Here is a 57,671-nt window from a genome sequence, read left to right as displayed (position 1 = left end):
GCCCGCAAGGAATTTGGGGCTTTACCAGGCGAGGCCAGCGTGTATACCACCTTGCACAAACTCTACGAAGTTACCTCGGTGCTGGCGCATCAGAATCGGTTCAAAGCCGTTAAGCGATGTTTACTGGCCGCCGAGGATCTACTACTCCATGCTGAATCTAAAATCAGCAACGCCGTCTGCACGATCTATGTTTATCAGTTAGCCATGCTGCTGGATAAGCGGGATGCTCGGGCTGAAGTCATTCACTATCTATTGCCCCGGGCGCTGCGGGCTGAATACCGTCGCCAACTAACAATCTGCCTTCCTTAATCAGACATACGTACGCGCTTAACGGACAACTCATGGATACTGACTGTATAATCTCGATTGCTTCCCGTGAGCATTTTCCCCAGGCGGATTCGATCTGCCACCATATGGCCCAGAGTACGCTGAGCCGCGGAACTGGCATTGCTGGTCGCACGGCCGAATCGATCCGCCGGAAAATGGACGAGGGGAAAGCCATCATTGCTACCTTACCGACCGGGCAGTGGATTGGCTTTACGTACCTGGATGTGTGGGAAGGAGGTGCGTTTTTTTCGCAGTCGGGCTTGATTGTTGACCCTACTTTCCGGCACCACGGCGTGGCCAGTCAACTCAAACACGCCTTGTTTGACCTAAGTCGGCAGCTTTTCCCCAACGCAAAAATTTTTAGTATCACCACCAATCAAGCCGTCATGGGGCTCAATACCCAACTCGGCTTTCGACCCGTGGCGTTCTCGGAATTACCCCAGGAAACGCGTTTCTGGAAACAATGCGCGAGTTGCCAGAACTGTGATATCCTGGCCCGGACAGGCGGAAAATATTGTCTTTGCATGGGCATGTTATTCGATCCGGCCCACCCGATGCCAACCTCTCTGGCCGAGGCCTGTGTTCATGGATAGGTTCGCCCATCGCTTAAGCACAGATAAAAATTTCTCGTAAAAACGCGTTCCCGGCTTTTCTGAAGGTATCTCAGTCCATACGCGGCATCTTCAGAAAAGTCAGGAACGTGTTTGTGGCTTGATCGGGCTGGTTTGTTTTCGTTAAAATTCCCGAAAACAAACCAGCCGTGCGTGAATGATGGAAGAGAATTTCGGTTAATGTCAGTCAAAAAATTGGGTGTGGATAGTCAACGTCAAGTTAACGGTGTATGGTTTATCTGTAGGAATAACGGCTTAGCAGGTCTCTGCGTTATCCTCCTCATTTTCATCCGGAAAATCACCCATAAGCAGCGAATGAACGTATTCATAAACCCGACTGCGGTATAGCGCGAAGGTATACTCAAATGCTTCGTCAACGACAATCGCTTTACGAGGGTACTCGTCCGTCTGGCCTTTATGCAGGGTGTCGTCTTGTTTCATAGTCTGTAGTCTTGTTGGTTGATCGGGTTATCGAATTCCTGAAACGCTGGAAATACTGCTGCATAACAGGAGAGCGATGAAAAGTTGAACGCTTGCAAGGCTTGACGAAAGTGGATAAAAAGAGGGCATACAGTGGTGACCCCTCCGTACTTAGGTTTACAATTGAGGCAAAAGTAGCACGCGATATTCCCTAATAATATACCTGCTATCAGGTAGAAAAACACCTTTTTCACTAAAATACTCGACTGTATCCAGTTTATTTACTACCTGCCATCAGGTATATGTTCGTTTCACGATTGATGTGATCTTTGTAGCACAGAAATTGACTCTGTAAACGTGATTTCGTTTTGCCTATAAATCCATAAATCCATCCGATTCAACACTGTCCATATCGGCACCAGGACCAGCCTGCTGGTAGCAGCCTTCCTTTGCCTAGTCTGCACGAGCAGACTTTATGGGCAGTCGGATAGGCAGACAATGTGTCCAGCTGTCAGGCCGGTGGTCGTGGATAGTCGGTTTGGTTCGGCATCCGTGAACGACCGGGTGCTGATTTACAAAGTAGCCGCGAATCAAAAGCATCCCACAAAGCCTATTCCGGAGACAACTTCAGCAGGCTTTTTACCCAATACCGACTCGCAACACGTGCTGATCGGACCGGCGTATGCGTATCCAGAAGCCTGGGTATACCTGCCGCTGGTTAACCCGACCGGGTCAGGGCGGAACCTGATCGTAGACCTCGACCATAATCGCTGTGATACGCTGGACGCGTACCTGCTGCGTGGCCACCAACGGCCACCAATCCAGGTAGAGAAGTTATTCCGGGGCCTTCCGCCCGGACAACGGGCCGTACCGGTTCGGGATTTTGCTTTGTCTTTTGAGCTGGTCCCCCACGACAGTGTAGGGTTGTTATTGCACAGCCATCGCACAACGGGTATCCATGAATTGAGCATTGCCCTGTCAACCGAGAAACAGTTCTTCATCAAAAATGACGGAGAAGCGATCATTCGAATAGCCGCCCTGACGAGTGCCTTCTTTTTTGTGTTTACGGTGTGCTCCCTGGGGCTGATTTTCAACCATCGGCTGTTGGTTTATTTTGGCCTATATGTGTTGCCCGTTGCCGTCGGCCAACTCAATTACAACTACTTTTTTGATGGCTTCCCTTTTCCGTCCTGGCTAGGTCTGAACGCCAACTCTGTCGGACTCTTCATCATATTTCTGGCTAACTCGTTGCTGCATCCTTTCGGTGTAGCGTACCTTAAAAACCTTAACTTATACGGACGCTGGCAGCGGTACGCCGTGCTGGTTTTAGTGGTAGCCAATCTGATACAGATGCTGCTGCTGCTGTTTCCGCTCTCTGCCCTCACTAACGTCATTGTTACCCGAGCAAGCCTCCTGCTGACTACCCTGAATATCGGCTGGCTGTTTTACATTTCGGTGGTCGGTTTCATTAAAAAACGGGAAGTATACCTACTACTGACGGTTACGCTGGTATTTTTGCCCGTCCTGTACCGGACCTATGGTCAGTCTACTCCGGCCCTGAGCTACAGCCACTTCCAGCCGTTTTATCTGCTGCTGGTCTTTGGCTTTTTAATCGTTTCCCTATTTCGCCGGGAACTCATTAGCCGGCAGATGACCGAGCAGACGATACGGCAGGTGCAGACAAATCTCGAGCAGTTACGCAAAGCCGAGATTGAGCAGATTGGGCGTAATCTCCACGACCAGTTGGGCAATACGCTGGCGTCGGCGCTGGGGTATCTGACCATGCAGGCGCCCCGGATAACCCTTGCCCGAGACATGATTCTGGAAGCCATTAACGAAACACGGGTGATCAGCCACAATCTGGTCAAGGATGATGAGCGGGTGCTAACCGAAAAGCTGGATGATCTGGCCGATCGCTTCAATGATTTCTCCCCGATCTCGTTCAGCTACGTCGACTTTACCGAGCAGCAGATCAACCAGTTAACGCCCCTCAAGCAGCAGGGCATTTACCAGATTGTGCAGGAAGTGCTCAATAACATCATCAAACACTCCGAGGCCAAGGAAGTCACCATTCAGGCCTTTCTGAGCGAAGGCGTTGTGCGCGTAAGTATTGACGATGACGGCATTGGGTATACGCCAACCGCTCAAACCAGTGGTATTGGCATCGGCAATATGCATAAACGGGCGAAGCTGGCCAATCTGAAACTAGTCATTGACGGCGGCTACGGCGGCACATCGGTAAGTATCGAAACGCCGTTGGCCGACTGATTGGCCAGAATCCCGCAACCCAGCCCCGAAACGAACAACCAACCGTAAACACTCTTTTTACCCATGAAGATAAAAACCGTTATCATCGACGATCATGCTTTGTTCAACGACGGGTTGGCGCTGATTCTCAAGGAATCGGGGTTGTTCGACGTAGTCGGTCAGGTATACGATAGCCGCCAGGCGATGTACACCTGCCAGGGTATGGTGCTGGACCTGATCCTGGTTGATTACAACATGCCCCACCTGAACGGGCTGGAGATAGTAGCGCAGCTGAAAACCCTGCTCAATAAACCGCGCATCGTCATCATCAGCATGTATGCTCAGAAGCGGGAGCTGAACCTGTTTTCGGCGGCTAATGTAGATGGGTATCTGGCCAAGACAACCCCTTCGGCCGAGTTGATTACCAGTCTGCAAAAAATCATGTCCGGCGATCGTATTCTGAGTTTGGGTCGTCCGCAGAAGGAGAGCACGGTCAATGATTTTTTTGCGCTGAAACACCAGCTCACTAAACGCGAGTATGAGATTGTTCTCTCTTTGAAAGAAGGCAACACAACCGAACAGACCGCCCAGGCAATGGGTCTGAGTTATCTAACGGTCGAAACTCACCGGAAAAATATCAACGCCAAGCTGAAGCTCAGCAGCAAGCAGGAGTTTTACGATTTTCTGCAAAGCCTGTAATGGAGAACGGTCTAACGTATAGCTGAATACGTCATACCGTTCTCCATAGTAGCACTTTCGCCAAAGCGGCTAGTTATAACCTGCGCAAGTCTTCCAGTGAGACCAGGCGCTGATTCACCTGGTCTCACTGGAAGACAATTAAATGCAGAACAGCCCGAGTGACAAACAGAAAGCTATGCTTCATATACATAGTGTTATTTACAGAAGCATAGCTTTCTGTATCAGGCTGTATTTTCTAGTTTTTGATAAGCTGAATTTCGAACAGTGTACCAATTCCGGTTCCTGAACCACCCGCAGGGTTCGCGAGTATTTTTATCCCTCCCGTACTACCAAAATAACACGATTGCCCCTGTGTTAGCCTCACAAAGCCAACAAACGTATTTGCCGTACCTGTTTCGTTTGTCTCAGCTACATAATCGGAGTCAATTGAAAATCGAACAATCCAATTATTAGTTGATGCATCAGCTACTCCCACGACGATATTTGTGGACAGGGTTGCGCCAGCGAGTTTGGTGTTAGTAACTGTCATTGTTACTCTATACAGCCCGGTTATAGGAGCGGTGAACGCATTGGTTGATGTATTGAAGTCGCTGTTGGGATCGTCAATTTCATTGTGATTAGTAATCTTGTATATAGTGGCGTTAGCGGTACCAGCGGCAAAATCGGATGCCAGATAGGAGCGAAAAATCCCCTTAACCTGATCAATCTTTTTCTTAATAACCCCGTCGGCATCAGCTACCAATGCCACGTCCGATGTACTGGTACTTGCATCGATTGTCCGAATCCTAGCGCTTCCATTAACATCCAGCTTTTGGGTTGGCGTTATCGTGCCAATACCCACATTACCATTAACGCCGACACTCATCACTACGTTGCCGCTCACCGCGCCATCATCTGAAACTGACTGAAAGTTGAGAAACCCCACTCCAGAGTTTAGCTTTGTCATGTTGACCTTCATCACCCGCTGACCGACGTTGTTATCTTTCCCTTCGAAGTAAATTCCGGGGCCAGCAAACCCAGCATCATTGGTAGACCCTGTAATTACAATTCCTGGTGTTAGATACGATGTCGAAATGCCGGAGGTGTAGTTATCCTGGGCTACGTTTAACCGCCCCATGGGACTGGCAGTACCAATTCCCACATTGTTGTTGACCGCATTTACGTTGAACGTCGAGCCATCTACGGTAAAGTGGCTGGTGCCACTGGTCGCCGTGGAGGTAAAAGCCAGCGTGTTGGCCCCCTGGGCCACCGTAGTATTCTTGCTCAGCGTGCCGCCCAGGCCCACATTGCCTGCGCTGTTGTAGCCCACCGTCAACCCGTTGTCGGCCCCTGATTGGGCACCGCTTTTCTTGCTCACCCAGCCCGTGCCGTCCCAATAGTACTCGCCCACGCCCCCGGCGGGATAAGTTGTGTTACTGGAGGTAAGGCCAGCGCTGGTGTTGTAGACGCTCATCCCGGCCACCGCGGTGCCCGATAGCCCCCAGGTGGTGGTGGTGGTTAGGGCCACCCGGGGCATGAGCAGGCCCTTGTTGGTGCTTTCGATTTCCAGGGCAGATCCCCCATTGATGGTGCCGGGATTATCGCCCACTTTCACCTGCGCTTGGGCCGTGGTCAAACAGGCCAGCGAGGTCATAATAAAGAAAATATATCTGATTTTCATAATATGATCATTTTAATTAATTATTATTGTCTAGCTAACAAACCATGTTGTTTGATTGCACTACGGATTAGATTTTGCTTATTTTAATCGCTCGATCATAATCAAAGAGCGATATGCCTGACCTGTTCCAGGAGACATTCTAGTTACTGGCGTAAAATTGTTTCCTCCAACAATTAGCAAGAGATCAACAGTCTGTGTTGTTTGTAGATTAAGGTAGTCGACTATAGTTCCAGTTGTAGAAATACTAGTAGTACCACTCACTACTCCTTCCGCAAAAGAATACTCATTATTATTAACAGCTATTTTAACGCTTGCCACGTTATTATCAGAAGCAGCTGCGAAGTAACCTGTTAGCCGAAGCGTAATACGAAACAATCCGGCGGGTAAAACGATCTGGTCGGTTGTTCTGACAGGTGTTCCCTGCCCGGCTGATAGAGAAACACCTTCTGAAAAGGAAGCGCCTTCAATAGTGTTAACAAAGTTTTCTGCACCGTTTGGCGCAAGTACCATCTCCGCTGCTGAATTGTTATTACTGAACCGAAGGGGGGCCTGCAAACCAGCTGTGTACGTGTTATTATTCAATCCAATGCGCATGTACTGCCCTGCTTTACTTTCAGCTCCCTGAAGAACGGTAGTTGATACAAAGGCTTTCCATTGAGTACCATTCCAGTAGTAGTAACCGGGGGCTACCTCATAGGGGGTAGTTCCGGAAGTAGCCGTGTTGTAAACAAGCAAACTGGTGCTGGGGGAAGTGACTGGTGCGGCAACGTTGGTTGCGGTGAGTGCTATACGGGGAGGCAGAAATCCTTTGTTAGTCGTTTCCAGTTCGAGTACAGCACTGGGCTGTATTGTACCGGGGTTATCGCCTACTTTCACCTGCGCCTGTACGGTGCAAAACCACAGAGTAGCGAACAGACTAAGAAATAAATGTTTGATTTTCATTGCGTTATATTTTATAAAAGTTTACATCAACTAATGATTGTCAGATACCGGTTTGCCTTTTTGGCACGCTGGGCCAGCTGGTATGAGCCCGTGGCCCTCAATAGCCCACTATCGGTTCCGGGGGGGGCGTCGACTCGTCGGCGGGTGGGCCTGGTACCCTTACCGTCAGTTCACCCATTGACCGGTTCTCGTGGAGTTTCCCTACCCAATGCAGGGTATCGGGTGCCAGCATCGCCCACACGGCTAACTGATCGGGCGGGCGGCTGGTCGGTCCGGGCTGTCGGGTCAGCTGTGTGTTCATGGCCGGATTGAGCAGTTTCCCGGTTGGCAATAGACGCAGCTGGGCCTGCGTACCTAGTGTCAGCGTGGCCATCCGGACGTCCAGGGTACCAGTTTCAATTGTCAGGCTTCGCTCTATTCGCAGATCACCCTGAAGCGTGACGCCTTTTTCGGACCGGATGTGCAGATGGGCCAGCCGACTATGCCGGGCTACCAACCGAGCGGGCTTTTCCCCCTGCATCGACAGAACGCCATCGCCCACAACATCGGCACGGTCCAGCACCAGGTCGCCCCGAACCGTCAGGGTATCACTGCCATGCAGGCCCAGTACGGAACCGAACACGCCCAGCCCTGCCATTCCGGGCGGCTGATCTGCGTACTCATGCGATTGCGCCCAGCCCAAGACCGGCAGCAGGAAAGCCACCAGCAACAGGCGTAAAGCAAGTCGATGAGTAAGACGTGTACGTATCGGGAAACCCTCTTTCATACCAGCTTTTTGCCTGTTTGTCTATCGGGGTTACCATGATCAAAGAGGCTACTTATCGCTGGGGTACAATATATTTGCCATTATTGTCTGCCCGCCCTGGTCAATTGTCGGAATGGCCTGTTTAAAGCAGTCAACACACCAGTACACGCTACGAATACTCATTTTGTCTTTACACCCTCTCTGGTAGGGATTTATACATATACCACTGCCGATTGAGTTGGGCATACTCTTTGTACCGAGTCGTCGATCGTCCGTTGCCTGGCACAACCATCCACAGATCAGCGGGTTTGGGTGATTGGTTGCCGAGCCGATTTATAGTATACATTCGCGGAAACTAATTCGATAGCCTCAGGTTCTACCTTTGCCGACAGGAACTGGAGTTTGTCCTGTTGCCTCTTGAATTATTCTTCGTTTCATGACAAAAGCTATTTTCATCGCGTCCGTAGAGCCGTATACCGGCAAATCACTTCTCGCGCTGGGCCTGGTGAACAGCCTGCTGGGGAAAACGCAGAAGGTCGGTTACTTCAAACCCATCATTACGCAGCAGCTTCCGGGTCAGAAAGAAATCCATATTGAGGCTATTCTGGACTACTTTGCGCTGCCGATCAGCTACGAAGATACGTATGCGTTTACCCGCCAGGAGGCCCTGCAACGCATGGAGCTGGAAGGGCGGAGCGAGATGCTGAACACGATCATCAGTAAATACAAGAAGCTGGAAGAAAGCTGCGATTTTACGATCATCGAAGGCAGCGATTTTCTGGGCGAGGGCATTGCCTTTGAGTTCGAATCGAACGCCGATATCGCCAAAAATCTGGGTGTACCCGTCCTGATCATCATTAGTGGCGAAAACAAATCCACCGCGCAGATCATCAGCTCGGCCCTGAGCGCGTTGCAAGGCTTCGAGAGTCGGGAAGTGCAGGTGCTAGGTCTAGTTGCTAACCGGGTGCAGCCCGAGCAGGTAGACGACGTTCGGGAGTTGCTCCGGATGCAGTTACCTACCGACATGATGCTTACTGTCATTCCGTGGGAAAAGCAACTGCAAAGCCCGACCATGAAGGAGATTCGGGATGCGCTGGGGGCCAAAGTGCTCGTTGGCGAAAGCCTGCTATCCAATCAGGTCGACAATTTTGTGACGGGGGCCATGATGCTGCCCAACTTCCTGAATTACATCAAAGAAAACGTACTGATCGTAACACCGGGCGACCGGGGCGACATCATCATCGGCGCGTTACAGGCAAATCTATCCGCGAATTATCCGAAAGTTGCGGGTATTGTGCTGACGGCCGGGACAGTACCCGACGAACCCGTTACGCGCCTGATCGAGGGATTGCAGACGGTTATTCCGATCCTGACCGTACAGCAGGGCACCTTTGGCACAACGACCGCCATCGGCGGCATTCACTCCCGCATTACGGTCGACAACCGGAAGAAGATTGAACTGGCGATCGATGTGTTCGAGAAGAACGTAGACACCAAAGCGCTGGATGCTCGCCTGGTCACGTTCCGATCGGAGGGCATAACGCCACACATGTTTCAGTATCAGCTCGTTAAAACGGCCCGGAGTCAGCGGAAGCACATTGTCTTGCCGGAAGGGAACGACGACCGAATTCTGAAAGCGGCTGTGCGGCTGGTGACCCAGAACGTGGTGGACCTGACCATTCTGGGCGACGAAACCGAAGTATTAGCTTCCATCAAACGGCTGGGCCTAACGCTCGATACCAGCGTCGTGAACATCGTCAATCCGGCTACTTCGGAAAATTACGAAGCCTACTCAGCCACGCTGTACGAACTGCGCAAAGCCAAAAATGTGAACCTGGACATGGCGCGGGACATGATGCTGGATGTATCGTATTTCGGTACCATGATGGTGTATCAGGGACACGCCGATGGCATGGTTTCGGGGGCGGTCCACACTACCCAGCACACTATTCGCCCGGCTCTGCAATTTATCAAAACCAAACCGGGCGTATCGCTGGTCTCGTCGGTTTTCTTCATGTGCCTGCCCGACCGCGTATCCGTCTTCGGTGATTGTGCCGTGAACCCGAATCCGACGGCACCGCAACTGGCCGAAATCGCTATTTCTTCCGCCGAGAGCAGTGCCCGGTTTGGTATCGAGCCACGCATCGCCATGCTGTCTTATTCGTCGGGCACGTCGGGCGAAGGCGAAGACGTAGAAAAAGTGCGGCAGGCCACGGCCATCGTTCGGGCGAAGCGCCCCGATCTGAAAATCGAAGGGCCAATCCAGTACGATGCTGCGGTTGATCCTTCGGTAGGCAGCCAGAAGTTACCCAACTCCGACGTAGCCGGTCGGGCCAGCGTACTGATCTTCCCCGATTTGAATACGGGCAACAACACCTACAAGGCCGTTCAGCGGGAAACGGGTGCGCTCGCCATCGGCCCCATGCTGCAAGGGCTCAACAAACCCATCAACGATCTGAGTCGGGGCTGTACGGTCGATGACGTCTTTAACACCGTCGTTATTACGGCCATTCAATGTCAGGATAGCCAATAGCCAACTCGCTCATTTTCAGATTTATGTATATTCTAGTGATCAATGCGGGCAGCAGCTCGTTAAAATATCAGTTGTTCGATATGCCTTCCGACAAACCGCTGTGCACGGGATTGATCGAACGGATTGGCACCAACGAGGCCTTTATCAAACACAAAATTCTGACGACTGAACCCGCTCAAACCATCGAGCGAAAAGGCCCGATAGCTGACCATACGGCCGGTCTCCAGCAGGTTCTCCAGCTATTACTAGACCCTGACACTGGCTTGATTCACTCGGTCGATGAGATCAAGGCGGTTGGGCACCGGGTTGTGCACGGGGGCGAACGCTTTGCCAGCGCGACTCTGATTACGCCAGCGGTGAAAGAAACGATTAAAGCCCTGTTTCCGCTGGCTCCGCTCCATAACCCCATCAATTACCAGTGCATCGACATTGCCGAGCATACGTTTCCCAATGCCCGACAAATCGCGGTTTTTGACACGGCTTTTCACCAGACCATGCCCGAGTATGCGTTCCGGTACGCCATTCCCGAATCGTTGTACACAGACGGTGGCATTCGGGTGTACGGATTCCACGGCACCAGCCATAAATACGTGAGCGAACAGGCTGCGGTCTGGTTGGGAAAACCGGATGCCAAACTAATCAGCATTCATCTGGGAAATGGATGCAGCATGACCGCCGTACGGGCCGGGCAGTCGATCGATACCAGCATGGGCTTCAGTCCGCTGGCGGGTCTGGTTATGGGAACCCGTTCGGGCGATGTCGATCCGGCCATTATTTTCCACCTGATGTCAACGGGCTACAGTCCCGATGACGTAAATACGCTGCTCAATAAACAGTCGGGTATGCAGGGCCTTACCGGCCAGAGCGATATGCGCGATATTCGGAAAGCGCTGGAGTCAGGCGATCGGGCAGCGGCTCTAGCCCTCGACATCTACGCGTACCGAATTCGAAAATACATTGGCGCGTATGCCGCCGTGTTGAACGGGCTGGATGCCCTGATCTTTACCGCAGGAGTAGGCGAAAACGACACGGCTATGCGCCAACAGGTTTGCGATGGTCTCGACTTTCTGAACATTCATCTCGACTCCGAAAAGAACAGCATTCCCTCAGCGGGTATTCGGGAAATTAACCGCAGCGATTCGGCAGTTAAAATTCTGGTAATACCCACCAACGAAGAGCTGGAGATCGCTAATCAGAGTTACGCGGTGCTGGATACTATATAACGTTCGCTTAATCAATAAATAGCAGCTTTTAGCTTACTTATTTGTTTATTAGCAGGCTACAATTCATTTTTATACAAAAATCCATTTTTGTAAATAACAAGTTAACAATCAATTCATTTTATCGGTAGATTGAATGATAGATACGTATATGGCTACCAGGCTTATTCCCCGGAATACACTTACTAGTTTGGCACTGCTGTGGATCGGTTTAAGCTGCCAGCCTAAGGCAGCTTCCGATCCGATAGCACCCGTAGCGGCTTCGTTTACTATGGCGGGCAAATACACGATCACCGCTATTCGAATCAGCCCGGCGGTTCAATCAGGGGAGGATGTGATGGCCATGTACGCTGACTCATCCGGCTCATCGCCCTGCCTGAGTGATGTTACCATCCAGTTTGACCCAACCGGATGGCTAAGTTTCAGCAAGCCATCCGGCTGCGAACAGAACAATGACCTGACAGAAGCAACAGGACTACACTACGGAGACAGATGGTCTGTGGAAACCAATACGTTGGTGATAGACGATATTGGCAAAAAAACCCAGTACGATATGGCAGTAGATGGAAAGCAAGTTACGTTGAGCCTGAATATTGACAAAGATTACAGCAGTAGTCTGGATAGCAACGATCCTGGCTTTACGCTTACCATAGAGCTGAAAAAGTTGTAAGGAGTAGCGCTGAGTGGACTTACAGACGCTCTATTTTACCGGTCCTTTTTTTGTCGTACTCAGCCAACGATTTCATAACCTCCTCGTGGTATGTTTCGAGCATGGCAATCAATTGCTTATGACTGTAAGCTGATTCGGCAAACTGGCTTTGCAGCTCCGTCTTGAAAACGGTCGGGCTCTGTTCACCGTATCCTTTGGGAAGTCTTGATTCAAAGAAATTTAGGAACTGCCGACTCGTAGCCATATTGTGCTCGAGCTGCTGCCTACGCTCCTCCAAATACTGCTTTCCCCTTTTATCTCTACTGTCCATTTTAGTGAAATTACGGAAAATACTCAGGCTTTCGACATCCTGACGTATCATTTATTTACCTAAATTATAAACAACTAGTTAATAGTAGGTAAATATTTATTAATCGGATTACTTGGCCTTGCCCTGCTGTTTTTCGTTTAATCATAAATCAACAAACTATTTTATAACTTAAATAATACTCAGTATAACAAAACTACTCCTACCCTATTTCTATATTTCTTATTATATACTATATGCGTAATAATCGTTAGGGCGGTTAGATAAGTTTATTACTAACAAGCCTGATATATTAACAATATTTACTTTCAAAAAACTACTAGTTACCAATAAGTAAATAAAGTTGGCATAGAAAATGCAACATATAATTTTGTATACACTCGACTGAAATTATCATGGTATTATCTTTTACAACAGCTGATTGTTTGGGCCAACTCAAAGAGTGCTCCTGGTGGTTCACCAACATGGAGTTTGCCCTAGAGGTACTAAACAATCTTTCATCAAGAGGAAAAACGGTTCTCCATGCCCGACTCATAGATAATGGGCACCACATCGATTTGCCTGTAGACGCTTTTGACGGTAACACGCTGTCGTCTCCCATTTACCAGTTGGAGAATGAGTGGAAACAACTACTACGTTAAGTGCTTACCAGTCAGAACAACTCTTTTTATCTATCGTAACTACCGTTAGCCATGAGCGCAAATCTCTTCTGGCTATATTCATTTCATTACGCTACATCACTATTGTTCTATCACTTTTTTAAACGATTCACTTTACATGAGTACCGTTATAAAGGCATCTGAAAGAAATGTCATCAACTTTTGGTTTGCGGAGAAAACCCCGATACAGCAATACAAGATCAAGATGAATCCAAGGCTCTGGACAGCCTGCCAGGAAGTTAGTCAGGTATTTAAAGCACCGTCCGGTCTGCTGGATCAAAAGCTGTATCGCAGAGGGGATAAAGTAGCATTCGCCCGGATGGTATTAGCGCATCTGCAAACCAAAGAAATAGCTCTCGACCAGGGTATGTTTGAACTGATCTGACTCGCCCGGGTATAGCCCAATCGATGAAAAGATACATGGCTGCATGATCTTGAGTTCATTCGATTGCTGTTTAAACAAAACCGACTCGACCTATTGGATCTAGGCAGAATTAGACAACAGATAAGTCCATTCATACTCCAGGTTTTGCAGAACAGGCTCCATGAATCGATCGTCAAAAGCTTCGCTTGGTAAATCGATCCAGTTTCCGTAGCAATCAGCCTGATCCAGAAAACGGATGTATCGTAGTTGCCACCCTTCCCGGATTAGTTGCGTCAGACCATCAAATCCGGCTTCGATAGTGGCTGAACTAAACTGGCTATTGAAGTACTTGCCATTATTATCCGTACAGAGAATAAAAAATGTGTACATAGTCAATTTTAATAGATCGATTGAGGAACAAACAGAGTAAAGGCGTAGAAGTACGAGCATGACCTGGCTGACAAGCAACATAACAACGCACACGGATAATAGCCTGTAAATGAGGAATTAGTGAGATTATGGTGCTTTCTGGTTCTGACTTGTTAACCAGCTACAAAACCAAACCGGCACCAATGAGCGTTGTCATTGGTGCCGGTGTAAGAACCTGGCTTCTAACAATAAAACGTATCGACTTTTTAACAACAGCCGGAGCCAAGTAGGTTATTACGCATGAGGTGTTAGCGGACCTGCCCTGCAAAACGATCACGGTTGTCTGTCGAATCGGTACCCATTTTAGCACCATATCCAGCTGCGACTACACCGATCAGGAAACCAAAGAAGCCAAATAAAGCGGCTTTGGATGCAGCCGATGCAGCAGCGTCAGCGGCATGACGAGCCTGAATAGCAGCCTCTTTTTTGGTCTGCTCCAATTTAACGGCAGCTTGCTTGTAAGTGGTTATCCAGCCGTCTACTGTCTGTTCTGCCTCAGCCCGCGTTTTGCCGGTCCGCTTCATAACTACGTTCACGGCGTCGTCCCGATCCACACTGTTTACTGTGGCCTGTCCTTGCCGAAAGAGCTTGTCGAACAAACCTCCAGCGATATCATCGACAGCTTGCGGGTTCGATGCAGCGCGGTTGGCAGCCGTTTCAGCCTGTTGGCCCGCCTTATCGGCCTGACGCTCCAGTTTGTCCGGATTTAGATTAGGGTTACCCGTCTGACGAAGTAATTTGTTTGCTTCACTTTTCAGCGAACTCAAGTCAAGGTCTTTCAGGTTGATTCCGTTTTCGTTCAATTGATCCTTTACAGCATCACCAATTTCGGGGGCGGCTGCTGATACGGCGGAACCTGCTGTACGAACCAGACCACCTACCAACCGGCCAGCACCACCGATCAGGCTACCGATAGTTGTCGTCAGAAAGTAGATTGTTATTAACGTTGCCAGGCTCCAAGTCAATACGCCATGAAGAACACCATCAAATGACCGGGGGGCACCTGCCAGCCGACCCGCTACCCAACCACCGATGAATAGAGAAAGCAGACTCGACACGATGTACCAGATCGCGCTGCCGGTACCCAGCCCGCTCGTCGGGTTTTGCTCGGTTACCGGATCAACAGTGCTCAGGCCTATACCCAGTCCTAATAGGGTCAACAATATCTGGGCGACAATGGCGACCAATACGCCAGCAAACACGGCACTCCAGGAGATGCGTTTCAGACTGATGCTGTTTTCGCGACTTAACGCGGCAGCAGAATAAGTGGATTCGTTTGACATAACTTGAGTTAAGAAAATGAGAAGAAAAGATAAAATTGAACCCCCGATAGTAAATCAAGGGGTTCGTTTACGTTGTGTTGAGTAAATCAGAAAGTGACTTAGTTTACTTTGAAAGCGTCTCTCGCTTTATCTATCGTTGACTTTGTGCCGTCGGCCAGCTCTTCGGCTTTGTTGTCTGCTTTATTAGCCAGATCATCAGCTTTGTCGGCAACTTTGTTTCCGTACTTATCCAGTTTATCGGCTGCTTTTTCAGCGGAATCACTCACGTTTGTTTTTACTGCATCAATCTCTTTTTTCGCTTCTGACTTTACGTCATCCCACTTGTCGGATAGTTCGTCTGACTTCTTGCTAACAGCGCCAGCTATCTTATTACGAAGATCTTTGCCCGAACGAGGAGCGATCAGAATGCCGACAGCAAGCCCGATTAATACGCCGGTAACTATGCCAGATGCAAACTCTGGATTTTCGATCAGGTTGTCTCTTTTTGTACCGAATGTGAAGTTCATGTTGGTAGTGATGTAATTGAGAAATTAAATTTTTCTCATAATCCTTTAACGATAACTGTGCCAGTTCCATAATTGGATAATTCTGAATGCCAACTAACTGACAATCAAGCGTAAACCTTAAGTAGAGATAAATTCTACTTAGAGCTTACTGAGTAGAATTTCTACGTATTTGTGGAAGTCTCTACGTGAAAAAATATCAAAATAGCTAATTTTAATCAATATTAACCTATTAAAAAACAGCTAGTTACCTAAACGAACGGGTAGCTAGAATCAGCTATTCTGGTGACAGTAGGGCACCAATGATCTATTTACATGAGGACTGGCTACACTGTCCTGTACAGTAAGCAATTAGGTATATACATATAGGTATGCGTTTACCTCACACGTGGCTGCTTACCGGCTGAATTCACTTGACAGAATTAAACTTTTCCAAGAATCAACAGGAAAGCCCAGCTATGAGTTAATGATTGCGATTTTTCAGCCTTCAACAGAAAGCAAAACCAGAGTTGGGTCTAGTGTAAAAGGCCGAACAGTCTGTGCTAATGACCGTTCGATCAGGCGTATTTGGTTTATTCAGAAAGAAATTCGTAGGTTTGCAGCCTTAACTGCGACCGCGCTGGCGGCTCCGACAACGCCCATGATTTTCTTCGCTTAGGACCGAATCTCGGTTCCCTTCTTCTGATTATTGCCGCCCGCCTGGGTAGGCTACTTCTGTTCATCATTCTTTCTGTACTGTCAGTCGCCACATCGACTTCGACCTAATTTATTGTCTAATGACCAAATTTATTCGGTTGTTCCTGGCCGCATTGCGTGGGTCAGAAACCAATTTCACTTCCGGTAGTATCAACCGGGCCATCTTTATGTTGTCGGTGCCTATGATTCTGGAGATGGTGATGGAATCGCTGTTTGCCGTAGTCGACGTATTTTTCGTCGCTAAAATCGGAACAGAAGCCATCGCCACGGTGGGCCTGACGGAGTCGGTTCTAACCATCGTGTATTCCATTGCCATCGGCCTAAGCACAGCCGCAACGGCCCTGGTATCCCGACGGGTTGGAGAAAATAACTACCGGGGGGCGAGTACCGTAGCCGGACAAGTGATCCTTGTATCCATCGCGCTAAGCCTGCTGATGGGTGTTGCCGGGTTTGTCTTCGCCGAAAACATTCTACAGACAATGGGTGCTGACCCGAAATTAATCAACAACGGAGTAAATTTCACCCGGATGATTTTCGCCAGTGCACCAGCCATCGTATTGCTGTACACACTGAGTGGCTGTTTGCGTGGATCGGGCGATGCTTCCGTGGCCATGCGGTCGTTATGGCTGGCGAATGGCGTCAATATCGTGCTTTGCCCGGTGTTTATTTTCGGCCTGGGTCCTGTTCCCGAACTGGGCGTTATGGGCTCGGCAGTAGCAACAACTATTGGCCGAACGACAGGCGTTTTATACCAGCTTTACGCCCTGACGCGGAAAAAGGGGGCCATTCAGGTTCTTCGTTCTGATATCCTTCCAGACAGAGATCTCATCAGGAATCTGCTTGGCCTGGCAATTGGTGGTACCAGCCAGTTTCTGGTTGGTTCGGCCAGCTGGATATTCCTGACGCGTATCCTCTCGACGTTTGGCAGCGATGTAGTAGCTGGTTATACCATTGCCATTCGCATTATTGTGTTTACCATTTTGCCTTCCTGGGGCCTGGCCAATGCAGCCGCGACGCTGGTCGGGCAGAATTTAGGCGCTGGACAACCCGACCGGGCCGAAACCTCCGCCTGGCGGGCGGCTTTCTGCAACATGCTCTTTTTAGCAGCCGTAGGCATCGGCTTTTTTCTGGGGGCCGCACCGATCGTAGGTTTGTTCGACAACAACGTTCAGGTGGTTGCCATTGCGGTCGAATGCCTCCGGATATTTTGCCTGGGCTACTTATTCATGGCTTATGGCATGGTGCTGAGCCAGTCGCTCAACGGTGCGGGAGACACCCGCACCCCAACAATGATCAACATTGTCTGTTTTTGGCTGGTTGAAATTCCGCTGGCCTTCACCCTGGCGCACGGGTTGAACTGGGGGCCTCCGGGCGTGTTCTGGTCGGTAGCCATCAGCGAAACATTGCTGGCAGGTATAGCTGTTCTGGTCTTCCGTCGGGGACGCTGGAAAACGGTTCGGGTCTAGGTTTTTGGCAGACTTAATCTTTGACAGGATTAACAGATTTAACATGATTTTCAACTGTATCTCAGCTTGACCGTCACATTATTCCCGAAACAGAATTAACATGATTTTCAGCCAACATACGTCCTGTTAATTCTGTTAATCCTGTCAAAAATCAATCCTGGCTTACGTCTATTTTGGCCAATTCGTTGCCGAAACTTTTACTTCCTATGGCCCGTTATAATTTATAGGCTTATCGCTTTTCCCGCGTATGATTCAGTTCATTTCCCGTGCACGATAAACCACCTAATCACCTTTAAGAATATCCATGTTCGACACACATAAACCACACGAAACCGCTGTTCTGGTTGCTCTGATCACCCAAAAACAGACGGCTGAACAAACGAAAGATTACCTAAACGAGTTGGCCTTCCTGGCCGAAACGTCGGGCGTCAAAACGGTGAAATCGTTCACGCAGAAACTTGAGCACCCCGACAACCGGACGTTTGTTGGCAAAGGCAAGCTGGAAGAAATTCAGACGTTCATTCTGGATAACCCGGTCGATTGCATCATTTTCGACGATGACTTAACGCCGTCTCAGGTACGGAACCTGGAGGATAGCTTCAAAGAAATCAAAGTACTGGATCGCAGTCTGCTCATTCTGAACATTTTCTCGATGCGGGCGCAAACGGCTCAGTCACGGGTGCAGGTTGAGCTGGCGCAGTACCAGTACATGTATCCTCGTCTGACCCGAATGTGGAGCCACTTAACCAGCCAGAAGGGTGGTGTGGGTATGCGTGGTCCGGGGGAGAAAGAGCTTGAAACTGACCGCCGGATTGTGAAAGACCGGATCGCCTTTTTGAAGGAGAAACTGGCCAAGATCGACAAGCAAAGCGTGACGCGCCGGAAAGAGCGGGATCGTCTGGTACGGGTAGCCCTGGTAGGGTACACCAACGTCGGGAAATCCACGCTGATGCGGACTATGGCGAAAACCGACGTATTTGCGGAAAACAAGCTGTTCGCCACCGTCGATTCGACCGTTCGCAAAGTTACGTTGGGTAACATTCCGTTTTTGCTGACTGATACGGTAGGGTTTATTCGTAAACTGCCCACGATGCTGATCGAGTCGTTTAAATCGACGCTCGATGAAGTCCGCGAAGCCGACATACTGGTTCACGTTGTCGACGTATCTCACCCTAATTTTGAGGAGCAGATAGAAGTTGTCAACGCTACGCTGGCCGACATAAAAGCGGCCGATAAGCCGATGGTTCTCGTTTTCAACAAGATGGACCAGTTCTCACCAAAAGATTCCTGGACGGAGAAAGCCGAATTGCCCGAAGAGGATGAAGTATTCAACGGTGCCGAGGAGGTCCTGATTCCTATAGACGTGCGTCGGAAAACCGCGTTGGAGTACCTGAAGAAAACGTATCTATCTCAAAAGGCCGACTATGTAGCGTTTATCTCTGCTGAAACGGGCGAGAACGTAGGTGAGCTTCGGGAGTTGCTTTACACGCTGGTCAAGGAGAAGCATTATTTCATTTACCCAAACTGGGTAGGTATCCCACTCAGTGAATCAGCCGATGACTTTGGCGATGGTTTGGCGGGTTAAGGGATTTTCAGCAATTTTGCACGTATAAGCGAGCGGTCACCATGACCGCTCCTTTTTTGGTCCCGTAGTTCAACGGATAGAATACCTGCCTGCCGGCAGGCAGGAGCGTTTCCTGAACGCTGGACATGGGTTCGATTCCCGTTGGAACTATGTACACAGTATATGCGATAAAGAGCGACATAGATGGTCGAATTTATGTGGGTATGACGGCAAATTTAGCCCGTAGGCTACAAGAGCATAATGCAGGCAAGAACCGATCAACTAAATTTTACAGGCCTTGGGTCGTTATTTATACCGAATTAGCAGAAACGAGACTTGATGCCCGTAAGCAAGAAGTATATTTGAAATCGGGGATTGGAAAAGAGTTTCTAAAAAAAATGGTCCCGTAGTTCAACGGATAGAATAAGCGTTTCCTAAACGCTGGATATGGGTTCGATTCCCGTCGGGACTACTATCTCAGAGAGTGAGCCTCTAATTCACGGCGAGTTAGGGGCTTTTCTGCTTTTACTGGGTGAAGCTTTTGCCAAGACCTGTTAAATCAGCGCTTAAGACTGAGCGGATTTGAGGAAACAAAAAATAACCTTTCAAACGGGTAGTGATAGCGTTAATTTCCCTTATTTCAGGAGCATTTTGAAAGCATACTCTCATGAATTTTCTGCGTTCGTTATTTCTTACCGGCGTTTTAGCCTTCTTGCATCTGGCAGCTCAGGCGGCCAAGGTAGATACGGTCAATACGTATAGCTCGTCGATGAAGAAGACGATTAAAGCGGTTATCGTCACACCTGATTCGTATTCCATCGGACAGGAGTTTCCGGTTGTGTATTTACTGCACGGCTACGGCGGCAACTACAGCGATTGGGCCAAAAAAGTACCCACCATCAGCCATACTGCTGACCTTCATCAGGTTATCATTGTTTGTCCGGACGGCAATGTCGGTAGCTGGTACTTCGATAGCCCCGCTGACCCTTCGTTCCGCTACGAGACGTATGTGGCCGATGAGTTGGTGAACTGGGTCGATGGGCATTACAAAACCATCAGAAACCGGGCAGGACGCGCCATCACGGGCCTCAGCATGGGCGGACACGGGGCATTGTATCTGGCCTTCAGGCATCAGGGGGTATTTGGGGCGGCCGGCAGCATGAGCGGTGGAGTCGATATTCGCCCGTTTCCCAACAATTGGGACATGGCCAAACGCCTGGGTCCGTACGCCCAGTTTCCGGAACGATGGGAACAGAACACAGTCATCAATTTACTTTACCTGCTAACGCCGGGGGCACTGTCGCTTATTATTGATTGCGGTACGGAAGACTTTTTCTTTCGGGTCAATAATAACCTGCACGACAAGCTGCTGGAACGAAACATCGCCCATGATTACATTACGCGGCCCGGTGGCCATAACTGGACTTACTGGACCAATGCGGTAACCTACCAGATGCTGTTCATGCGGCAGTATTTCGACAGGTCCAAAATGAACTGATTGCTCTTCATGTACCCGCCGTATACTGTCAATCTGTTAAACAGACTATTTTGGCGGGAAGCGGTGTTACCTATACAAACAGCCATGTGAATTGCCAAGACATTCGCCAGAGAAGCGGCTCTAGTGCGACACATGCCAAGAAACTAATGAGAACCGAAGCTATTTACGAATTACTCACGAGGGCCGTACACGATGTTATTACGGAGCCCTGGACCATTGCCGAACTCAACATTCGTTACCTGGCGTCGACCAACGAGGCAGAGTGCGACGGTACGTACCTCGACGCGTCGGGGGAAGCTCAGGTCTTATCAACTGAATTTCCCGATGAGCTACTCGAAGCACTGCCCGAACTGTTTACGAATCGCGCAAACGAAGGGAACCCATCAGCTAACAGCATTCAGATGACGATCTCCGCTCAGAGTCGTTTTGCCGTTGATTATGAGTGGGATCAGGAGATTCAGGACGAAGACGATCATTTTACGCAGGGCGGAACGGTAAAAGACTGGCTGAGAATCCGCAAAGAGAAGTACGGCACTTCGCCGGAACCCGAGTAGCCCGGCATTCGATTAAAAAACTACCGGCGTCGGCTTATCCTGGCTACTCGCACAGAGCGGGTACAGATGAACCGAAGCCGGTAGTTTTTTAATCGAATGCCTCTACGGCTATGTCGCTTGAGACCAACAAACGATTCGCTTTTTCGCCCGCCCAAACAGGGCTAAACGGAAACGCGCTCCAGCCAGCGTTCGCCCTGGGTATATTTCGTTTCCTGGAGATCGGTAAGTGCCCGCTGGAAATTGAGCAATACGCCCCATACGTCCATCACAAATCGGTTTTCGGATTGCATTTGCCGGAAGAAGTTGATCGCTTCGGCATGCGATAGACCGCCCGTTGTTTTGGCGATGTTCATCAGTACATTAAACACGTCGTCAGCCATTTGTGCATCGCCACAAACGTAATAATGGCAGTTGGGCTGCGAGAGCACATCCCAAAGGTCTTTACTACGCTGCCCGATCAGATCCTGCACGTAAATTTTCTCTTCGTCGAGCCGGGAAAAAGCCACATCCAGGTGGGTTAACACGCCCGCTTCGTGCCAGGTCTCCAATTCTTGTTGATACAAGTAATCGTTCAAATTTCGACAGCCAAAGAATAGCCGGGCATGCCCAACAGGGGGCGACACGGGCGTAATAAACTCATGGCCGTTAACGTGCTGATAACTTGCGTTGTGCAACGCCCGAAGCTGAACTTCACGGTGCTGCAGAAAGCCCAACAAGGGCGACAAACCTGTACCCGCCCCAACCATGAGCATTGGCGCATGTGGATCAACGGGCGGGCGGAAGGTAGATGAACGAACGCAAATACGCACCCGTGTTTCGTCATTTGGCGTCAGTCCCGCCAGATAATTGGAGCACAGACCCGCAATCACCTTCCCAGAATCGGTTGTCAACTGCACAACGCCAACGGTGAGGTGAATCTGGGTCGGGTGAACCAGCGAACAGGACGAGATCGAATACAGGCGGGGCTTCTGCTTGGGCAGCAGTTCAATAAGTTGCGTAAACGATAAATGGGCGGATGGAAAGACGTCCAGCAGATCCATTACCGTTACGAACGTATCGGCAATATGCTTCTTCAACGCTATGTATTCCTCATTCTCGTCCTGATTCCGGCTCAGTATATCCAGCCAGGATTCCAGCCGATTTCGATCCGTAGCCGACTGTGCCGTTTTCAGGAGTGCACCGAACAATTCGTCATAAGGTTCACGAATGGCCAGATCAAGGTCCTCGGTCAGCACTTGCCCTACCCGTACAGGGTCCGGATAGGCGTGTTCACCCGGAACGATTTCTCCCCGGCTGTTGACCAGCGAGGTCGTGAACCAAGCATCCGTATCGACCCCTAGCCGATTGGCCAGTCGCTGTACCAACTCAGGTGGGTTCTGCGGATAGATCGCCACATGGTCGCCGGTTTCGTACGTCTGGCTAGTGTTGCTGATGTCGAGCGCAATAAACCGCGTAGATCGGCTGCCGATGATGACTTTTTTCAGCAACTCCCGATTCTCAACAACCGGAACGGCGAACCCTGACTGTTTCTCCTCACGAAGCGCTACAGCTGTATCGGGAACCTGATCAGCGTCTACAAATGAAACCTGCAGCCTTGTGTCGGCCGTTGTTGACAGATCAACGCTGGTGGGGTCTTCGCCCAGCAAACGGGCTACCAGATCAAGCCATTTCCGGAATGTATCCGCCTGCCCCTTAATTTCATCACCCCGATGCAGGCTAATGACGCGATTGCCACCCACGCGCGCCAACTCCCGGTCAAGTGTAATACCAGCGGCACAAAAATGGGTATACACAGTACTCCCGAGGGCCATTACCGAGAAATTCAGTTGCTTAAACGCGCCGGCTGGTTGGGCTTTGATTCGGGCGTGAAATTTCTGGGCGTTGCCCGGCAAATCACCTTCCCTGAACGTAGATGTTACAACGAGTAGCAGATCTTCTTCACTCAGGTGCGAGATGGCGTACTCGTCGAGGGCCATCAGGCGGGGATGGTATCGGCTCAGCCGACGTGCCGTTTTTCGGGCGTAGCTTTCGGCCGTACCGGTCTCTGAACCGTATAAAATAAGAATACGTTGGGGGCGATGTTCAGGGGCCGTCGTTCGGTCGGGCCGAAGTGACTGAACCTGCATGCGGTCAGCCTCCAGCAATTCCGTCGCGCCTTCCTCGTTTATCGCCATCAGTTCATCATTGATCACCACCCATCGATCGGCGGCATAATGATAGCTCGGGCTCAGAAAGAAATCGCGCATTTCGTGATGCCAGACCGGGGTGACGCTTCCGCCGGCCGACGGAACCACCCATGACCACTGCGCCGGACATTCGCGCCCGGCCCGCTTTTCGCGGAGGTCGTGCGTCAAAAACTGACGCGATGCCGTCTGATGATCGACAAGGGTTACTTTAGCCTTGGAAAACGAGTGCAGTACCGCTGCGTTCAGTTCCAGAAACGCCCGGTCGCGCCAGAGCGTCTGTTCGCTCGATGTATCCAGCCCGATGGCATGGGCAATGGCTTCCGCCTTTTCGTAGCGCCCATCCTCCCAGAGATTCCGGGCAATTTCGGTTTCCATGAACCAGCCGTTAAACGGAATGCATCCGTACTGAACACCCCCAATATCCATCCGGAAATTAGTAATGGCGGGTACGGCACACCATTTAAGATCAAGCGCGCCGACCGCCGGGTAGGTCGGGTGCTCAATCGCCACTTTTAATACGTCCTCCTCTCTGAACTGATACATTCTGGGTGGTTGACCAGGCACATCGATCACAAGGGGCAACGTATCGTAAGCCGTTTTAACGGCGGGGGGAGTCCACCCCTGCCGGATGAGGGTCTGCGTAATGGCCAGATTGGCTTTATCGCCCAGCACCGATCCGTCTTCCTGCTCATAAGCCGCAAAGCGAACGTACTGACTGTTCCAGATGCGCGGCCCCCAACGTTCCAGGGGCTTCTTGGGTCGAAACACACTCATCACAATCTGTACATTACCACCATTGGTAGCCAGTCGCAGGTGTTCGGCGCACTCCCGGAACATTTCGTCAGGATCGGTCACGTGACGCAAATCACGCACGATCATGTTGCGCCACGAAATCCGGCCAATGCATTTAGCCGAATTCCGCCAGGCGAGCTGGGCACCATACGCCAGCTCTTCGTACGTGTGTGTATAGTTTCCGGTTGCCTGTATTTCCCGTTTAATTTCTGTCCACCGACGTTCGCTGTCCGCGGCATCCCAGGCCAGTTCATCGCCGATCAGATCAATGTACTCTTTTGCCTTAGCCAGTATGCGCTGCTGGTTGATCATCGGTTGCCGCAGCACGTTTGTTACCCGGCTGAGCAGTATTTCCCAGGCCCGTTCCTGTTCATCGGTAAAATCAGGAATGTATTTTTTCAGTACCGTCATCATCGGTCCAACCAGTTTTGGATAGGCTTCCGGCGGCACCGAAAAGTTCGTATGCACCTGGCTCAGGTCGCGCAGTTCCTGAATGATGTTATGGCCACTTTCCAGCGATCGAACCAGAAAAGCAATAGCCTGCATCAAGTGCTCAGTCAGGCTATCTACGTCCGTACGCCCAAAAAACGGAATAATTTCGGGGTGCGTTTGGAATAGAATGTGGTAAAAATCAGTACCAATAACCCGGGCGTTGGCCGCCAGCCGATCGCCCCCCTGCCGCATTTCCCGGATCATATCGGGCGTGAGGGCTTCTTCGTATTGCTTGGTGGCCGCCAGGGCTGGTGCTAAAATGAGCAGCGTAAAAAATCGGTACATGGCCGAATTTTCTCCCTTTGCCAGATTTTCGCGGTCGTACTCTTCCAGGTGCGGAATATGCGCCAGCATCCAGGCCCATACCCGGCGGGCAGCCAGCCAGTGTTCAGGACGCATGCCTAAATCAGCCAGTAGCGCCACATAGTCTTCAACCGATTTGAGCCCCTCGGCTGGTTCAGGATAAATACTCCGATAACTTTCGCGAAGCACTCGTTCAGTCTGAGGCATCAGCCGCCGGACGCTTACATCGAATAAACCAGCAAAATAACTGGGAACTAAGTCAATGGCATCGCCGAAGAGGTCGATTAATTCGGGTTCCTCGTACAGAAGCCGTTCAAAATACAGCTCAATGAGCATATCCTGATAGGCCAGAAACTTGTTCCAGTTATCTTTCACCAATACCTGCTCAGGTGTCGTCAGGTGCGGCAAATCCGTAACATCGTCGGGTATAGCAACTTCAGGTACTTGTCGGGCAGTATGGACGGGGGTTGCGATAGGCGCAAAAAAAGGACAGCCGGCTGCGGTTGCTTCGGCAATATCGTTCTCCGAGTGGGTCGACGCGGCTGAACTATGTTCGTCTGCCAGTTCTCGGGTCATTCGTATACGGACCTGCATATGAGGGGCCTCCTGCCAGCCTCGTAATGGTAAATAAACATCTGTACTGCTTTGTCCGTCGAGCTGATTATGCACGGGCAATGCCAGCGGCTCTAAAGCCTGCCAGCGCTGGTTGCCCTCCGGCCGGAACTGCAAAATTAGGTAAAGTTCGCCAGACCCTTCGTGTCGACCATTTACCAGCCATTCGGGCTTGCGTCTTGTTTGTAAAATCTGCTCCCGTACCATACCACCCGAGTCGTCATGAGCCTGAATCAATCCACGATACTCATAGCCCTCTTCAGGATAATCAAGGGCTATAACTTCTGTGATACGAACCACGCCCAGGGCGCTGGCTTGCGGTTCTTTATCCGGGGTATTGGTAGAGGTTGACACAGGGTAGTTATTTCTTAAGGTAGAACACGGGGATATAAGAGTCAGCGGATTGCGTAGATAGCTTAAAATTACCCCCTATATTAGCTACTTTACCGATTAGTGCGTTCCCTAACTATAATATTACTAATTATATTTTTATGACAATATAACTTTTTTTAAATAAGCTGTGAAATAAACAAGGGTCTGGCTTTTCCGTCAATAAGCGATAAATAGTTGCAAAAACCGTTCGGTATATGGTTTTCATAAACAATAACGGCAACCTTTCGAGGTCGCCGTTATTGTTTATAACAGATTAAGCCGATTCATTAACTCGGGTTTATTGGCACGACTAATGGGAATAACTTTATTGCTGACTACCAACGTGTTGTCTTCAATGTCAACAATCTTCTCCAAATGAACAATATACGAGCGGTGTACGCGCAGAAACTGAAGGCCTAGTTTTTCTTCCAGGTACTTCATGGTTGTATACACAATATGAGTTTGCGTGTTGGTAAAGATTTTGACGTAGTCACCCGTGTTTTCGATGTACGATATATTATCGAATGGCAATCGGATGTACCGGCCGTCGGTCTTGATATATATTTCTTTCGGCCCATCCGATGGGTTCGTCTTGGAGCGCGCATGCAACTCCAGCACCTTCTCGACGGCGATGTTGAAACGAGGGAGTGTAATCGGTTTCTTCAAATAATCCGTCACGTTGTACTGAAAAGCCTCGAATGCGTACTCGATCTTACTGGTCGTCAGGATCACATACGGCGTAGACGGCAGTTGTTCCAACAGGTCGAAACCCGACAACTCCGGCATTTCCACATCCAGCCAGATCAGATCAACTTCCTGTTCTGCCAGAAAATCGAGGGCACTCATTGCGTTATCAAAAGCAGCCAGAACGTCCAGCGCGTTGTGTTGCTTGCAAAGGCGCTGCAGGGATGTGCGCGACATGGGTTCATCCTCAACAATTATACAACTCAGACTCATACCTGCGAAAGCTTTTGTAGTTCTGTTTCCAAAATAGGCAACACCTTATCTATCTCGATCATAAAATCGTGACAGTACTCCTCAATCAAATTCACATCCTTATCCTGCCGGGCGCTGTTCTCCAGCTGGCGCATTTTTTCTTCTAGTTCCGACAGGCCGACCATGGCCAGCGTCGGCTTTAACTTGTGGGCAGCACTGGCCAGATTTGGCCAATCTTTGGTCTCACAAATACCGGGTAGTTTGCGTATATCGGGAACAATGTCCGTCAGGAACATGGCGAACATTTCTGATGCGTAGGCTACGTCGCCACCGTATAATTCCGACAGGCGCTGGCGGTCGAGGGCTTCATTGAATAGTATACACCCCTCGTTATCGATTTGTTCGACGGGAGCAAACCGCTGCAACACCGACAAGAGTTGGTTTGGCTCGAACGGTTTCGTCAGAAAATCGTTCATACCAGCCTCCATCGCTACACTCTTGTGATCGAGCATAGCGGAGGCCGTGAGGGCAATAATGGCCGTATTCTGATTAGGATTCTGGGTACTCCGGATCGCTACCGTTGCCTCGTACCCATTCATGATAGGCATTTGAATGTCCATCAGAATAATGTCGAATCGCTGGCCTTTTGCCTTTTCAACGGCCTGCTTGCCATCCGACGCCATGGTGTATGGGATGTTCCATTTGTTGAGCAGACTACCAATGTACGTTTGGTTCATCAGGTTATCTTCTACGATCAGCACATTGCAGGTCTTCAGTTCTTCGACCAGCGTCAGCTGTTTATCGACGTTTTTCTGCTCGACCGGCACCAGCGATTTGATATAGGGTATCTCAAACGTGAACGAACTCCCGACGTCAACCTGACTCGTCACTGAAATAGTACCACTCTGAATCTCAACCAGTTCTTTCGTAATAGCCAGCCCCAGCCCAGTGCCTTTGTGCTTGAATCCCTGCGGATTTACCTGCTTAAATTTCTGGAAGACCATATCCAGCTTTTCACCCGGAATGCCCACCCCCGTATCGCTTACCGTAAATTCAACCCATTGCTTATCCTGTTCTTCTCTAGTAATTCGGGCGGTGATCTGAATCTTGCCCTGTTCGGTAAATTTCTCTGCATTACCGACCAGATTCATCAGTATCTGATTCAACATCACATCATCGCCGATGAACTCGTCCGTGATGCGGGCATCCAGCAATACATCTACCGAAATGGGGCGCCCCTGGAGTTTCATCTGGAATACTTTCTGCGTGCTCCGCAGCAAACCGGCCAAATCGAACGGGCGGGCGTGTATTTCAATCCGGCCGGCCTCAATTTTTGTCATATCCAGCAAGTCTGAAATGAGGCTGTGCAGGAAATCGGCGGATGTTTTCAGGATGTCGATGTACTCGCGTTGCTGCTGCGTTGGCTGGGTATCGAAGAGCAGGTGCGACATGCCGATGATCGCATTGAGTGGCGTCCTTATTTCATGGCTCATGTTGGCAAAAAACTGCTTTTCGGCCTGTTGCGCTTCTTCGGCAAAGCGTTTGGCCCGTGCCAGTTCATGCTCCAGCTGTTTTCGCTCGGTCATGTCGTAGTGAATGCCCATCGCCCCGACAATCACGCCGTTCTCATCGACAATCGGAACGCCACTGACCAATACCCAGATACGACTGCCATCTTTTTTAATTAACTGCAATTCGTACGAACCCGCATTTCCTTTTCTCCGCTCTTCCTGCTGCCGCTCCACAACGGCTAAGAACTCAGCAGGTACCAATAATTCCGTCGCGTTTTTACCGATCATCTCTTCTTCGGTATAGCCCAGCATTTTACAGCAGCGCTCGTAGGAACGAATAATGATCTGATCGTTATCAACCTCGAAAAGGCCCAGTTCCATGTTGTTCATGATGCCCCGGTACTTTTCTTCACTTCGGCGGATAAGCTCCCGCGCCTGGTACTTCTCCGTTACATCGGTGTATTTCCAGAGATGACCCATGTACTGGTTATCATCCAGGAAAATAGGGATGTAATCCAGTTCCAGGATACGCCCGTTGGCCATGCTGATCTCTTCACCGACGCGCGCTTCCCGGGTTTCCAGCAATTCGTTCATCCGGTCAACAAAGGCATCCGGATGCACGAACAGCGGCTTTACCTGCTGGCGGGCCAGGGTACAGTTGTAGCCGATCAGGTCGTTGGCCGAGAGCGGAATCTCGAACAGGTCGCAGAAGAGTTGGTTGGCCAGCAGAACTCGACCATTTTCATCTTCAACCATCACGCCCGACTGCAAATTGGTGATGAGTGTTTCCAGCCGTGTCTGGGTGGTTTCCAGTTCAATCTCCGCCAGCTTACGGCCCGATACGTCACGGGCCACGGCCACCAGTTCCAGCGTCTGGCCGTCTTCTTCAATGAGCCTGACGGTTTGCCCGATCCAGACAACCCGCCCGTCTTTGGCCACAACCGGAAACTCATTGTATGTGCTGTCCTGCCGTTCCATCATCATGGTCCGGTAAAACTCAATGAGCTTCATCCGATGACCAACCAGCACAAACTCGGTAAAGTGCCTTCCCAGAAACTCTGCTTCGGTGTAGCCCAGCAGCTTTTCGACAACGGGGCTTACAAACGTGAAATAACCGGTGGGCGAAATCTTATAAATTATGTCCTGAACCGACTCGATCAGCTGGCGATAACGTTGCTCACTTTCCCGAAGTTCGGCCAGTTTGTTGCGAATTTGCTGCTCCAGGTTTTCGTTCAGGTGCAACAGTTGTTCGTTGGCATTGTAAAGCGCCAACGCCTTCTTTTCCAGAATAGCTTCTGCCTGCAATCGGGCTGTCTTTTCGCGGACCAGTCGCCGTTTGAGTAGATCAATGTCCTCCATACGTTACTCTTTCACGATGTCAAATAGAACCTGACTTCCGTCTTCTACAAGCAGGGTTTTCGTAATCGTTGCTTTCTCGTTGAAGGTCGCCAGGCAACCTTCAATCAGCCCGTGGGCAAAATCAGCCAGTTTGCGCTCCGATATGTAGTGCATACGAAGGTGGTTTTCAGCGGGTTGATCAATGGTAAAATGAGGAAGTTCGGCGTCCGGATAAAGCTTTCGAACTTCTACATGGATATAGTGCTGAACAGAGCTAAGCAGACTAAATGCAGAATCGGCCCGGTCGACAAATGGCCGGTAACTTCGGGTAAAAGCGGTAAACATGTATTGCCCATAAGTGCGCAATAAATCCGGTACGGGTACCTTGGTATGCTGGCTCAGATTAGTTACCAACGTTACCATTTCGGCATGATCGTAGGTACCGATAGCGGTGTAAATACCACCCGAAGGGAGATTGGGGTCCTGAAGCAAGTGGTCAACCAGTTCATAACCGAACTTCTCTTCAACCATTTCTAGTAACTCGGTAAAGACGATTCCTTTCATGAAGGTATAAGGCCGAAAAGTAAGACGTAGTGCTATGTGATTTTATAGTGCAATGTAGTAACAATTTGATACAGTATCAGATATAAATTTAACTAAAGAAGGGTAAAAAATAGCGGAATTTACCAAAAAACCGGCAAAATCTGCAGTTCATCGAAAAATTACCGCTTACAACATATTTTAATTAGATGTTTGCAATACATAAAATATGTATCATACTTGTATAAAATAAACAAATACGGTAACTATGAACTTTATCTTAAGTGATGAAGAGATGATTCGGCAACATCTAACGTCAACGTTTACCGGTTGCTTTGAAATTCTTTACAACCGGTATGCAGGTAAAATTTACAGGCAATGTTTTTCCATCACAAAAGATTCGTCCCAGGCCCAGGATTTCACGCATGATATTTTTATTCGAATTTTTGCTCGCCTGGATCAGTTTAGGGGTCAATCCTCCTTCTCGACCTGGCTGTACAGCATTTCCTACAACTACTGTCTTGATCAGCTCAAACGGGCCAAACGGCTGACAACAACCTATCTGAACGACGACCTGGACTACCATTGCACGAGCACCGAAGAGTCCGAGAAGGTCGATTATAGCCTGTATCAGCTGGCCCGGGTGATGAACAGCATCTCTCCACTGGAGGCTACTGTGCTGAGGCTTAAGTACCAGGATGGCCTGCCACTGAGTCAGATCGGCCTTCAGTTAAACTTGAAAGAAAGTGCGGTAAAGATGCGACTCAAACGATCGCGGAAAAAGGTTAAACAGTTATGCCAGACGGCCATGGGTTAATTGTCGTCGTCCTTCTCCCTCCTTAGTCGTAACGTTTCATCAGCAACCAGTCTACAGGCACACCAACAAAGGCCCGGCGTCATAAACGAACTCGTTCATGACGCCGGGCCTTTGTATTAAACACTACGATTCTAGTTCGCGTCTTTCAGAGTTGCCAGAAAACTAACCACATCCCGAATTTCGCGCTTTGTGAGCAGGTACTTCATTTCGGGCATGCTCGACGGAGAATTGACGCGTTTGGCAATCTGATCTTTCCGAACGGCCGTATCGGGCTGGTCACCTACTTTTACCATCACCTCGGTAGTTGTTTCGCCCTGCAGGATACCGCTGACCGTTTTTCCATTCTTAAGCGTCAGATTAACCGTTCCGAATCCGGGAGCCAGGCGAGCGCTGGGATTAACAAGCGCTTCCAGTAATTGCTCGCGGGTGAGCCGACTGGCAACTCCGTTCAGGCGGGGGCCGGCATTGCCGCCCAGGTCATCGTACGAATGGCATCGAATACACTGCGCCGTTTGGTGGCGGAAGAAAATCCGTCGGCCCAGATCGGGTTCTCCACCCAGCAGGCTACCCTTGTACGAAGCGGCCAGCGCGTCGGGCGATAGTTTGGACGTGATGGCCTTATACCGGGTCGTCAATTGGGGTGAGTGGCTGCTTTCGATTGCTTCTTCCAGCTCCAGTTGAAGTTCGGGGGAGAGCGTACCCGCCGACAGTTTAGCCAGTAAAGGATCGAAAACCTTCTTCGAATTAACAACGGGCAGTTTTCCCAGCGTCAACAGAGCCGCCTGTTTTTCTTCGGTTGTGCGGTTATTGATCACGTCCGAAAGCAGCGTCACCATCCGATCTTTCGGCATACTCGATTTAGCGACCAGATCAAGGCCAGCCACCCGGACACTCTTCTCATTATCAGCCAATGCCGTTTCAATGGCTTTGCTCAATTGCTTATCATTCATCGAGGCCAGCGCCCGCAAGGCAGCTACCCGTACTACCGCATCTTTATCACCTGTTAACCGGCTGAATAATGGTTCTGAGGCTTCCGTTATAGTCAGCTTTGTAATCGCCTTAATGGCACTCAGCCGCAGCGCTAGTTCCTGATGCGTTAAGAGTTTGGTGTATAGATCAGCTGTTTTGGTTTTCACCATGGCCAGATCGCGCTCGATTACCCCCCGGTAACGCCCATCAACCCGGTCCAGTACTGAGGGGTTAGCCCAGGTGCTAAGGGCTTCCATGGCCTCGGCGCGCATGGCCAGGGGAGCCCCTTCTTTCTGCGCATAGTCGATCAGGATTTGCATTGCTTCGGGTGTACCTACGCGTAAGTTTGCATTGATGGCCCGACGAAGCAGCGGTTCGTTGGTGAAACTCGTGGTTTGCATCACCTTACCAAGCGCGGGCAGAGCCGCCGGAATAGACAGGTCGTCGTTGATACCCCGGGCAGCTTCTGTCACGACGAATTCGTCTTTATCGGCCAGAAAGCTGGCAATACCGGGGTCGTTCATGCGACGGAGGGCAACGACAGCCGCAATCCGAACGGCTTTCGAAGGGCTACCCGACAGCGCCACTACTGGGGCCGGTTTGCCAATGCGGGCCAACGCCAGACTACCCGCGTGGCGGATGTACGCATCTTCGTCGTTGTTGGCTTCCAACAGTTGAATAATGGGTTGAATAGCAGGCTCGTAGGCAATCCGACCGAGTGCTTCAGCAGCAAAGAACCGCGCGCGGCTGTTGGCATCTTTCAGAACCGGAATCAGCGCATCGCCCGCTTCCTTATAGCGTACGTCGCCCAGCCATTTTGCCGCCTGTGCGCGTATTTCAGGGTCTTTATCTTGCAACAGGGGCAACAGCAGCCTGGCGTATTGTTTATCCTGACGAGCCAACTGACTGATTCCCCAGATACCATGCACGCGGGCCAGCTGGTTATCGGTCTGTTTGGTCGAAGCGGTCAATACATCCGCTCCCTTTGCACCCCGTTTAACCAGTTCAAACTGGGCTTTCTGCCGAACGCGCATATCTGGATTGGTCAATAAATTACCCAGATCCGTTTCCGAACGGGCGGCAAATTTTTCGGCCAGCAACGCCTTCGTACGCTGGCGATCCGCGGAGGCAACTCCGGCTTTGTCGTCCAGTTTCCAGATGCGACCGTAGTCTTTAGCATCCCAGCCATTGATCCAGTCAGCCACGTACAAGGCCCCGTCGGGACCGAAGTCGATACCCGTAGCCAGCACCCCACCCAACACCTTTTTCTGTTCGCCCAACTCGAATGAGGCTCCTTTGGGCTTCAGTTTGAAGGCGTGAATACCTGACTTGGCCGGGTTACCGACAAATTCGGCTACGAAAAACATGTTTTTGTAAGCCGGGCTCAGCGCCGTACCGGGGTTGTACCGCATACCGGCCGGGCCACTCACGAAATTGGTAATAGTCGGGGTGATGTAAGCCGCCTGCCCCTCAAAGCGCGGTTTATACATCTGTTCGTCCATCCAGACTTTGTACGTATTGTTATTCGGATCGCGGTATTTACCATACTGCCAGTTGCTGCGCCAGCCCGTATCCGAGCCATTAACGATGTATACCAGCCGCTCTTTTTCGCCCGGATGGTCACCGTCATTATCTTCACTGATCAGGTTGCCATATTCGTCGAAGACAAACTCGTGAACATTCCGGACGCCGTGAGCAAACACTTCAAAATCAGTACCGTCAGGATTGGACCGCACAACGACGCCACTGTTCGAATGCTCCCATTTCTTTCCATCGGGTCCTTTTCCGTTGAAACCAATATCGCCGATCTGCCAGTAGATTTTGCCATCCGGACCCATTTCGATGCCTGACATACCGTGCCCGCCGAAGCCGACGTGAACACCATAACCATGCGAGATGGACGTTTTTGTTTCGGCGATACCATCACCGTCTTTATCTTTCATACGCCACAGGTCGGGCGCAACGGCTACGTACAGGTCATCACCATTGGTCATTACACCCCCGGCCACATCGGTTACCTCATCATGAAAATCGTCCACGACCAGTTGTGACTGATCGGCAACGCCATCTCCCGACGTATCTTCGATCCGGAAAACGTTTTCTTTCTCCACCGTCATGTCCCGCCAGTCGTGGGAGCCATCGCCGTTCAGGTCTTTCAGCCAATCGTTTTTCTTGCTGTTTTCGGGGGAAAGAACCCGATGCAGGAAAGCCCGTTTGTCTTCAATGGTTTGCAGGCGATTCGATTCTATTTCCCAGTCCTGGTGGCTCCGAATATCGAACTCAGAGTTTTTCTGCCGATTGGTTCGGGTATAGTATAGCCGTCCATTGTCATCAATATCGATCGCGATCGGGTCAGCAACTAGCGAATCGACACCCCACAAGCGAAGGGTAAGTCCTTCGGCCAGTTCGGGGGTTACCGTTGCCTCGATGCTTTTTGCCAGCGCAGCCGCTTTTTCCGGGGCCATCCGTTTAATGCGCCGGTCAATGGGGTCTTTTTCGTTCTGGTATCCGAGCAATCCCAGCATCGGAGCCAGCGCGCACAGCCAGATCGCTTTTTTGTTTACTCCTCGAAATGCGTTGCCTTTTCTCATTCTAAACAGCCGTTAACGGGTCGATTTGCGAAACGCCGATTGGTAAGGTGTACCCAGTGCCCGAGTAGTAAGCACACAGGACTCTAAATCGACGCTCCAGTCCAGACGTTGAAAGCTTTTTTTCGGCCCACACTACTTTGTTTCAGAAATATGTTTTCCCGGCAGACGGCATCTACCATTTTTGCTCACCCGGCAGTGCTGGTGTAAATCAGAATAGCTTCGGGCTGGACAACAACGGTGGCGCTACCCTCTAGTAGCAACGGAGACGCCAGTGGACCGCGCCATGCCGGGTCGGCGGAGTCCAGTAAACGGTGCCATTGACCATCGCTGGCGGGTAACGTAAACGACTGAACTTCCTGGGAGAAATTCATCAGACAAACGACGATTTCATCAACGTCAGACGCACCAGTTTGCACGCCTTTTTTGTGCTGCCGAAACAAGGTGAGCGTTTGTCGAATATCATCCACAACCACCGCTACCGATTCCCGGTTCGGGTGGCGCAGAGACGATGTTTTACGCAGGCGTAACAGCGTCTGGTAGTACCGAAAAAGCGTCCGGTGCGGCTCCTGCATGAGCCGGGGCCACTGGAGTCGGGAACGCTCGAATGTGCGCTCATCCTGCGGGTCAGGTGCCGTAAGGCTTGTCTGAAAATCAGCAAACTCCTTTTTCCGCCCCTGCCGGACGGCTTCTACCAATGTGGGGTCGGAATGGCTGACGAAATACAGAAATGGATTGAGCTCACCCCACTCCTCCCCCATAAACAGCATGGGTAAGTAGGGACTGCTCATGACGGCTCCGGCCATTAGTTTCTGCATTTCGAAGCTGACCAGTTGGCTTGGCCGTTCGCCCAGCATCCGGTTGCCGATCTGGTCGTGGTTCTGCGAGAAAACCACGAACTGCCGACCGGCATGACCCGCCGTCGATTTTCCCACGATCCGGGCTCGGCGGGGCATGTAGGTGCCGTCGTAGACATACGCATCCCGGTACGATTTTGCCAGATCCTGGAGACCATTGTAATCGGCGTAATAGCCATTACGCTCCCCGCCCGCCGTGACGCGTAACGCATGGTGAAACTCGTCGTTCCACTGCGCATCCATACCGTACCCGTCTGTTGCCAGCGGATCAATGAACCGGGTTTCGTTTTGATCCGATTCGATGATCAGGTAATGTTGCCGCCCGGTCTTCGCCATCAGGGCATCGACGTACTGCTTTATCTCGCGCAGGATATGCGTCTCACTCTCGTCGCAAATCGCGTGAACGGCATCCAGTCGCAGGGCATCGATGTGAAAATCCCGGAACCACATCAGCACATTTTCGATAAAAAAACGCCGGATGCTATCGCTGTAATCGTCATCGAAGTTAAGTCCATTACCCCAGGGCGTCTGGTGTTTGGCCGTGAAATACGGCCCAAAATCACTCAGGTAGTTGCCCTCGGGACCAACATGATTATACACGACATCGAGCACCACGGCTAGTCCCCGGCGGTGGCAGGCATCGACCAGTTTCTGTAAACCCGCAGCCCCACCGTACGAATACTGAACGGCAAAAGGCAATACGCCATCATACCCCCAGTTCCGATCGCCGGGAAACTGGGCGACCGGCATGATTTCGATGGCGTTGATACCCAGCTCGACCAGATAATCCAGCCGATTCTCAATCCCGGCGAACGTACTTTCCGGCGAGAACGTACCCGTATGAAGTTCATACAAGAGGTAGTCTTCCAGCGGCAGGTTGTGCCAGTCGGCATCAGTCCAGGTAAAGGTAGCCGTGTCCACCGCCTGCGAGGGGCCATGTACGCCCTGGGGCTGTGCCATCGAAGCGGGGTCGGGCCGTTCGAGGGAATTGTTCAGCACGAATGTATAGGTATCGCCGGGTTGTAACTGAGCCGTGGTTAGCTGCCAGTACGACCCATCTTTCAGCAGTGGAAGCGTTACCTGACGAGTGACCAGGTGAAGCGAAACACTGTCGGCAAAAGGAGCCCAAACCCGCGCGGTTGCGCCATCCTGCGTAAACGTGACGCCAAGCATTCGGTGGCTTAGAAGAGCCTGATTCATAGGATATGAGTGATGGTTGAGTAACTGGTTAGATAGACAACAAGCACTGGTCGTCATGTGTTGGCAAGAATGTGGTTCAACAGGCTCTGTAACGCCATTTTTTGGGCCACATCTGTAGTTCATGCGGTAAGTGCCCGCACCACAAACCACCTGTTACACCGCCACTTCAACGGTTGTGCCCTTCTCAATGAATACGCGAAAGGTACCGCCCAACTCCTGCGCGCGGGTTTCCATGTTGCGCAGGCCGTAATGGTGACCAGCCACGGCACCGTTTATCCAGCTAAAGCCCTGTCCGTTATCATGTATACGCAGGTTGATTCGCCCGTCTGCCGCAACGCTTAAGTTGACTATGGCCTCGGTGGCTGCGGCATGCTTAACAACATTATTGAGCGCTTCCTGCACAATCCGAAACAGATTCAGCACCTGCGATGAACTCAGTTTGTAGGCCTGCGATCCCGACACCTGCACATCAACATGGAGACCGTTGGTCTCGTGCACATAGCGGTTGATATACTGATTTAGTCGCTCGGCAAACTCCTCGACCGTGAAACTTTCCTGATGAATGGCCCAGATCGTTTCGCGGAGAAGTTTACCCGCTTCCCGGGTATGGGTTACGATGGTACGCAGCTGACCAGCCAGCCGTTTCCCTTCGGCAAAAAGTGTCTTTTCGGCCTGATCGCTGATGTGCGTGAGGTTTGTCACAATGAACGCTAAATGAGCCCCTACATTGTCGTGTAGATCGCGGGCAATGCGGCCCTTCTCGACGAGCAGGCTGTTTTTCAGTCCCAGTGCCTGTACTTCGGCTTCGTACATACGCTTTTGCTGCACGGTACGCTCCTTGATAAGCTGTTCGGTCTGGTCGCGGTCCAGTTTGTAGCGATACGCCAGACCAACCAGTAAAACCAGTACTTCGAATAAAGCGGCCGGGGCATAGTAGGCAAAGCAGGACACTGGCTGATAGGTGGGCAGCAAACCAAAATTGGCGAAGACCAGGCCAAGGTTCAGTGTGTAAAAGGGCAAGATGGCGACCAGATAAAGCCAGGCTTCCTGTACATGGTATCGACGGACGATGCTGATGATGATGTAGGCGACAATAACCGGCAGGGGCAGCCAGTAAAGAGCCGTGAACAGCCGAACCATGACCAGTTCCATACTGGTCGACAGGGGAGTAAACCATTCGGCCGTCAGGGCAACCAGACATAGAAAACCACTCCACATTACAACCGTACCCAGCGTATGCCATCGGCGGGAAGGCGTATGCCGAAGGGTCAAAAACTGCCGCACGAATATCAACTGCGAATAGAACAGAATAAGCGGAAACAGGAAGTAAACATTCTGCCGGGGCATCCAGAACTGGGCATTAAAACCAAACTGATTCAAAAAACCATCGTTGATGACAAAAAAACCCACCAGCCCCAGCAGGCAGAAAATATACCGAGAATAGAGTTGATCGAAGGTGGTCAGAAAGAAAATGAGGCTCATGATGGCCACAAACGTGAGGGTGCACAACACCCCGCCCCAAAACAGGTAACTCTGCTGAACGACCGTTTCATAGTCGGCCGCCCGAATAAGTTCGAGGGGAAGTACCTGGGCACCCCGGTGTTTGACAACCCGCAAATAAGCCGTTACGACCTGCCGGGCGGGAACGGTGAATGGAAACCAGAAGTGACGATTGTGCCGAATTCGTTGGGTAGCCCGTGTTTTCCAGCCAATAATGGGTGAAGTTGACAAAACTGTATTATGGGCATCGACGATAAACAACTGCAGCTCATCGAAGCACCAGAAATCAATTTCAGCAAGCCAGTTTTGCGAGCTATCTACCGGATTCTGCAACCGGAACCGAAGCCACAGCGGGGTAGCCGTTTTGGTACCCGTAATGACCCCGAAATTAGGCACGGGCGACGTTATGGACGCGAAAGCCGGAGTGTTCGCCAGCTGAATTACATCGTTGATGGTTCGGGTATGCGACGAGTCCCGCAGGTACGCCAGCGCCCCCCGGAGCGCTGGCTGATCGCCATTGGCGGGCAACACGACAACTGGCTGACCGCCCACCGGTTGCGCCGATGTCCGTACCCCTATCTGGCAACAGAGCAAAAACGACAGGACGAATGGGTGCAGGCGTATCATCAGTGGCTGAGGTCAGCCCCAATGTATAACGATAGTAGCTAATAAACAAGCCATTAGCGGTAGGCTGCTATCGAACGGAAGACTAATTCACCGTTCCATCACTCAGGCCACCGGCCCATCAACCGAGAGATAAACAGGCGGATCAGGGGTACAGAAAGTTACCTGATCCGCCTGTTCATCCAGCTGGCATCAACCCATTATCTGGCCCATTTTCATGGCGATACCCATATCGCCTTTGATTTTGAGTTTACCCGTCATCACGGCCATCATCGGATTCAGGTCACCGGTACCCATCTTAACGAGGTTATCGATGCTTACCTGTAAATCACAATCGGCAGGCTTATCATCGTTGGAAACAATAGCGGGCGATTGGGTCGCATCGATAAAAATAGGTCCCTGGTCGGTCACCAGTTTGATCGTAGCGTTAATGTTGTCGGCATGCGTAACTTTGGACCGGATTTGCTCGGTTAGTTCTGGCAGAGTCATCTGATTGGGTTTTCGTTGTATAAATGTCTTAGAAAAGAAACTCAGCAGCGAAAATAAGGTTTCCACGTAACGCGGACATTCTACCCGCTCAACTTTCATGGCAGGCAGCCGTCTGCGTTCTCTATGCGTTCTCAATTTTTAACTCTCCTCTGCATTCTTACGTTTCTTAGCTGCGCCTGGGGCTTGCTCGACGCCATCGTTTCCTTTTCCCAGTCAGACACGGTTTCGGAAACGGTTTACGTCGAACAGAAAAGCTCGGACCCAAAACAGGAAAAACAGCTGAAAAAATATTTCGAAGATCGTTCGTCCGACGATGTTCCCCTACCGGGAGACCCGGAGCAAATCAAGTCTCTGGCCGTGGCGCAGTTTATTTATTCACTGCTCACACTCGTTGGCGCTTTCCTGATGTTTCAGCTGCGTCGAGTCGGCTTCTGGATCTATGTAGCAGGAATTGCCGTTGGCCTGGTTTTACCCGTCGTGCTGGGCGGTTTTGGGTCGTTGAATACGTCGTTCGGCGTTTTTTTTAGCGTACTTTTTGCCGGACTGTATTGGGTTTCACTCAAGGAAATGAGGTAGATAATCAGCCGGCGAACCAATTGATTTTTTATTTTTCAATCAGGACTTTACAAAACCATCTGAATCGACTCTAACGAACACACAGGCTATCGACGCATCTTTTGCACGAACGTATTGTTAGATATATCCTGTTTATTATAAAACGAATCGTACTGGGGGCAAAAAAAATAGACAAACCGCCCGACGATTTCGTTTACATACCAAAAAACGCACGCATGACCGCTTTTCGCTCAACGACACTCCTTCTGTTCGCTTGCTTTTTCTTCTCTTCCTTCGCAGCCAAAGCCGACGATCCTGACGCCATTGTCGGTCGGTGGCTTAGTTCAAAAAAGAGAAATCAGGTTCAGATTTACAAACAGGGGAACAAGTATTTCGGCAGGCTGGTCTGGATGCTTGAGCCAACTGACCCCAGCACGAACAAGCCGAAACTGGACAAAGAAAACGCCAACGAGAAGCTACGAAGTCGCCCGCTTATGCAGTTGGAATTGGTCACAAATCTGGCCTACAAGGGCAACAACACCTGGGGAGACGGCGAGATTTACAACCCGGAAGATGGCAAAACGTATAACTGCGAAATTTCCCTTAAAGACGCCAACTCCATCGACCTGCGGGGCTATGTCATGGGGCTCAGCTTTCTGGGTAAATCCAAGACCTGGACGCGGGTGAAATAGACGTCACTCGACAACCCAGCGCGAGAGGTGGTTGTGCCGCGCTTCCAGGACGATTTTGTAGAAACCCGCTGGCAACGCCGACACGTCAATCGTGGCTGTCTGGTCGTTGACGGGTACTTCAGCCATGAGCAAATAGTCGTCCCGTTTGCCTTCTTCAAACTGATTCGTTGGGGACACCCAGACTTTAACGGTTCCTTCGGGCTCCACGGCTTTCCAGTTCAGAGTAATTTTGCGCGCTTCTTTCTTTACAGATGGCTCCGTAATGGACAGCTTTCCCGTTAGCGGAATGCCATCCAGTTCAAACGCCTGTTCTTTGGGAATCGACAGTTGCAGATGGCGAGCCAATGTCGGCATAATGTCTACAATGCCGGGCGTATTCTTTCTGAACTGGCTATTCAGGTCTTTTGCATTGGTCACGATCCAGGTAGCGCGCTCCCGGTCCGACTGCCCCCCGTGGTTTTTGCCCGTATCGGCACTTCGGCCGTGGTCGGTGGTGATGACTAGTTGCCAGTCTTCGCCCGTTGTTTTCTGCCGGAACTGAATGGCTTTCCAAAGTCGCCCGATCTGGTCATCCATTATCTTGACGGCTTTATAAAACGGCTCACTATCGCCGTATTTATGGCCCATGTCGTCGGTGTATTCCAGGTAGACCCACGATAAATCCGGGCTCTCATCGTGAATATACCGACTGGCTTCATCAACCACTTTCTCATCAATCCGGTGAATGTATTCCGATTGCTTATCGTGTTGGTACCGTACGGTATCCCGCTCCAGCCCATCGAACGAATAGTCGATGCGTAGGTTACCCGTTTGTGGCAGATTTTCGCCAACGAGTTTGGTTCGGTTATCGAGCCAGGTTGAAAATACCGCACTTCGTTTTTGCGGATACTGGCTTTCAAAAAATCGGAAGATTGTCCAGTACTGATAATTAGGCGCTTTGATACTGTTGTCCCACACGTTGTGCTTGTTAACCCAGGTGCCCGTGAGCAGGCTATTATAGCCAACCGCCGAGATCGTGGGGGTCTGGGAATACGTGTTTTTCTGACCACCCACATACGCTCTGGCATAGCCACCTTGTTTAGCGATGGCATCCAGATTAGGCGTCGGCTGCTTTTCAATGACATCGGCCGGAATACCGTCAACAATGACAAACAGGGCTTTTTTGGGTTTGCCCTGCCCCCAGCTACAGGAAGCCAGAAGGAAATAGCAACCAAGGGTCAGGAATAATGTCGATGTGCGCTTCATATACGCTCAAAGTACGGGCAAGCCCACCTATATGTAACATGCGAGCCTAAGATTTCACAGCTTCATAACACACCTTTTCGGATTTTCGTACCTCCTGGAGACACAGGATTTATCCCGTGGACCGTGTCTTCACGGTCCACATACACGTCAGCAACACCATCCGGTCAGGTAGTCCCTGGCCTGGTTCGTGAAGAAAGAAGCCAGAGAGGAAACCCGGACCTCGGAAGCAGACCGCTAAAACCCAATTGAGTTGCCCCCATCAACGGGCAACGAAACACCGGTAATATATTTAGCCGCATCGGATGCCATAAAGACGGCAGCCCAGCCGATGTCGTCGGGTTGGCCAAATTTTCCCATGGGTGTCCGGCGCATGGCCCGGGCAAACCGGTCTGGGTCGCCCCCCATAGCGGTTTTACTCATGGCTGTTTCGATGAAGCCCGGTGCAATGGCATTAACCCGCACGCCGTTGCCCGAAAACTCCGATGCCAGCACCTTAACCATGCCTTCAACGCCTGATTTTGATGCAGCATAGGCAGCTACCCGGTCGATACCGTAGTAGGCAGCCATCGAGGAAATCATAATGATCGATCCCCGCTGCCGAGCCATCATGCGCCGGGCGCAGGCGCGTGTCAGACTAAAAACCGAATTTAAATTAGTGTGTACGATGCGATCAAAATCCTCATCGGTCACTTCCAGCGCCGGTTTCTTCATGTTAATACCGGCATTATTGACCAGAATATCGATGGGTCCGTGCGCGGCTTCAATCTGGTCAACCAGATCGTCCAGCAACGCCCGCTCGGTTACGTCATTGACCCTGTAATGGGCCTGCTCGCCCAGTGCGTTGGTCGCTTCCCGAAGAGGTTGCTCCCTCCGACCCGTTATGACCACAGTGGCCCCGGCCTGTACCATACAGCGGGCAATGTCGAAGCCGATGCCGCTGCCCCCACCGGTAATGAGAGCTAGTTTACCCGCGAGCGAAAAAACGGATTGGTTAAGGATAGATTTATGTTCTTCCTGCATAATTTGTCGTAATCTACTAGCGTAGTTTATAAATTTCGGATAGTCGTTTTACATCATCCAGCGTCCGGTCAGGTTTCTGAAACGGAGCAGGAATTAACTTTTTCGAATAGGTCTGTAAATACAGAACCCAGGAATCCCGCCACCAGATCGCTTCCTTATGCTGGGTGGCCAGACGACCCGTTACATCGGCAAATAGTTGCGGATCAATCGCGGGTTTGACCTGCGCCCACTGTTGCTGCATCCAGCGCACGGAGTCGGCACCGGTGTAAAACTGGGTGCAAAGTTCATCCCAGAGCGTTCGTCCGGTGGTTAATTTCCTGGTCCAGGGCACGTGGTGAAACCAGAGCAGGTAGGGCAGCGGACACGTGTCCGGGTTCTGCCAGTTTTTTTGCACCTCCGGACGATATTGGGCTAGGGCATTACTCCCCGTTGCCGTCCGGTCGAAGCCCAACCCCACCGAATCGGCGCGGTGGTAATAAATGGCAGTCCAGTCGGGACGAGGGCTTTTTTCCTGCCAGGGCTCGGGCGCAAAGTGGATGCCCGCCCACGGACGCGATAAGCCTAGGGGCGTGTTGTAGCGAACGTAAATATCCCGTGACCGGAGCATCAGGTCGGTAATTGTCTGAACGGCCTTCGGTTCGGCCGTAAGCGTCATGCTGACCCATTCGCGGGCGATGTTTTCCGAGGTCAGGGTATGATCCCACGCCAGCCGACCATACGCATACCAGTTAGCCTGCGCCATCGGATTGCCGGTCCAGTTCCGATCCGAACCGGTATTGGCCACCCCCGAAATAGCCGTCATAGCATAGTGGTGCAAGCTGCCGTCAACTACGTTCGCCACGGTTGAGCCCGTTCCTTTATCCTTTACGTGGGTATCCGTATCCAGACATTCTTTAAAGAGTGGCGCTTCATACACCCAGTGGGTAGCGAAACCCAGGTACTCCTGCGTGATCTGAAACTCCATTGCCAGGGGCGTTTTGGGCATGTTGCCAAACAGGGGTGAGAACGGTTCCCTGGGCTGAAAATCAATCGGCCCGTTTTTCACCTGTACAATCACCTTTTTGTCGAACAGTCCATCCAGCGGGGTAAACTCTTCGTAGGCAGCCTTAAAACGATCAGCCGTCGGATCAGCCTTGTAGACGAAGGCCCGCCATAAAACAATGCCATCGTACGGCTTCAGGGCTTCGGCCAGCATATTGGCCCCGTCAGCGTGGGTACGGCCATAATCCTGCGGACCCGGCTCACCCTCTGAATTTGCTTTGACCAGAAACCCGCCAAAATCGGGAATGGCTTTATAGATTTCTCTGGTTTTTTCGGCCCACCAGGCTCGCACGGCCGGATCGAGTGGGTCGGCGGTTTTGAGTTCGGCATTCGTCAGACTACCGATTGTTTTGGGAGCCGGAAAATAGACCGACAGGTAAACCCGAATACCATAGGCCCGGAAAACAGTGGCCAGTGCAGCCACCTTCTGAATGTATTCATCGGTTAGAAAACGGGCGCTGGCATTGACGTTGTTGACGACGGTTCCGTTAATACCCAGCGATGCATTGGCGCGGGCGTAATCGCGGTAACGAGGGTCAATCGTTTCGGGCAGTTCGTACCATTTCCAGAGCGACTCCCCCGCATACCCGCGCTCGATGGTTCCGTTTGTATTGTCCCAGTGGTTGAGCAACCGATACTGAATTTTAGGAGTACTGGTCACGGAAAGATTCTCGATGGGCTGACCCGTTTGCACCTGTCGCAGTAAGGCAAAAACGCCGTACAGTACACCCGCATCGGTTTTCCCGGAAATGGTCAGGTTACCCGCCTTCCGGCTGGTTAACTGGTACCCGTCGTTTACCAGCTTCTGGATAGCGGTCATCGCTGTGACGCTCAGAACAATCCCCCCCGTTCGATTGCCCGCACTCGTTACAATGGGAATGGTTTTTCCTAATAAACCCTGCAAACCTGCCTGAAGCTCCTGCGCGGCCGAGGTCAACACCGGGCTCGTGCCAGTCAGGGCAATAAACTGGGCCGAGCGGGCGTACGCGTTGCGGCTGGCCACGTTGCTTATGAGGTCATATTTTAGCCATAGCCGGTAACCGTCGTCCGCAACGGCAAGCGTACTAAACAGCAAGAGGCAACATACTAATCGTTTCATTACCGGGGAAGAGTTATACCATTGATGAGTAAAGGATAAATTTTTTCGACAGGATTGCAGGATCCTAGTGATTAAAAATCCTGATTGATCCTGTAATCCTGTCGAAAAAACTCACTCCATACTCCATCGAATTTATGATCACGTTTTATAACACCGTGTTTTCGTCTAATCACGATGACATCTCTGTTTCTACAAGCTTCGTTCGATACCCATTTCCAGCCCCCGCAACTCCGCCAACCCGCGCAGCCGACCGATGGCCGAATAGCCGGGGTATGTTTTCTTGTGCAAATCGTCGAGCATCTGGTGACCGTGATCGGGTCGCATGGGAATTGATGAGTCGCCACGGCCCTGCTGTATGCGCCGTTTCTGCTCCAGCACAATGGCTTTTACAACGGCATACATATCGACGTCGCCCGCCAGATGATCCGCTTCGTGAAAATTACCGGGGCGGTTCGGCGTTTCACGTGTCTCACGCCTGGTTGTGCGCAAGTGAATGAAATGAATCCGTTCGCCAAATCGCTGGATCATACCCGGCAAATCATTATCGGACCGAATGCCCAGCGAGCCAGTGCAGAACGTAATGCCATTAGCGGTTACATGGCAGACATTCATCAGTTGGGCGAGGTCGGATTCGGTGCTCACGACGCGGGGCAACCCCAGCAGCGGATACGGGGGATCGTCGGGGTGAATGCATAGATTCACGCCCGCTTCCTGCGCTACCGGCGCTACTTCTTTGATAAAGTGATAGAGGTTCTGGCGCAGTTCCGCATCGCCGATGGATGCGTATTCGTTCAGCAACCCCTGGAATGTATCGAGGGTAAAGGCTTCTTCCGAACCAGGCAAACCCAGTAAAACAACACTCGACAAGTTGGTAATCTGCTCCGGGGTCATTTGCTCAACTTTCCGACGAGCCGATTCCCTGATTTCCGGCTCGTAGTCGATCTCGGCACCGGGTCGTTTAAGAATATACAGATCGAAGAGGGCAAAGTCTTCCCAGACAAACCGGAGCGCCCGGGAGCCGTCGGGCATTTCGTAGGTAAGGTTCGTGCGCGACCAGTCCAGCACGGGCATGAAGTTGTAGCAAACCGTTTTGATCCCACAGGCCGCCAGGTTTCGGATCGACTGTTTGTATATCTCGATGTAGTCCGTGCGGGTCGGCCGACCTTTCTTAATGTCTTCATGAACCGGCAGGCTCTCTACTACCGCCCACCGCAGGGGTAAATACTGATGGTTGTCGGCTTCGATGAGCTGTATTCGTTCGTTTATCGCGTCAACCGTCCACAGCTGGCCTACCGGAATCTGGTGCAAAGCCGTGACTACACCCGCGCAACCCGCCTGCCGAATATCCATCAATGAAACCGGATCATTTGGCCCGAACCACCGCATGGTTTGTAACATTCCCATTTTATAAATTACTTGATTTTTGTTCTAGCGAACTAAGCTAGCCATGATCATTGAACTTGCTTAAACGCTTCGTTAAAGTGAAATTTTTATCAGATTCGGAGACTGTCTACATTTTTCGATAAGTATGCTACGTGTTTTTGTCATCCCGACAAAAAAGAAAAAAAAGACCATTTTTAGACAGCCTTTCGTTAGTTGAGATTGAACTGTTTTTTCGCAAACGTCAGAAAAGTCGGCCAGTCGAGTAGGTCAACATGGCCCCCTTCGTGATTCCGGAATGCCAGATCACCCTCTATAAGAGCGACATCCGGTGCGGGCATCCTGGTGGTCCCAACGCCTTTTTTACCGAGCAACGTGTATACCGGGCTGGCCGCGACACAAGCCAGAAACTCCCCCCTGGAGTCGGACCAGCTATCTTGGGTGCCGCCCGTAATAAACAACGGCCGGGGGGCAATCAGCGCCATCAGGTCATGGGCATCGACGGGCATCGCAGCCCAGTTACCGCCGTATTTCAGGAAGTTTCCGGCCATCCAGTGATACTCGCCGGAACTCGCGACGTTGTCAATCGTTTCGCCATAATGGCGTTTCTCCAGCGAAGCACCCATCGACCCCGAACAACTGGCAAAAACGATGGCCCAGCGCGGGTCAAGGGCTCCGGCCAGCATGGCCGTTTTGCCCCAGCGCGAATGTCCCTGAATACCAATTTGTCTGGCATTGATGCCGGCGTCTTTCTCAAAGTGATCAAGCACCCGACTAAGCCCCCAGCTCCAGGCCGCCAGTACGCCCCAGTCGTCAGGTTTCCGGTCTTTTCCGTTGTTCATCAGCCCGATAATGCCCTCGTGTAAACCGCCCCCGCTGTCCTGCTGAATAGCCCCCGTATTGACAAGCGCGACGGCCCAACCCGCATCAATCAGTTTTTCGATGCTGGGTAATGGCTGCGGAAACGATCCCCACACAAGGACCATCATTGGAATTTTTCCTTTGGCACGGACTGGACGGTAGTAGGTGACGGGAATACGGGGTGTTGCCGCCGGGTACCGTGCGTTATCGATACGGCCAAGCAGGTTTTTCCGAAGCGCCTTCCCCCCCAAAACCGTACTATCGGTTCCAGCTGGGCCAAAGGTAACGCCCGGGGTATGAGGGGGCGTTTTGCCGTATATCTCCGTCAGATAATCCGCCAGAATTTCGGGTCGGCGCTGCTTCCACCAGATAGCCGCACTCGTAACGGGCTTGCCGTTTTTAAGAACCAGCGGGTCAGGAAGTTTATAGGTATTGGCTATCGTCTCGTCATAATTCGACCAGATGCCCCACCCCGACCGAATGTGTGTGTTGCCCGCTTCGTCGAACCAGTTAGTCGAGCCTTCTTTCTGTTTGAGGTGTGCTGGACGTTCGGGATCGTCGGCGGGAGGTGGCAGAGTCGGCAGCGTCAGGTGAAGCTTAATCATCATTTTCTGCCAATCTTCCTGGCTGGCCGTCCGCATGTTGTTCATGTAGGCCGTCCGCTCCTCCGGCGTCATTTTCTGAAAATCGGGCGATTGGGCCTTGACCCTACCAGTAGCCAGACTACCCAGCAGGCCTGCATAAACAAGTGATCGGCAAAGTCGAATGATTAATGGGCGATTTATCATTTTTTCGGTAGAGTCTCGGCAAGAATGGCGGGGATATTGGAGGGTAGATGGTGCGAACGTCTTCGTTCGTACCACCTATCAATCGGCCTCTGGCCGACTGGCTACAATTCCCTAACGGCCAGAGGCCGGTTCATGATTGGCACGAACGAAGCCGTTCGCGCCATCGCGCCATGAAGGTCATTTACCACTTATTACGCACGGGTCTTCACCCGGCTGAAAACGAAAATATACAGCATTGTCCAGGCGACCAGGTAGGCCAGGCCCGCGATGTAGAAAATGATGTAGTACCCTTCCGAGAGGCTTCCCAGCGCTTTGTAGTGATCCAGAATACGCCCCACGATCAGGGGGAATGCCGCCCCGCCAAGCGTACCGGCCATTGTGCCTAAACCAACGACCCGGCTAATCACCTGCTTCGGAAACTGATCAGCAGCCACCGTAAAAATATTCGCGGACCAGGCCTGGTGAGCAGCCACAGCCAGAGACAGGATGGCAATAACCGGCCACATGCTGTTCATCTGGCTAATCAGCATAACGGGCATGACACAAACGGCAAACAGGGCCATTGACCATTGCCGGGCCCGTGTCGGGTGCCAGCCCTTACGAATCAGCATGGACGACAGCCACCCACCTCCGACGCTGCCAATGGTAGCCGCCAGGTAGATAACGATCAGCGGAGCACCCAGTTTCTTAAGGTCGAGGTGATAGATATTGGCCAGGTAAGAGGGCAGCCAGAACAGGAAAAACCACCAGATCGGATCGGTCAGGAGCTTGCCGCTCATGAATCCCCAGATCGCTTTGTTAGCAAAAATAGGGTACTTGACAGCCGTACCATCAACGGCATTGACCGTAGCGGCATCACCAGCGGTGGCAAATTCGGCAGCCGTTTCCTGCGTGATATGGGCCAGCTCGGCCGAGTTGACCTTGCTGTGTTTAGCTGGCACCTCGTAGAAGAACCACCAGGCTACAATCCAGAGAAAACCAAGTGCGCCGGTTACGATGAACGCCATTTGCCAGCCTGCCATAAGCGCCAGCGCAGGAACGACAGCCGGTGCCGCAACCGCGCCGATGTTGGCTCCGGCATTGAAAATACCGACGGCCAGCGCCCGCTCTTTCTTGGGAAACCATTCGGCTACCGTTTTGATCGAAGCCGGAAAGTTACCGGCCTCGCCAAAGCCCAGAAACGCCCGCGCCACCATAAAGCCAAACGTACTACCGGCCAGTGCATGACCCATAGCAGCCAGACTCCAGACCAGGATCGCCCCGATGTACCCGAGTTTAGTCCCGATTCGGTCGATGATATACCCCGCGAGCAAGGTGCTGGCTCCGTAAAAAAAGGTGAAGACCGTTACGATGTTTCCATAATCAGATTCCGTCCAGCTAAATTCTTTTTCCAGAATTGGCTTCAGTAAACTGATCACCTGCCGGTCGAGGTAGTTGATCGTTGTCGCAAAAAAGAGCAGGGCGACGATTACCCATCGATAATTGCTTTTCTTCATCTGTTCGGTCCTGGCGGAACTCATGAAGTCGATGGGTTCGGGAGTAGATTTCGGCGTCAAGGCAACGGGTGGAATTAGAGTAGGTAACGAGTTTATTGGGTAGACCCCACTAAAACATGACTTCCGCCTTTAGCTACTGCTTTCGTCCCATTATTAAATTTTATTACCAGGTGTCCGGACCGAGATTTTGATGCCTCAGGTGAATAATCCGCTTTTTACCACACCGGTGATCCAGCAAATAAGTAAAGGTTGGCCCCGATGTGGTTTGTCTTTTGAATGTTGTCTCATTACGTCCGTTAAACGATGGCCTCGATGCAAAAAAACACGGCTCTTTTCTCTTCCATTATCCTACTCTCGTCACTTTTTTCCGGGCAGCTACCGGCTCAGGACCTTCGCCCACCGGCTTACCCGCTTATCACACATGACCCTTATTTCAGTGTGTGGAGTACGACCGATAAACTAACCGATTCGCCGACGCGCCACTGGACAGGAAAACCGCAATCTCTGGAGGGTATCGTTCGGGTAGATGGCCAGGCGTATCAGTTTCTGGGGGCTGTGCCCACCACGTACGAAGCCATTGCCGCAACGGGCGAAACCCAGGCATATCCGGCAAAATATACGTTTAAGAAACCCGGTGCGGGCTGGGAGAAACCAGACTATGCCGCTACGGACTGGACAGCGGGCACGGGGCCTTTCGGGGATACGCCGGAGGCTAAAACCAAATGGACCAATAAGGGTGCACCGAACGCATCGACGACTATTTATTACCGGCGGGAGTTCAATTATGATGGCAATGCCGACCCGGCCAAGCTGATGTTATCCATCAACCACGACGACGATGTGGAGGTGTACCTCAACGGCACCAAAATTCTGGACAAACCCGACTACCTCAACGAATACGTTTACCTGCCGTTGTCGGCCGCTGGCCAGAAAGCCCTCCGCAAAGGCCGGAACGTACTGGCCGTGCATTGCGTGAGCCCACGGGGCGGATCGTTTATTGATGTGGGCATTGCCAACCCGGTTAAGGCAATGGACGTAACCACCGCCACGCAAACGGGCGTAACAGTATCGGCTACGCAAACGAATTACACCTTTTCGGCCGGGCCGGTGAATCTGGCCGTAACGTTTATGTCGCCCCTGCTGCTGGACGAACTGGAGGTTGTAGCTCGCCCGGTCACCTACGTTACGTTCGAAGTTCGTTCGCAGGACCGCAAGTCGCACTCGGTGCAGGTATTCCTGAGCGAATCGGGCACGCTGGCAACCAACACCATCGGGCAGGAAGTTGTGCTGAAAGCTGGTCAGGCCCCCGGTCTGATCTACCAAACCGTTGGTACGGAGGCTCAGCCCGTTTTGGCGAAGAAGGGCGATAACGTACGCATCGACTGGGGGTATGCCTATCTGGCCGTTCCGCAGGAAAGCGGGAACCAGACGGGTAATGGCATGGCCCCCGGCCTGAAACAGGCCTTTCTGAAGACGGGACAACTCCCCACCGATAACAAAGCGTCCGTGCCGGGCAACAAGCCCCGTGCTGCCGCCGACGTTGCCCTCGCTACCGTACTCGATTTTGGTGACGTATCGAAACCCGTCGACAAACACCTGATGCTGGCCTACGACGACCTGTATTCAGTTCAGTACTTCAAGCAGAACTTACGCCCCTGGTGGCGACGGGATGAGAAAACGACCATGCCCGCCCTGCTGCAAACGGCCGAGAAAGACTACAGCCGATTGAAAGAGAAATGCGACAAATTTGATAATAGACTTCGCGCCGACGCAAAGAGAGCTGGTGGCAAAGAATACGCCGACCTATGCGTACTGGCGTATCGGCAGGCCATTGCCGCCCACAAAATTGTAGCGGGCCCAAAAGGCGAAACACTTTTCCTGTCGAAAGAAAATTTCTCCAACGGCTCTATTGGCACGGTCGATATCACGTATCCGTCGGCTCCGCTGTTTCTGCTCTACAACCCAACCCTGCTGAAGGGCATGATGGAGCCAATTTTCCAGTATTCGGAAAGTGGTCAGTGGAAGAAGCCCTTCGCAGCACATGACGTAGGAACCTATCCACTGGCCAATGGGCAGACCTATGGCGAAGACATGCCCGTTGAAGAATCTGGTAACATGCTGCTGCTGGCCGGTGCCATTAGTGGAGCCGAAGCAAACAGCGACTATGCCAAACAACATTGGAAAACCCTGACAACCTGGGTCGAATACCTCAAGAAAGATGGCTTCGACCCATCGAATCAATTATGCACCGACGATTTTGCCGGGCACATTGCCCGCAACGCGAACCTGTCGGTGAAGGCGATTCTGGGCATTGCGGCTTATGGTCAGATGGCGGCCCGGTTGGGAGATAAAGCAACGGCCGAAAGTTACTTGAAAACAGCGCGGGAGATGGCCACAAAATGGCAACAGCTTGCCCTCGACAAAACGCCTGGTCAGAAAGAACACTATGACCTGACGTTCGAAAACCAGGGCGATACCTGGAGCCAGAAATACAATCTGGTCTGGGATAAATTACTGGGGCTGGATGTCTTTCCCAAAGAGGTAACAGCGGTTGAAATCGACTATTACCTGACGAAGCAGAAACCGTATGGACTCCCGTTAGACAGCCGCAAGACCTACACCAAATCGGACTGGATTATCTGGACGGCCACGCTTGCCAAATCGGATCGTGACTTTGAAGCCTTTGTGAAACCAGTCTGGCGGTATGTCAATGAAACACCAACCCGCGTTCCTCTCTCCGACTGGCACGAAACAACCAACGCAAAACAGGTCGGCTTCCAGGCTCGTTCGGTGGTGGGTGGCTACTTCATTAAAATGCTGGAAGGAAAACTGAGCAAGTAACCCGCTATTCAAACGGCATCCGAGTAAGCTGTTTGGATTTATAGAACGTGGTTTCCTGGCGCGTCATGCCGAAACAAGTTTGGCATGACGCGCTACTTGATGAAATCATTCCTGAATAGAATACTAGAATAGCTTAAAAATAAAATATGCCTCTCCAGGCCTGGAGAGGCATATTTTATTTTTATTCAACAAATAACTAATATATTAGTTGTAAAACTAAACCATTAGTCATACCTTTCACCTGTTATCATTATTTCCAGTAAAAATTATGCCCATCCGTGAACTCACCAAAGCCGAAGAAGAGATTATGCGCGTGCTTTGGCAGCTCAAAAAAGGCTTCGTAAAAGATGTACTGGCCGCCCTGCCGGAGTCGGACCGTAGCGACGGATTGCCGCCCGCCAAACCGGCTTACAACACAGTCTCAACGATTATCCGCATTCTGGAAAAGAAGGAACTGGTGGGGTATACGGCCTACGGGAAAACGCACGAGTACTACCCACTTATTTCGGAAGAAGAGTACCGACGGTTTCAGACGGAGCAGCTGATGACCAATTACTTCGATAACTCGCTCAAGAAACTAGTATCGTTTTTCGTGCAGGACAAGAACATCAGCCTGAATGAAGCCGATGAGATCATCAGACTTCTAAACAAACAGAAAGACCAATGAACACCCTCGACTATCTGCTTAAAGCGAATCTGTACGGTCTGCTGTTTGTCAGTTGTTACTGGCTTTTCCTGCGTCGGCACACATTTTTCAACCTGAACCGGTTCTACTTGTTGGCTTCAGCCCTTTTATCGCTGGTTTTACCCTTCGTGAGTTTGCCCGCGCAAACGGTTGAGACATTGCCAACGGACTGGCCGGTTCCTGTGGGCGTTATCAGCTTACCCGTAGCTACGGTTGCTACGGCCCCTGCCCAGATCAGTCAGGCAACCGCAGCCCCAGACTGGGAAACCATTGCCCTGTTTGCGTACGGGTTCATTGCGATCCTGTTGGTTCTTCGGCTTGCGATTCGGGTAGGCCGTTTGTTGCAGTTGATTCAACGATCCGAGCGGCAGGTCCATGCACGTTACACACTGGTCGAACCGCCTAGACTAGTCGACCCGTCTGCCGAAGCCCCTACTTTTTCCTTTTTCCGGTATCTGGTTATTAACCCAGCCGATCAGCATAACAACCTCATCATCCGGCATGAACTGGTGCATATTCGCCAGCATCACAGTGCCGATGTGTTGGGACTGGCCCTGCTTCGGGCGTTATTCTGGGCCTGCCCGGCGTTGTGGCTCATCGATAAAATGCTGAGGCAGGTACACGAATTTCTGGCCGACCGGGAAGCCAGCCAGCCAACGGAGTACGCCCGCTTCCTGCTTGACTACGCGTTTGGGATACAGCCCGACGCGCTTACCAATGGCTTTTTTAATCCGTCCCTACTCAGGCAACGCATTCAGATGCTTTACCAGACAGCCACGCCACGCTGGGCACTGGGGAAATACGCACTGGTACTTCCTCTGCTGCTGAGCCTGCTGGCCATGACTACCGCCCGGAGAGAGATTACCGCCCTTGTCCATCAGGCGACTGAAGATACAATAACTGTTACAGGACAAATAACGAGTGCCGCCAATGGAAAGCCGTTAGCCGGATCTGTCGTTTTAATTACTGGCACAAGAAAAGGCGTACAAACAACCGCAAAAGGCTTTTTTACCCTTACAAGTGTTCCAAAGAACGCAACACTGAGCGTTAGTTTCGTTGGGTTTCAGACAATGACCATACCAGTCGATGGACGGACGGCGATTAGTGCATCACTGGCCTTGACCGACCCAAACAAACTACCCACCATGGGCGCTACAGCAGCGTACAGAGCCGTCAAGCCTAATCCTTCCATGCCGGTACGTACACCGCCATCGGTCGATACCATCAATGGAGAGGTGTATAGGGCTGTTGAAGAAGCGGCTGTTTTTCCAACGGGTATTCCAGGCTTGATGCACTATGTAGCACACTCGCTCAAGTATCCGGCAAAAGCCAAAGCCGCCGGTGTTGAAGGAAAAGTTCTGGTACGGTTTGTTGTACTTCCAACAGGAGCGATTGGTTCTGCTACCGTTGAGAAAGGTATTGGCAGTGGCTGTGATGAAGAAGCTTTGCGCGTTGTCAAGCATATGCCCCGCTGGCTACCGGCTAAGCAGGACGGGCAGGCAGTTGCCACACAGTATGTGTTACCCATTCAGTTTTCTCTTGATAAGAAAGCGGATAAACGAACAGGGCAGCTGTCATCACCACCGATGAGCTCTCCCACCGGCTTACTCACATACAGTCGGGACGACAGCAAAAACGCTCGTGTTGCCCTCTACAAGGATATAAAGACCGCCAGTAAAGAACGCTACGGAATCTCGCTACCTGATTCATTAAAGCCGTCGCGGCCATCGATTACTATTCGAAGTAATGGCTTTGATATCGGTGTTGAACCGTTGTACATTATCGATGGGGTTCATGCCTCCAAAGAGGAACTGGAGAAGTTGGACAAAAACAACATTCTGAGCATTGACGTACACAAAGGGCCAGCCGCTACGGTGCTTTACGGTGAGAAAGCCAACAATGGCGCCGTCAACATAACTACGAAACGTAAATGACTGGTCTCGTTCTGCATGCTGTCGTTTGCCTGACGCTGTTCGTGTCGACATCGATAATGGATCACCATGTCTCGGTCTGCTTTACTACACCAACGCAGGTGAAAGCCCAGTCAGTGATTCAGTCAGACTCCATCAAAAAGCAATCGGTGAAGCGCCAGACAAAACCCGTTCAATCGGTAAAGCAGTCCAGCGAAACGCATTACTCGGCACCGGGTCATTACACGGTTACGGTGCCACGAGATAATGCGCCCGGCGGCAAGGCCGATTTGATTCTGGTTAATGGGACCAGACCGATTAATCGAATCAGCGATATCGATTCCAATACAATCGAGTCGATCGAGTTGCTCAAAGACAGTAAGTCCATTGCCAGATACAAACTTCTCTACGGCGAAAAAGCGGCCAAAGGCATTGTCATTATTCATCTAAAAGGCACAAAAACGTTATGAACGCCCTACCTTATTTCCTGACTACCAGTCTTTACCTGGTGCTTTTCTACGGTTGTTACAGCCTGCTTCTCCGACGAAACACCTTTTTTGGGCTGAATCGTGCCTACCTGCTGGTTTCGGTCATGCTGTCGCTCCTGCTCCCGCTGGTTGAGTTACCGGATCGAACCGCCAGCGCATTACCCGTTGGCACCCTTACGTTACCAACGTTTGTGGTTAGCAACTCCCATTCAGCCCAAACCGACAGTCTGACTACAGACCAGTGGATCTGGCTTCTTTACAGCCTTGGCGTTGTTGTTATGCTCATCCGGCTCGGCGTGAACTTACGAGCCGTATTTTCCCTGATCAGACAAGGCACGGCCGAACGTCGATCGAGTTATACACTTGTTCGACTGCCCGATCAGTTCACGCCGGGAGGTCAGATCCCCTCTTTCTCCTTCGGGCGCTATTTAGTGCTCAATCATACCGATGCCCTCACCCAGCCGGAGGTGCTGATGCGCCACGAGAAGGCCCACATTCGCCAGCGCCACACCGCCGATATTCTATTTATTGAATTGGTGCAGGCAGCACTCTGGTTCAATCCGCTGGTCTGGCTGTATAAGGGTGCCCTGCAGGAAGTCCACGAATTTCTGGCCGACCGATCGGTTCTTCAAACGCCCCAACCCGACTACCCACACCAGTTGGTAGCTTATGCCCTCAATGTTCCATCCGCTGCCCTGACTACACCTTTTGTTTCTAAATCAACCCTTAAACAACGTATCGTTATGTTACAAAAACCACAAACACACCGACGGGCGCTGCTCGGTTACGCTCTCGTATTGCCCTTGGCCGCTTTGCTGACCATGTGTACCCAATCGGAGCAGGATCAGCCACAGACGGAGTCGGCTTTGTCCAGCCCACAGGCCCTGGCCAGTAAACCCGTGAAGGTAGAGGGAGACGTTTTCACCGTTGTTGAAAATCAGCCCGAGTTTCAGGGCGGAATGGCAAGCCTGGGAAATTACCTGAGCCAGAACTTACACTATCCTAAAGCAGCGGAAAAGGCCAAGGCAGAGGGTCGGGTATTTGTTAGCTTCATCGTGACCAAAACGGGAGAAATAACCGACGTGCAGCTTCTGAAAGGCATTGGCTATGGCGCCGACGAAGAAGCCATTCGGGTTGTCAAAAGCATGCCCCGGTGGCAACCGGCTACCCAAAGTGGTCAGGCCGTCAATGTGCGGTATAATCTGCCCATCAATTTTACATTGGAAGACGATGACACTGCTTTCAAAGGGATAGAACACTTTACAATTGATGGCAGGGAAGCGACCGAAAAGGAGATTATGGCTGTTCCGCCAAGTAAGATTGGCCGCATGGATGTCGACAAAGAGCGTAAATCGATTTCGCTTACGCTCAAAACAAACTAGTCGGTCCTGACCCGAACAACTTTAACCAGTAGGTGCCCTGACGTTTGTTGATCAGCGTCAGGGCACCTACTTTTTATTTATTTACTGAAACAAGAGTCCCTGTTCATTCATTAGTACTAGACAATCGTTCTCTGTTTCTAATGAATCGCATACTGTACTGGTTTCGTAATGACCTTCGTCTGCACGACAATGAGGGATTTGTCCGCGCGCTCGAAGACGCTGATCAGGTACTGCCCGTGTTTGTGTTCGACCCACGCTGGTTTACACCACATCCCCGGCTGGGCTTTCCCAAAACGGCGGTCTTTCGGGCCAGTTTTCTTTTGGAAAGTGTGACCGATCTCCGTCAGTCGCTCCGTAATAAAGGGGCTGACCTGATCGTACGAGTGGGTAAACCCGCCGATGTACTGGCCGAACTTGCCAGCGAGATCAACGCATCGGCTGTTTACACGAGTAAAGAGATTACGCAGGAAGAAACTGATATGGAATCGAAATTAAGCACCAAACTCAAACCGCTCAATATCGATGTTAAGTTCTTCTGGATGAGCACCCTTCACCACGTCCGGGATTTGCCGTTTACGATCTCGCGGCTACCCGATGTGTTCACACAGTACCGGCATCAGATCGAAAAAAGTGTCACCGTCAGGCCAACGTTCCCAACGCCGGAA

Annotated in this window: 45 protein-coding genes and 2 tRNA genes (2 of these 47 running past the window's edge); 24 read left to right on the top strand and 23 right to left on the bottom strand. The window is 51.2% G+C overall.

All coding sequences use genetic code 11. The features are described from left to right. A protein-coding gene (locus ACYU87_RS25080; RefSeq protein ID WP_461136756.1) for a DUF7674 family protein crosses the window boundary here: on the top strand, positions 1 to 309 show its 3' portion. Its footprint begins 60 nt before the window's first position; 309 of the gene's 369 nt are visible here — the last part of the coding sequence; its start codon lies beyond the left edge, outside the window; the stop codon is at positions 307 to 309. A 32-nt stretch (positions 310 to 341) separates the two neighbouring features. Next, complete coding sequence (locus ACYU87_RS25075) at positions 342 to 920, top strand: GNAT family N-acetyltransferase (protein ID WP_461136755.1); 579 nt, start codon at positions 342 to 344, stop codon at positions 918 to 920. Between the two features lie 273 nt (positions 921 to 1,193). On the opposite strand, the gene ACYU87_RS25070 is transcribed toward ACYU87_RS25075, so the two are convergent. Next, a complete protein-coding gene (locus tag ACYU87_RS25070; protein ID WP_461136754.1) occupies positions 1,194 to 1,379 on the bottom strand; it encodes a hypothetical protein in 186 nt (61 codons plus the stop codon). 477 nt (positions 1,380 to 1,856) lie between these two features. On the opposite strand from ACYU87_RS25070, the gene ACYU87_RS25065 reads away from it, so the two are divergent. Together ACYU87_RS25065 and ACYU87_RS25060 are read left to right on the top strand one after the other, a co-directional pair. After that, positions 1,857 to 3,626 (top strand): ATP-binding protein, encoded by a 1,770-nt coding sequence (locus tag ACYU87_RS25065; RefSeq protein WP_461136753.1) that lies wholly within the window; start codon positions 1,857 to 1,859, stop codon positions 3,624 to 3,626. A gap of 63 nt (positions 3,627 to 3,689) precedes the next feature. Next, entirely contained in the window at positions 3,690 to 4,304 is a 615-nt protein-coding gene (locus ACYU87_RS25060; RefSeq protein ID WP_461136752.1) for a response regulator, read from the top strand. 235 nt (positions 4,305 to 4,539) lie between these two features. Here the strand turns inward: ACYU87_RS25060 and ACYU87_RS25055 are convergent, their stop codons facing one another. The 4 genes from ACYU87_RS25055 to ACYU87_RS25040 all read right to left on the bottom strand — a co-directional run bounded on the left by ACYU87_RS25055 (position 4,540) and on the right by ACYU87_RS25040 (position 7,997). Next, positions 4,540 to 5,964: a hypothetical protein gene (locus ACYU87_RS25055; RefSeq protein ID WP_461136751.1), complete on the bottom strand. Its 1,425-nt coding sequence runs from the start codon at positions 5,962 to 5,964 to the stop codon at positions 4,540 to 4,542. Between the two features lie 78 nt (positions 5,965 to 6,042). Then, positions 6,043 to 6,906, bottom strand: coding sequence for a hypothetical protein (locus ACYU87_RS25050; RefSeq protein ID WP_461136750.1), 864 nt, complete (start codon positions 6,904 to 6,906; stop codon positions 6,043 to 6,045). A 97-nt stretch (positions 6,907 to 7,003) separates the two neighbouring features. Further along, a complete protein-coding gene (locus tag ACYU87_RS25045) occupies positions 7,004 to 7,672 on the bottom strand; it encodes a hypothetical protein (RefSeq protein WP_461136749.1) in 669 nt (222 codons plus the stop codon). Between the two features lie 169 nt (positions 7,673 to 7,841). After that, positions 7,842 to 7,997, bottom strand: a complete 156-nt coding sequence (locus ACYU87_RS25040) for a hypothetical protein (RefSeq protein ID WP_461136748.1) — start codon at positions 7,995 to 7,997, stop codon at positions 7,842 to 7,844. 90 nt (positions 7,998 to 8,087) lie between these two features. Here ACYU87_RS25040 and pta point away from each other — a divergent pair, with 90 nt between their 5' ends. From pta to ACYU87_RS25025, 3 genes are all read left to right on the top strand, one after another. Next, positions 8,088 to 10,184, top strand: coding sequence for a phosphate acetyltransferase (pta, locus tag ACYU87_RS25035; protein WP_461136747.1), 2,097 nt, complete (start codon positions 8,088 to 8,090; stop codon positions 10,182 to 10,184). 23 nt (positions 10,185 to 10,207) lie between these two features. Next, the gene (locus ACYU87_RS25030) at positions 10,208 to 11,407 is read left to right on the top strand and encodes an acetate/propionate family kinase (RefSeq protein WP_461136746.1); all 1,200 of its coding nucleotides are present in this window, start codon (positions 10,208 to 10,210) and stop codon (positions 11,405 to 11,407) included. A 133-nt stretch (positions 11,408 to 11,540) separates the two neighbouring features. Further along, a complete protein-coding gene (locus ACYU87_RS25025) occupies positions 11,541 to 12,074 on the top strand; it encodes a hypothetical protein (RefSeq protein ID WP_461136745.1) in 534 nt (177 codons plus the stop codon). A 19-nt stretch (positions 12,075 to 12,093) separates the two neighbouring features. On the opposite strand, the gene ACYU87_RS25020 is transcribed toward ACYU87_RS25025, so the two are convergent. Continuing rightward, positions 12,094 to 12,384: a hypothetical protein gene (locus ACYU87_RS25020; RefSeq protein ID WP_461136744.1), complete on the bottom strand. Its 291-nt coding sequence runs from the start codon at positions 12,382 to 12,384 to the stop codon at positions 12,094 to 12,096. A gap of 774 nt (positions 12,385 to 13,158) precedes the next feature. Here ACYU87_RS25020 and ACYU87_RS25015 point away from each other — a divergent pair. Beyond that, positions 13,159 to 13,425, top strand: coding sequence for a hypothetical protein (locus ACYU87_RS25015; RefSeq protein ID WP_461136743.1), 267 nt, complete (start codon positions 13,159 to 13,161; stop codon positions 13,423 to 13,425). 99 nt (positions 13,426 to 13,524) lie between these two features. Here the strand turns inward: ACYU87_RS25015 and ACYU87_RS25010 are convergent, their stop codons facing one another. The 3 genes from ACYU87_RS25010 to ACYU87_RS25000 form a co-directional block, all read right to left on the bottom strand. Beyond that, positions 13,525 to 13,794 (bottom strand): hypothetical protein, encoded by a 270-nt coding sequence (locus ACYU87_RS25010; RefSeq protein ID WP_461136742.1) that lies wholly within the window; start codon positions 13,792 to 13,794, stop codon positions 13,525 to 13,527. A 287-nt stretch (positions 13,795 to 14,081) separates the two neighbouring features. Beyond that, positions 14,082 to 15,116, bottom strand: coding sequence for a hypothetical protein (locus tag ACYU87_RS25005; RefSeq protein ID WP_461136741.1), 1,035 nt, complete (start codon positions 15,114 to 15,116; stop codon positions 14,082 to 14,084). Between the two features lie 98 nt (positions 15,117 to 15,214). Continuing rightward, the gene (locus ACYU87_RS25000; protein WP_461136740.1) at positions 15,215 to 15,622 is read right to left on the bottom strand and encodes a YtxH domain-containing protein; all 408 of its coding nucleotides are present in this window, start codon (positions 15,620 to 15,622) and stop codon (positions 15,215 to 15,217) included. A 773-nt stretch (positions 15,623 to 16,395) separates the two neighbouring features. Between ACYU87_RS25000 and ACYU87_RS24995 the strand changes: the two genes are divergently transcribed. The 7 genes from ACYU87_RS24995 to ACYU87_RS24965 all read left to right on the top strand — a co-directional run bounded on the left by ACYU87_RS24995 (position 16,396) and on the right by ACYU87_RS24965 (position 21,397). Further along, on the top strand, positions 16,396 to 17,781 hold the full coding sequence (locus ACYU87_RS24995) for an MATE family efflux transporter (RefSeq protein WP_461136739.1): 1,386 nt from the start codon (positions 16,396 to 16,398) through the stop codon (positions 17,779 to 17,781). 304 nt (positions 17,782 to 18,085) lie between these two features. After that, positions 18,086 to 19,366 (top strand): GTPase HflX, encoded by a 1,281-nt coding sequence (hflX, locus tag ACYU87_RS24990; RefSeq protein ID WP_461136738.1) that lies wholly within the window; start codon positions 18,086 to 18,088, stop codon positions 19,364 to 19,366. A gap of 57 nt (positions 19,367 to 19,423) precedes the next feature. After that, positions 19,424 to 19,517: transfer RNA gene (locus ACYU87_RS24985), tRNA-OTHER, on the top strand. Next, positions 19,492 to 19,755: a GIY-YIG nuclease family protein gene (locus ACYU87_RS24980; RefSeq protein ID WP_461136737.1), complete on the top strand. Its 264-nt coding sequence runs from the start codon at positions 19,492 to 19,494 to the stop codon at positions 19,753 to 19,755. Before ACYU87_RS24985 ends, ACYU87_RS24980 begins: the two co-directional genes overlap by 26 nt. Continuing rightward, positions 19,746 to 19,817: transfer RNA gene (locus ACYU87_RS24975), tRNA-Arg, on the top strand. Before ACYU87_RS24980 ends, ACYU87_RS24975 begins: the two co-directional genes overlap by 10 nt. Positions 19,818 to 20,012: 195 nt before the next feature. After that, a complete protein-coding gene (locus ACYU87_RS24970) occupies positions 20,013 to 20,843 on the top strand; it encodes an alpha/beta hydrolase (protein WP_461136736.1) in 831 nt (276 codons plus the stop codon). 146 nt (positions 20,844 to 20,989) lie between these two features. Continuing rightward, positions 20,990 to 21,397 carry a hypothetical protein gene (locus ACYU87_RS24965; protein ID WP_461136735.1) on the top strand — a complete coding sequence of 136 codons (408 nt, stop codon included), beginning with the start codon at positions 20,990 to 20,992 and terminating at the stop codon, positions 21,395 to 21,397. A 161-nt stretch (positions 21,398 to 21,558) separates the two neighbouring features. On the opposite strand, the gene ACYU87_RS24960 is transcribed toward ACYU87_RS24965, so the two are convergent. From ACYU87_RS24960 to ACYU87_RS24945, 4 genes are all read right to left on the bottom strand, one after another. After that, entirely contained in the window at positions 21,559 to 26,136 is a 4,578-nt protein-coding gene (locus ACYU87_RS24960; protein ID WP_461136734.1) for a nitric oxide synthase oxygenase, read from the bottom strand. A gap of 282 nt (positions 26,137 to 26,418) precedes the next feature. Then, the gene (locus ACYU87_RS24955; RefSeq protein ID WP_461136733.1) at positions 26,419 to 27,111 is read right to left on the bottom strand and encodes a LytR/AlgR family response regulator transcription factor; all 693 of its coding nucleotides are present in this window, start codon (positions 27,109 to 27,111) and stop codon (positions 26,419 to 26,421) included. Continuing rightward, entirely contained in the window at positions 27,108 to 29,960 is a 2,853-nt protein-coding gene (locus tag ACYU87_RS24950) for a PAS domain S-box protein (RefSeq protein ID WP_461136732.1), read from the bottom strand. The genes ACYU87_RS24955 and ACYU87_RS24950 overlap by 4 nt, the downstream gene beginning before the upstream one ends. A gap of 3 nt (positions 29,961 to 29,963) precedes the next feature. After that, positions 29,964 to 30,503, bottom strand: coding sequence for a heme NO-binding domain-containing protein (locus ACYU87_RS24945; protein ID WP_461136731.1), 540 nt, complete (start codon positions 30,501 to 30,503; stop codon positions 29,964 to 29,966). 244 nt (positions 30,504 to 30,747) lie between these two features. On the opposite strand from ACYU87_RS24945, the gene ACYU87_RS24940 reads away from it, so the two are divergent. Next, the gene (locus ACYU87_RS24940) at positions 30,748 to 31,296 is read left to right on the top strand and encodes an RNA polymerase sigma factor (protein WP_461136730.1); all 549 of its coding nucleotides are present in this window, start codon (positions 30,748 to 30,750) and stop codon (positions 31,294 to 31,296) included. 131 nt (positions 31,297 to 31,427) lie between these two features. On the opposite strand, the gene ACYU87_RS24935 is transcribed toward ACYU87_RS24940, so the two are convergent. The 4 genes from ACYU87_RS24935 to ACYU87_RS24920 form a co-directional block, all read right to left on the bottom strand. Next, a complete protein-coding gene (locus tag ACYU87_RS24935) occupies positions 31,428 to 34,856 on the bottom strand; it encodes a HEAT repeat domain-containing protein (protein ID WP_461136729.1) in 3,429 nt (1,142 codons plus the stop codon). A 185-nt stretch (positions 34,857 to 35,041) separates the two neighbouring features. Continuing rightward, the gene (gene treZ / locus ACYU87_RS24930) at positions 35,042 to 36,910 is read right to left on the bottom strand and encodes a malto-oligosyltrehalose trehalohydrolase (RefSeq protein ID WP_461136728.1); all 1,869 of its coding nucleotides are present in this window, start codon (positions 36,908 to 36,910) and stop codon (positions 35,042 to 35,044) included. A 153-nt stretch (positions 36,911 to 37,063) separates the two neighbouring features. Next, entirely contained in the window at positions 37,064 to 39,037 is a 1,974-nt protein-coding gene (locus ACYU87_RS24925; protein ID WP_461136727.1) for a sensor histidine kinase, read from the bottom strand. A 189-nt stretch (positions 39,038 to 39,226) separates the two neighbouring features. Next, complete coding sequence (locus tag ACYU87_RS24920; RefSeq protein ID WP_461136726.1) at positions 39,227 to 39,523, bottom strand: SCP2 sterol-binding domain-containing protein; 297 nt, start codon at positions 39,521 to 39,523, stop codon at positions 39,227 to 39,229. Positions 39,524 to 39,646: 123 nt separating this feature from the next. On the opposite strand from ACYU87_RS24920, the gene ACYU87_RS24915 reads away from it, so the two are divergent. Further along, positions 39,647 to 40,099: a hypothetical protein gene (locus ACYU87_RS24915; protein WP_461136725.1), complete on the top strand. Its 453-nt coding sequence runs from the start codon at positions 39,647 to 39,649 to the stop codon at positions 40,097 to 40,099. Between the two features lie 215 nt (positions 40,100 to 40,314). Then, positions 40,315 to 40,770, top strand: coding sequence for a DUF2147 domain-containing protein (locus ACYU87_RS24910; RefSeq protein ID WP_461136724.1), 456 nt, complete (start codon positions 40,315 to 40,317; stop codon positions 40,768 to 40,770). A 3-nt stretch (positions 40,771 to 40,773) separates the two neighbouring features. Here the strand turns inward: ACYU87_RS24910 and ACYU87_RS24905 are convergent, their stop codons facing one another. The 6 genes from ACYU87_RS24905 to ACYU87_RS24880 all read right to left on the bottom strand — a co-directional run bounded on the left by ACYU87_RS24905 (position 40,774) and on the right by ACYU87_RS24880 (position 49,724). After that, positions 40,774 to 42,015, bottom strand: coding sequence for an alkaline phosphatase family protein (locus ACYU87_RS24905; RefSeq protein WP_461136723.1), 1,242 nt, complete (start codon positions 42,013 to 42,015; stop codon positions 40,774 to 40,776). A 234-nt stretch (positions 42,016 to 42,249) separates the two neighbouring features. After that, positions 42,250 to 43,035, bottom strand: a complete 786-nt coding sequence (locus ACYU87_RS24900) for an SDR family NAD(P)-dependent oxidoreductase (RefSeq protein WP_461136722.1) — start codon at positions 43,033 to 43,035, stop codon at positions 42,250 to 42,252. 16 nt (positions 43,036 to 43,051) lie between these two features. Next, complete coding sequence (locus ACYU87_RS24895; RefSeq protein WP_461136721.1) at positions 43,052 to 45,175, bottom strand: alpha-glucuronidase family glycosyl hydrolase; 2,124 nt, start codon at positions 45,173 to 45,175, stop codon at positions 43,052 to 43,054. A gap of 189 nt (positions 45,176 to 45,364) precedes the next feature. Next, a complete protein-coding gene (uxuA, locus tag ACYU87_RS24890) occupies positions 45,365 to 46,579 on the bottom strand; it encodes a mannonate dehydratase (protein WP_461136720.1) in 1,215 nt (404 codons plus the stop codon). A 188-nt stretch (positions 46,580 to 46,767) separates the two neighbouring features. Beyond that, positions 46,768 to 48,204 carry an alpha/beta hydrolase family protein gene (locus tag ACYU87_RS24885; protein ID WP_461136719.1) on the bottom strand — a complete coding sequence of 479 codons (1,437 nt, stop codon included), beginning with the start codon at positions 48,202 to 48,204 and terminating at the stop codon, positions 46,768 to 46,770. Positions 48,205 to 48,395: 191 nt separating this feature from the next. Next, entirely contained in the window at positions 48,396 to 49,724 is a 1,329-nt protein-coding gene (locus ACYU87_RS24880; RefSeq protein WP_461136788.1) for an MFS transporter, read from the bottom strand. 288 nt (positions 49,725 to 50,012) lie between these two features. On the opposite strand from ACYU87_RS24880, the gene ACYU87_RS24875 reads away from it, so the two are divergent. The 6 genes from ACYU87_RS24875 to ACYU87_RS24850 all read left to right on the top strand — a co-directional run. Further along, the gene (locus tag ACYU87_RS24875; protein WP_461136718.1) at positions 50,013 to 52,541 is read left to right on the top strand and encodes a glutaminase family protein; all 2,529 of its coding nucleotides are present in this window, start codon (positions 50,013 to 50,015) and stop codon (positions 52,539 to 52,541) included. 268 nt (positions 52,542 to 52,809) lie between these two features. Further along, positions 52,810 to 53,208: a BlaI/MecI/CopY family transcriptional regulator gene (locus ACYU87_RS24870; protein WP_461136717.1), complete on the top strand. Its 399-nt coding sequence runs from the start codon at positions 52,810 to 52,812 to the stop codon at positions 53,206 to 53,208. After that, a complete protein-coding gene (locus ACYU87_RS24865; protein ID WP_461136716.1) occupies positions 53,205 to 55,160 on the top strand; it encodes a TonB family protein in 1,956 nt (651 codons plus the stop codon). Before ACYU87_RS24870 ends, ACYU87_RS24865 begins: the two co-directional genes overlap by 4 nt. Next, positions 55,157 to 55,606 carry a hypothetical protein gene (locus tag ACYU87_RS24860; protein ID WP_461136715.1) on the top strand — a complete coding sequence of 150 codons (450 nt, stop codon included), beginning with the start codon at positions 55,157 to 55,159 and terminating at the stop codon, positions 55,604 to 55,606. Before ACYU87_RS24865 ends, ACYU87_RS24860 begins: the two co-directional genes overlap by 4 nt. After that, positions 55,603 to 57,006: a M56 family metallopeptidase gene (locus ACYU87_RS24855; RefSeq protein ID WP_461136714.1), complete on the top strand. Its 1,404-nt coding sequence runs from the start codon at positions 55,603 to 55,605 to the stop codon at positions 57,004 to 57,006. Before ACYU87_RS24860 ends, ACYU87_RS24855 begins: the two co-directional genes overlap by 4 nt. Before the next feature lie 140 nt (positions 57,007 to 57,146). Then, positions 57,147 to 57,671, top strand: partial view of a DASH family cryptochrome gene (locus tag ACYU87_RS24850; RefSeq protein WP_461136713.1) — the start only. It continues 945 nt past the right edge of the window; the window shows 525 of its 1,470 coding nt (coding positions 1–525); its start codon is at positions 57,147 to 57,149; its stop codon lies beyond the right edge, outside the window.

This window comes from Spirosoma lituiforme (genome assembly GCF_054776635.1).
This window is presented reverse-complemented; position numbering and strand designations above follow the sequence as displayed.

Bases quoted from the DNA above. Each gene is read 5' to 3' on its own strand.
- ACYU87_RS25075 (WP_461136755.1), top strand. From the start codon at position 342: ATGGATACTGACTGTATAATCTCGATTGCTTCCCGTGAGCATTTTCCC.
- ACYU87_RS25070 (WP_461136754.1), bottom strand. From the start codon at position 1,379: ATGAAACAAGACGACACCCTGCATAAAGGCCAGACGGACGAGTACCCT.
- ACYU87_RS25065 (WP_461136753.1), top strand. From the start codon at position 1,857: ATGTGTCCAGCTGTCAGGCCGGTGGTCGTGGATAGTCGGTTTGGTTCG.
- ACYU87_RS25060 (WP_461136752.1), top strand. From the start codon at position 3,690: ATGAAGATAAAAACCGTTATCATCGACGATCATGCTTTGTTCAACGAC.
- ACYU87_RS25055 (WP_461136751.1), bottom strand. From the start codon at position 5,964: ATGAAAATCAGATATATTTTCTTTATTATGACCTCGCTGGCCTGTTTG.
- ACYU87_RS25050 (WP_461136750.1), bottom strand. From the start codon at position 6,906: ATGAAAATCAAACATTTATTTCTTAGTCTGTTCGCTACTCTGTGGTTT.
- ACYU87_RS25045 (WP_461136749.1), bottom strand. From the start codon at position 7,672: ATGAAAGAGGGTTTCCCGATACGTACACGTCTTACTCATCGACTTGCT.
- ACYU87_RS25040 (WP_461136748.1), bottom strand. From the start codon at position 7,997: ATGTATACTATAAATCGGCTCGGCAACCAATCACCCAAACCCGCTGAT.
- pta (WP_461136747.1), top strand. From the start codon at position 8,088: ATGACAAAAGCTATTTTCATCGCGTCCGTAGAGCCGTATACCGGCAAA.
- ACYU87_RS25030 (WP_461136746.1), top strand. From the start codon at position 10,208: ATGTATATTCTAGTGATCAATGCGGGCAGCAGCTCGTTAAAATATCAG.
- ACYU87_RS25025 (WP_461136745.1), top strand. From the start codon at position 11,541: ATGATAGATACGTATATGGCTACCAGGCTTATTCCCCGGAATACACTT.
- ACYU87_RS25020 (WP_461136744.1), bottom strand. From the start codon at position 12,384: ATGGACAGTAGAGATAAAAGGGGAAAGCAGTATTTGGAGGAGCGTAGG.
- ACYU87_RS25015 (WP_461136743.1), top strand. From the start codon at position 13,159: ATGAGTACCGTTATAAAGGCATCTGAAAGAAATGTCATCAACTTTTGG.
- ACYU87_RS25010 (WP_461136742.1), bottom strand. From the start codon at position 13,794: ATGTACACATTTTTTATTCTCTGTACGGATAATAATGGCAAGTACTTC.
- ACYU87_RS25005 (WP_461136741.1), bottom strand. From the start codon at position 15,116: ATGTCAAACGAATCCACTTATTCTGCTGCCGCGTTAAGTCGCGAAAAC.
- ACYU87_RS25000 (WP_461136740.1), bottom strand. From the start codon at position 15,622: ATGAACTTCACATTCGGTACAAAAAGAGACAACCTGATCGAAAATCCA.
- ACYU87_RS24995 (WP_461136739.1), top strand. From the start codon at position 16,396: ATGACCAAATTTATTCGGTTGTTCCTGGCCGCATTGCGTGGGTCAGAA.
- hflX (WP_461136738.1), top strand. From the start codon at position 18,086: ATGTTCGACACACATAAACCACACGAAACCGCTGTTCTGGTTGCTCTG.
- ACYU87_RS24980 (WP_461136737.1), top strand. From the start codon at position 19,492: ATGGGTTCGATTCCCGTTGGAACTATGTACACAGTATATGCGATAAAG.
- ACYU87_RS24970 (WP_461136736.1), top strand. From the start codon at position 20,013: ATGAATTTTCTGCGTTCGTTATTTCTTACCGGCGTTTTAGCCTTCTTG.
- ACYU87_RS24965 (WP_461136735.1), top strand. From the start codon at position 20,990: ATGAGAACCGAAGCTATTTACGAATTACTCACGAGGGCCGTACACGAT.
- ACYU87_RS24955 (WP_461136733.1), bottom strand. From the start codon at position 27,111: ATGAGTCTGAGTTGTATAATTGTTGAGGATGAACCCATGTCGCGCACA.
- ACYU87_RS24950 (WP_461136732.1), bottom strand. From the start codon at position 29,960: ATGGAGGACATTGATCTACTCAAACGGCGACTGGTCCGCGAAAAGACA.
- ACYU87_RS24945 (WP_461136731.1), bottom strand. From the start codon at position 30,503: ATGAAAGGAATCGTCTTTACCGAGTTACTAGAAATGGTTGAAGAGAAG.
- ACYU87_RS24940 (WP_461136730.1), top strand. From the start codon at position 30,748: ATGAACTTTATCTTAAGTGATGAAGAGATGATTCGGCAACATCTAACG.
- ACYU87_RS24935 (WP_461136729.1), bottom strand. From the start codon at position 34,856: ATGAGAAAAGGCAACGCATTTCGAGGAGTAAACAAAAAAGCGATCTGG.
- treZ (WP_461136728.1), bottom strand. From the start codon at position 36,910: ATGAATCAGGCTCTTCTAAGCCACCGAATGCTTGGCGTCACGTTTACG.
- ACYU87_RS24925 (WP_461136727.1), bottom strand. From the start codon at position 39,037: ATGATACGCCTGCACCCATTCGTCCTGTCGTTTTTGCTCTGTTGCCAG.
- ACYU87_RS24920 (WP_461136726.1), bottom strand. From the start codon at position 39,523: ATGACTCTGCCAGAACTAACCGAGCAAATCCGGTCCAAAGTTACGCAT.
- ACYU87_RS24915 (WP_461136725.1), top strand. From the start codon at position 39,647: ATGCGTTCTCAATTTTTAACTCTCCTCTGCATTCTTACGTTTCTTAGC.
- ACYU87_RS24910 (WP_461136724.1), top strand. From the start codon at position 40,315: ATGACCGCTTTTCGCTCAACGACACTCCTTCTGTTCGCTTGCTTTTTC.
- ACYU87_RS24905 (WP_461136723.1), bottom strand. From the start codon at position 42,015: ATGAAGCGCACATCGACATTATTCCTGACCCTTGGTTGCTATTTCCTT.
- ACYU87_RS24900 (WP_461136722.1), bottom strand. From the start codon at position 43,035: ATGCAGGAAGAACATAAATCTATCCTTAACCAATCCGTTTTTTCGCTC.
- ACYU87_RS24895 (WP_461136721.1), bottom strand. From the start codon at position 45,175: ATGAAACGATTAGTATGTTGCCTCTTGCTGTTTAGTACGCTTGCCGTT.
- uxuA (WP_461136720.1), bottom strand. From the start codon at position 46,579: ATGGGAATGTTACAAACCATGCGGTGGTTCGGGCCAAATGATCCGGTT.
- ACYU87_RS24885 (WP_461136719.1), bottom strand. From the start codon at position 48,204: ATGATAAATCGCCCATTAATCATTCGACTTTGCCGATCACTTGTTTAT.
- ACYU87_RS24880 (WP_461136788.1), bottom strand. From the start codon at position 49,724: ATGAGTTCCGCCAGGACCGAACAGATGAAGAAAAGCAATTATCGATGG.
- ACYU87_RS24875 (WP_461136718.1), top strand. From the start codon at position 50,013: ATGCAAAAAAACACGGCTCTTTTCTCTTCCATTATCCTACTCTCGTCA.
- ACYU87_RS24870 (WP_461136717.1), top strand. From the start codon at position 52,810: ATGCCCATCCGTGAACTCACCAAAGCCGAAGAAGAGATTATGCGCGTG.
- ACYU87_RS24865 (WP_461136716.1), top strand. From the start codon at position 53,205: ATGAACACCCTCGACTATCTGCTTAAAGCGAATCTGTACGGTCTGCTG.
- ACYU87_RS24860 (WP_461136715.1), top strand. From the start codon at position 55,157: ATGACTGGTCTCGTTCTGCATGCTGTCGTTTGCCTGACGCTGTTCGTG.
- ACYU87_RS24855 (WP_461136714.1), top strand. From the start codon at position 55,603: ATGAACGCCCTACCTTATTTCCTGACTACCAGTCTTTACCTGGTGCTT.